The 55,644-nt window shown below is 63.0% G+C and carries 55 protein-coding genes (1 of these 55 only partly in view); 18 read left to right on the top strand and 37 right to left on the bottom strand.

Annotated elements, in window-relative coordinates:
• The 7 genes from pssA to J2X56_RS21500 all read right to left on the bottom strand — a co-directional run.
• Positions 1-568, bottom strand: the 5' portion of a protein-coding gene (gene pssA / locus J2X56_RS21530) for a CDP-diacylglycerol--serine O-phosphatidyltransferase (protein WP_121039133.1). It extends 293 nt beyond the left edge of the window; only the first 568 of its 861 coding nucleotides appear in the window; its start codon is at positions 566-568; its stop codon lies off the left edge, out of view.
• 118 nt (positions 569-686) lie between these two features.
• Positions 687-1,331, bottom strand: a complete 645-nt coding sequence (locus tag J2X56_RS21525) for a phosphatidylserine decarboxylase (RefSeq protein ID WP_013233751.1) — start codon at positions 1,329-1,331, stop codon at positions 687-689.
• Between the two features lie 177 nt (positions 1,332-1,508).
• Positions 1,509-2,039 carry a vesicle formation protein gene (locus J2X56_RS21520; protein ID WP_121039130.1) on the bottom strand — a complete coding sequence of 177 codons (531 nt, stop codon included), beginning with the start codon at positions 2,037-2,039 and terminating at the stop codon, positions 1,509-1,511.
• Between the two features lie 121 nt (positions 2,040-2,160).
• Entirely contained in the window at positions 2,161-2,949 is a 789-nt protein-coding gene (locus J2X56_RS21515) for an SIMPL domain-containing protein (protein WP_121039127.1), read from the bottom strand.
• A 221-nt stretch (positions 2,950-3,170) separates the two neighbouring features.
• A complete protein-coding gene (gene ilvC, locus J2X56_RS21510; RefSeq protein ID WP_121039124.1) occupies positions 3,171-4,187 on the bottom strand; it encodes a ketol-acid reductoisomerase in 1,017 nt (338 codons plus the stop codon).
• A 77-nt stretch (positions 4,188-4,264) separates the two neighbouring features.
• A complete protein-coding gene (ilvN, locus tag J2X56_RS21505; RefSeq protein ID WP_008327594.1) occupies positions 4,265-4,756 on the bottom strand; it encodes an acetolactate synthase small subunit in 492 nt (163 codons plus the stop codon).
• A 1-nt stretch (position 4,757) separates the two neighbouring features.
• Positions 4,758-6,476 carry an acetolactate synthase 3 catalytic subunit gene (locus J2X56_RS21500; RefSeq protein ID WP_310162473.1) on the bottom strand — a complete coding sequence of 573 codons (1,719 nt, stop codon included), beginning with the start codon at positions 6,474-6,476 and terminating at the stop codon, positions 4,758-4,760.
• 544 nt (positions 6,477-7,020) lie between these two features.
• Between J2X56_RS21500 and J2X56_RS21495 the strand changes: the two genes are divergently transcribed.
• From J2X56_RS21495 to J2X56_RS21475, 5 genes are all read left to right on the top strand, one after another.
• Positions 7,021-7,599 (top strand): RNA polymerase sigma factor, encoded by a 579-nt coding sequence (locus tag J2X56_RS21495; protein WP_039786760.1) that lies wholly within the window; start codon positions 7,021-7,023, stop codon positions 7,597-7,599.
• On the top strand, positions 7,596-8,003 hold the full coding sequence (locus tag J2X56_RS21490; protein WP_121039118.1) for a DUF3619 family protein: 408 nt from the start codon (positions 7,596-7,598) through the stop codon (positions 8,001-8,003). The genes J2X56_RS21495 and J2X56_RS21490 overlap by 4 nt, the downstream gene beginning before the upstream one ends.
• A gap of 4 nt (positions 8,004-8,007) precedes the next feature.
• Entirely contained in the window at positions 8,008-8,880 is an 873-nt protein-coding gene (locus tag J2X56_RS21485) for a DUF3106 domain-containing protein (RefSeq protein WP_121039115.1), read from the top strand.
• Positions 8,881-9,141: 261 nt separating this feature from the next.
• Positions 9,142-9,666, top strand: a complete 525-nt coding sequence (locus tag J2X56_RS21480) for an RDD family protein (RefSeq protein WP_121039112.1) — start codon at positions 9,142-9,144, stop codon at positions 9,664-9,666.
• 96 nt (positions 9,667-9,762) lie between these two features.
• Positions 9,763-10,692: a triacylglycerol lipase gene (locus J2X56_RS21475; RefSeq protein ID WP_034334485.1), complete on the top strand. Its 930-nt coding sequence runs from the start codon at positions 9,763-9,765 to the stop codon at positions 10,690-10,692.
• Positions 10,693-10,800: 108 nt separating this feature from the next.
• On the opposite strand, the gene J2X56_RS21470 is transcribed toward J2X56_RS21475, so the two are convergent.
• Together J2X56_RS21470 and J2X56_RS21465 are read right to left on the bottom strand one after the other, a co-directional pair.
• Positions 10,801-11,148: a hypothetical protein gene (locus J2X56_RS21470; RefSeq protein WP_034334487.1), complete on the bottom strand. Its 348-nt coding sequence runs from the start codon at positions 11,146-11,148 to the stop codon at positions 10,801-10,803.
• Between the two features lie 124 nt (positions 11,149-11,272).
• Entirely contained in the window at positions 11,273-12,118 is an 846-nt protein-coding gene (locus tag J2X56_RS21465) for a ferritin-like domain-containing protein (protein ID WP_209568414.1), read from the bottom strand.
• Between the two features lie 163 nt (positions 12,119-12,281).
• Between J2X56_RS21465 and J2X56_RS21460 the strand changes: the two genes are divergently transcribed.
• Both J2X56_RS21460 and hslO read left to right on the top strand, forming a co-directional pair.
• Positions 12,282-12,806 (top strand): gamma carbonic anhydrase family protein, encoded by a 525-nt coding sequence (locus tag J2X56_RS21460; protein WP_034334491.1) that lies wholly within the window; start codon positions 12,282-12,284, stop codon positions 12,804-12,806.
• Positions 12,807-12,826: 20 nt separating this feature from the next.
• Positions 12,827-13,756 carry an Hsp33 family molecular chaperone HslO gene (hslO, locus tag J2X56_RS21455; protein ID WP_121039106.1) on the top strand — a complete coding sequence of 310 codons (930 nt, stop codon included), beginning with the start codon at positions 12,827-12,829 and terminating at the stop codon, positions 13,754-13,756.
• 82 nt (positions 13,757-13,838) lie between these two features.
• Here hslO and J2X56_RS21450 read toward each other — a convergent pair whose 3' ends face one another.
• Complete coding sequence (locus tag J2X56_RS21450; protein ID WP_121039103.1) at positions 13,839-14,561, bottom strand: pseudouridine synthase; 723 nt, start codon at positions 14,559-14,561, stop codon at positions 13,839-13,841.
• A gap of 1 nt (position 14,562) precedes the next feature.
• Entirely contained in the window at positions 14,563-15,390 is an 828-nt protein-coding gene (locus tag J2X56_RS21445) for an RNA methyltransferase (RefSeq protein ID WP_134135060.1), read from the bottom strand.
• Positions 15,391-15,708: 318 nt separating this feature from the next.
• On the opposite strand from J2X56_RS21445, the gene J2X56_RS21440 reads away from it, so the two are divergent.
• From J2X56_RS21440 to J2X56_RS21420, 5 genes are all read left to right on the top strand, one after another.
• Positions 15,709-16,506 carry an inositol monophosphatase family protein gene (locus J2X56_RS21440; protein ID WP_034334500.1) on the top strand — a complete coding sequence of 266 codons (798 nt, stop codon included), beginning with the start codon at positions 15,709-15,711 and terminating at the stop codon, positions 16,504-16,506.
• A gap of 103 nt (positions 16,507-16,609) precedes the next feature.
• Positions 16,610-17,134 (top strand): VOC family protein, encoded by a 525-nt coding sequence (locus J2X56_RS21435; protein WP_121039097.1) that lies wholly within the window; start codon positions 16,610-16,612, stop codon positions 17,132-17,134.
• Between the two features lie 29 nt (positions 17,135-17,163).
• On the top strand, positions 17,164-17,919 hold the full coding sequence (locus tag J2X56_RS21430; protein ID WP_310162456.1) for an alpha/beta hydrolase: 756 nt from the start codon (positions 17,164-17,166) through the stop codon (positions 17,917-17,919).
• Positions 17,920-18,091: 172 nt separating this feature from the next.
• Positions 18,092-19,639 (top strand): DEAD/DEAH box helicase, encoded by a 1,548-nt coding sequence (locus J2X56_RS21425; protein WP_121039091.1) that lies wholly within the window; start codon positions 18,092-18,094, stop codon positions 19,637-19,639.
• 62 nt (positions 19,640-19,701) lie between these two features.
• The gene (locus tag J2X56_RS21420) at positions 19,702-20,187 is read left to right on the top strand and encodes a GNAT family N-acetyltransferase (protein ID WP_121039088.1); all 486 of its coding nucleotides are present in this window, start codon (positions 19,702-19,704) and stop codon (positions 20,185-20,187) included.
• 183 nt (positions 20,188-20,370) lie between these two features.
• On the opposite strand, the gene J2X56_RS21415 is transcribed toward J2X56_RS21420, so the two are convergent.
• The 6 genes from J2X56_RS21415 to J2X56_RS21390 form a co-directional block, all read right to left on the bottom strand.
• On the bottom strand, positions 20,371-21,504 hold the full coding sequence (locus J2X56_RS21415; RefSeq protein ID WP_034329957.1) for an ABC transporter ATP-binding protein: 1,134 nt from the start codon (positions 21,502-21,504) through the stop codon (positions 20,371-20,373).
• Positions 21,501-22,151, bottom strand: a complete 651-nt coding sequence (locus J2X56_RS21410; protein ID WP_310162444.1) for an ABC transporter permease — start codon at positions 22,149-22,151, stop codon at positions 21,501-21,503. The genes J2X56_RS21415 and J2X56_RS21410 overlap by 4 nt, the downstream gene beginning before the upstream one ends.
• A gap of 10 nt (positions 22,152-22,161) precedes the next feature.
• Positions 22,162-23,076 carry a glycine betaine ABC transporter substrate-binding protein gene (locus J2X56_RS21405; RefSeq protein ID WP_121039073.1) on the bottom strand — a complete coding sequence of 305 codons (915 nt, stop codon included), beginning with the start codon at positions 23,074-23,076 and terminating at the stop codon, positions 22,162-22,164.
• 72 nt (positions 23,077-23,148) lie between these two features.
• Positions 23,149-23,862 carry an ABC transporter permease gene (locus J2X56_RS21400; protein ID WP_039786791.1) on the bottom strand — a complete coding sequence of 238 codons (714 nt, stop codon included), beginning with the start codon at positions 23,860-23,862 and terminating at the stop codon, positions 23,149-23,151.
• Positions 23,863-24,469: 607 nt separating this feature from the next.
• Entirely contained in the window at positions 24,470-25,177 is a 708-nt protein-coding gene (locus J2X56_RS21395) for a DUF4197 domain-containing protein (RefSeq protein WP_310162438.1), read from the bottom strand.
• Between the two features lie 58 nt (positions 25,178-25,235).
• Entirely contained in the window at positions 25,236-26,570 is a 1,335-nt protein-coding gene (locus J2X56_RS21390) for an MFS transporter (RefSeq protein WP_051156462.1), read from the bottom strand.
• A 346-nt stretch (positions 26,571-26,916) separates the two neighbouring features.
• Between J2X56_RS21390 and J2X56_RS21385 the strand changes: the two genes are divergently transcribed.
• Positions 26,917-27,324, top strand: a complete 408-nt coding sequence (locus J2X56_RS21385) for a TM2 domain-containing protein (RefSeq protein ID WP_134135054.1) — start codon at positions 26,917-26,919, stop codon at positions 27,322-27,324.
• Between the two features lie 28 nt (positions 27,325-27,352).
• Here the strand turns inward: J2X56_RS21385 and J2X56_RS21380 are convergent, their stop codons facing one another.
• From J2X56_RS21380 to J2X56_RS21340, 9 genes are all read right to left on the bottom strand, one after another.
• Complete coding sequence (locus J2X56_RS21380; protein ID WP_088754304.1) at positions 27,353-27,529, bottom strand: DUF1289 domain-containing protein; 177 nt, start codon at positions 27,527-27,529, stop codon at positions 27,353-27,355.
• 282 nt (positions 27,530-27,811) lie between these two features.
• Entirely contained in the window at positions 27,812-29,188 is a 1,377-nt protein-coding gene (locus J2X56_RS21375) for a hemolysin family protein (protein ID WP_134135052.1), read from the bottom strand.
• A gap of 149 nt (positions 29,189-29,337) precedes the next feature.
• Positions 29,338-30,843 carry a sulfite reductase subunit alpha gene (locus J2X56_RS21370; RefSeq protein WP_310162427.1) on the bottom strand — a complete coding sequence of 502 codons (1,506 nt, stop codon included), beginning with the start codon at positions 30,841-30,843 and terminating at the stop codon, positions 29,338-29,340.
• A gap of 8 nt (positions 30,844-30,851) precedes the next feature.
• Entirely contained in the window at positions 30,852-31,859 is a 1,008-nt protein-coding gene (locus tag J2X56_RS21365) for an FAD:protein FMN transferase (RefSeq protein WP_310162424.1), read from the bottom strand.
• 90 nt (positions 31,860-31,949) lie between these two features.
• Positions 31,950-32,759, bottom strand: coding sequence for a DUF4198 domain-containing protein (locus tag J2X56_RS21360; protein WP_310162422.1), 810 nt, complete (start codon positions 32,757-32,759; stop codon positions 31,950-31,952).
• A gap of 53 nt (positions 32,760-32,812) precedes the next feature.
• Positions 32,813-33,358 carry a DUF2271 domain-containing protein gene (locus J2X56_RS21355; RefSeq protein ID WP_034333040.1) on the bottom strand — a complete coding sequence of 182 codons (546 nt, stop codon included), beginning with the start codon at positions 33,356-33,358 and terminating at the stop codon, positions 32,813-32,815.
• A 73-nt stretch (positions 33,359-33,431) separates the two neighbouring features.
• Positions 33,432-34,100 (bottom strand): PepSY-associated TM helix domain-containing protein, encoded by a 669-nt coding sequence (locus J2X56_RS21350; protein ID WP_204725269.1) that lies wholly within the window; start codon positions 34,098-34,100, stop codon positions 33,432-33,434.
• Positions 34,101-34,253: 153 nt separating this feature from the next.
• A complete protein-coding gene (locus J2X56_RS21345; protein WP_310162416.1) occupies positions 34,254-35,198 on the bottom strand; it encodes an alpha/beta hydrolase-fold protein in 945 nt (314 codons plus the stop codon).
• Positions 35,198-37,297, bottom strand: a complete 2,100-nt coding sequence (locus tag J2X56_RS21340) for a TonB-dependent receptor domain-containing protein (RefSeq protein ID WP_310162413.1) — start codon at positions 37,295-37,297, stop codon at positions 35,198-35,200. Before J2X56_RS21340 ends, J2X56_RS21345 begins: the two co-directional genes overlap by 1 nt.
• 265 nt (positions 37,298-37,562) lie before the next feature.
• On the opposite strand from J2X56_RS21340, the gene J2X56_RS21335 reads away from it, so the two are divergent.
• Together J2X56_RS21335 and J2X56_RS21330 are read left to right on the top strand one after the other, a co-directional pair.
• The gene (locus J2X56_RS21335) at positions 37,563-38,306 is read left to right on the top strand and encodes a response regulator (RefSeq protein ID WP_121039046.1); all 744 of its coding nucleotides are present in this window, start codon (positions 37,563-37,565) and stop codon (positions 38,304-38,306) included.
• Between the two features lie 17 nt (positions 38,307-38,323).
• Entirely contained in the window at positions 38,324-39,670 is a 1,347-nt protein-coding gene (locus J2X56_RS21330) for an ATP-binding protein (RefSeq protein ID WP_209568434.1), read from the top strand.
• Positions 39,671-39,690: 20 nt separating this feature from the next.
• Here J2X56_RS21330 and J2X56_RS21325 read toward each other — a convergent pair whose 3' ends face one another.
• On the bottom strand, positions 39,691-40,362 hold the full coding sequence (locus J2X56_RS21325) for a glutathione S-transferase family protein (protein WP_134221965.1): 672 nt from the start codon (positions 40,360-40,362) through the stop codon (positions 39,691-39,693).
• 58 nt (positions 40,363-40,420) lie between these two features.
• Here J2X56_RS21325 and J2X56_RS21320 point away from each other — a divergent pair, with 58 nt between their 5' ends.
• A complete protein-coding gene (locus J2X56_RS21320) occupies positions 40,421-41,863 on the top strand; it encodes a PLP-dependent aminotransferase family protein (protein ID WP_121039037.1) in 1,443 nt (480 codons plus the stop codon).
• A 53-nt stretch (positions 41,864-41,916) separates the two neighbouring features.
• Here the strand turns inward: J2X56_RS21320 and J2X56_RS21315 are convergent, their stop codons facing one another.
• The 3 genes from J2X56_RS21315 to J2X56_RS21305 all read right to left on the bottom strand — a co-directional run bounded on the left by J2X56_RS21315 (position 41,917) and on the right by J2X56_RS21305 (position 45,266).
• Positions 41,917-42,201 carry a helix-turn-helix domain-containing protein gene (locus tag J2X56_RS21315; RefSeq protein ID WP_227022609.1) on the bottom strand — a complete coding sequence of 95 codons (285 nt, stop codon included), beginning with the start codon at positions 42,199-42,201 and terminating at the stop codon, positions 41,917-41,919.
• An 11-nt stretch (positions 42,202-42,212) separates the two neighbouring features.
• Entirely contained in the window at positions 42,213-44,540 is a 2,328-nt protein-coding gene (locus J2X56_RS21310; protein WP_310162405.1) for an FdhF/YdeP family oxidoreductase, read from the bottom strand.
• A gap of 237 nt (positions 44,541-44,777) precedes the next feature.
• Entirely contained in the window at positions 44,778-45,266 is a 489-nt protein-coding gene (locus J2X56_RS21305) for an Lrp/AsnC ligand binding domain-containing protein (protein WP_026051927.1), read from the bottom strand.
• Positions 45,267-45,417: 151 nt separating this feature from the next.
• Between J2X56_RS21305 and J2X56_RS21300 the strand changes: the two genes are divergently transcribed.
• Positions 45,418-46,719: a D-amino acid dehydrogenase gene (locus tag J2X56_RS21300; protein ID WP_204725264.1), complete on the top strand. Its 1,302-nt coding sequence runs from the start codon at positions 45,418-45,420 to the stop codon at positions 46,717-46,719.
• An 81-nt stretch (positions 46,720-46,800) separates the two neighbouring features.
• Here J2X56_RS21300 and J2X56_RS21295 read toward each other — a convergent pair whose 3' ends face one another.
• Positions 46,801-47,595, bottom strand: a complete 795-nt coding sequence (locus J2X56_RS21295) for a helix-turn-helix transcriptional regulator (protein WP_039787561.1) — start codon at positions 47,593-47,595, stop codon at positions 46,801-46,803.
• A 170-nt stretch (positions 47,596-47,765) separates the two neighbouring features.
• Here J2X56_RS21295 and J2X56_RS21290 point away from each other — a divergent pair, with 170 nt between their 5' ends.
• Positions 47,766-48,656: a DMT family transporter gene (locus J2X56_RS21290; RefSeq protein ID WP_310162397.1), complete on the top strand. Its 891-nt coding sequence runs from the start codon at positions 47,766-47,768 to the stop codon at positions 48,654-48,656.
• Between the two features lie 24 nt (positions 48,657-48,680).
• Here the strand turns inward: J2X56_RS21290 and J2X56_RS21285 are convergent, their stop codons facing one another.
• The 6 genes from J2X56_RS21285 to J2X56_RS21260 all read right to left on the bottom strand — a co-directional run bounded on the left by J2X56_RS21285 (position 48,681) and on the right by J2X56_RS21260 (position 54,910).
• Positions 48,681-49,598 carry an SMP-30/gluconolactonase/LRE family protein gene (locus J2X56_RS21285; RefSeq protein ID WP_310162393.1) on the bottom strand — a complete coding sequence of 306 codons (918 nt, stop codon included), beginning with the start codon at positions 49,596-49,598 and terminating at the stop codon, positions 48,681-48,683.
• A gap of 35 nt (positions 49,599-49,633) precedes the next feature.
• Complete coding sequence (locus tag J2X56_RS21280; RefSeq protein WP_121039022.1) at positions 49,634-50,596, bottom strand: ABC transporter permease; 963 nt, start codon at positions 50,594-50,596, stop codon at positions 49,634-49,636.
• Positions 50,593-51,567, bottom strand: a complete 975-nt coding sequence (locus J2X56_RS21275; RefSeq protein ID WP_409025223.1) for an ABC transporter permease — start codon at positions 51,565-51,567, stop codon at positions 50,593-50,595. Before J2X56_RS21275 ends, J2X56_RS21280 begins: the two co-directional genes overlap by 4 nt.
• Complete coding sequence (locus tag J2X56_RS21270) at positions 51,564-53,084, bottom strand: sugar ABC transporter ATP-binding protein (protein ID WP_121039019.1); 1,521 nt, start codon at positions 53,082-53,084, stop codon at positions 51,564-51,566. Before J2X56_RS21270 ends, J2X56_RS21275 begins: the two co-directional genes overlap by 4 nt.
• 91 nt (positions 53,085-53,175) lie before the next feature.
• A complete protein-coding gene (locus J2X56_RS21265) occupies positions 53,176-54,243 on the bottom strand; it encodes an ABC transporter substrate-binding protein (RefSeq protein WP_039787515.1) in 1,068 nt (355 codons plus the stop codon).
• A gap of 481 nt (positions 54,244-54,724) precedes the next feature.
• On the bottom strand, positions 54,725-54,910 hold the full coding sequence (locus J2X56_RS21260) for a hypothetical protein (RefSeq protein WP_310162385.1): 186 nt from the start codon (positions 54,908-54,910) through the stop codon (positions 54,725-54,727).
• Positions 54,911-55,644 lie beyond the last annotated feature (734 nt).

The following is a 55,644-nucleotide window of genomic DNA, read 5'->3' as shown; positions in this document are numbered from 1 at the left end:
CGGTGCCGGCAAAACGCAGGTCATCCATCAGCCAGACGAAGCCGGCCACCAAGGCCGCGGCCGCGGGGCTGGGCAAGCCCTGGAAGTAGCGCTTGTCGACCACGGCGATGTTGGTATTGAAGCGGGCCAGGCGCAATGCACCGCCCGCGCAATACACGAAGGCTGCCAGCCAGCCCAGCTTGCCCATGCCGCGCAGCGACCATTCATAGACCACCAGGGCCGGGGCGGCACCGAAGGAGACCATGTCGGAGAGGCTGTCGTACTGGGCGCCGAATTCGCTTTGCGTATTGGTCATGCGGGCCACGCGGCCATCCAGACTGTCGAGCACCATGGCCACGAAGATGGCGATGGAGGCGTAGTCGAACTTCAGGTTCATGGCCATCACGATGGCGTAGAAACCGCAGAACAGCGCGGCCGTGGTGAAGGCGTTGGGCAACAGGTAGATGCCGCGCGAGCGCCGCCGTGCCACTACCTGCCCGGCCTCGTCCAGTTGCGCGGCCTTGGGGCGGCGCAGCGATTTCGGGAAGGGAATGCCGGCTTTGGCCTTGCGTCGTCGTAATGTGGGCATCGATGTCTATCAGTGAGGAGGACGGAAATCGCAGCACGCAGTCTGCGCCGGGGCCTCATCCGTGACGCCGCTGCAAGCACAGGCTGGCGCGCGGCACGGTGAGGCCTTCAGGGTGTGATCAGAGTTCGGCCAGAATGGTTTCGGTGGCCGAGACCTTTTCACCGACGGTGACCTTGGGAGTGGCCGTCAGCGGCAGGTAGACGTCCACACGCGAACCGAAGCGGATGAAACCGTAGCGCTGGCCACGGGCCAGGGTATCACCGGCCTTCACATAGCAAAGGATGCGGCGCGCGATCAGGCCGGCCACCTGCACGCAGGTCACGCTGTGACCACTGGTAGTGGTGATGGCCAGGGCATTGCGCTCGTTTTCAAGCGAGGCCTTGTCGAGGTCGGCATTGACGAACTTGCCGGGGAAGTACTGCACCTTCTCGATCTTGCCATCCACCGGGGCACGGTTGGAGTGGACGTTGAAGACGTTCATGAAAACGCTGATCTTCAGGGCTTCGCGGTCGGTGTAGGGGTCATGGGCGCGAGCCACGACGACGATGCGGCCATCGGCCGGGGACAGCACGGCATTGGCGGCTTGCGGGATCACGCGCGGCGGATCGCGGAAGAACTGCAGGACGAACAGCGCGATGATCCACAGCGGGAAGGACCAGGCGCCGCAGAAATAAGTTGCCAGCGCTGCCACGACCACGGCGATGGTCAGGAAGGGCCAGCCTTCGCGGGCGATGATGGGATGGGGATAGTGGTTATTGTTCAATGTTGCTCCAATGATCGCGCGGTACTCGCGGAAAGTTCAAAAGTAAAAGCGTGCCTATTCTAGTCCAGCGCCCGTTAAATGCAATGAAATGCGCCGCCATCCGGCCGGTGGCGGTGCATCTCGGGGCATCCAGGACAATTTTTCGAGAACCGGGCCCGGGCATTGCCCGGCACGGGCTCAGCGCGGCTGCGGGCGGGAGAAGCTCAGCTTCAGTTCATTGCGCGCCAGCCCGCGCGGACCGGTCAGTTGCATCTGTCCGATCAGGATCGTCACTTCGGCATCGGCATAGTCCAGGCCGGTGACTTCGGTGATCTGGCGCAGGTCGCCCTGGCGGCGTTCCTGCGGCTCGTCGGCGATGATGCCTGGCGGCTCCTTGGCCAGCGGTGCACAAGCTTTCACATCGTTGACCAGGCGCTGGTAGGCACGGCCCATGTCCGCTGGCGTCGAATAGCGCCAGATGCAGGTATAGACCGAGGAATTGTCGGCAATGGCGCAGCTCTCGGCACCATCCAGCATGAAGTTGGAGAGATAGACAGGGCCGCGCTTGTCGCCCTTCATGACGGCATCGGGGCCGTCTTTCTTCCAGCCGTCGAAGTGCGATTGCGACTGCTGGTGGATGGCACGCAGGTCGGCACAGATGTCGGCATGCGCGGTGCTGGCCACCAGTGCGGTGAAGAGTGGCAGCAGCAGCTTGGTGATGGTCCGCATGATGAGATGATCTTCTTGAAACGGAAAGGGAGGCCGATTATAGCCTCCCTTCCCCGCCGACCCGAGCGGGTTGACGATTCTTGATATGAACTGTCCGGCGCGAACAGTCCGGCGTGTTCGCTTACTTGAAGCGCACCTTGCCCACCAGGCGCATGCTCACGGTGGATTCACCAGGCTCGAAGCTGGGCTCGGCCACCGTCGTGCTTTCCTGGACCATGTCGGCACGCATGGCCTTGGCCATCATCGGGGCGGGAGCGGGCGCGGCGTAGTTGCCCGAGCCTTCGAAGTCCACGGTTTCAATCACGGCATCCGACGGGGCGCGATGCATGGCATTGGCGATGAAGCCGATGCGCTCTTCCAGGTTGCGGTAGGTGGCGTTGACCAGCGTGGCATCCAGCTTCTTGGCGGCCGCCGGGCTCAGGCCGAATTGCAGGCCGTTCAGGCTCATCAGGGCCTGGGCCGAAGAGACGGTCTTGGGCAGCGCGGCCAGGTTCTCGGTGGTCATCTCCAGATACTGGCCGACGCGCCATCCCACGACTTGCCGTGCCTTGGCTGGCTGGCGGGGCTGTTGCGACGTGACTTGCGGCGGTTCGGCATAGACCGCATAGGTGTAATAGCCGTAGCTCTTCAACGCCGCTTGCGGGTCCTGGCGCTTGAGCAGGTCAATGCCCTGCTTCATCTTCTGGTTCACGCGGGAGGCGGCAGCGGCCTTGTCCTTGTCCTGCTCTTCCACTTGCAGGGTGACGCGAGCCTGGTCGTTCGGTACGCTGATCTCGCCGTTGGCTGGCACCACGACCATGGTGCCGGTGGTCGGGACCGGGGCCGGCGCGCTCATGGCGGTCTGCGCCTGGGTGGCAATACAGGCGGTGGCCAGGACTGCGCCCAGCATCAGTTTGCGGGAAGGTGTCATAAGGGATCCTCTTTATTCTTGGTCGGTGACGGGGTGATGATAGCTTCATAGCGAAAGCATCAACCCTGCACTTCGACGACGGCCGTCAAGGATTGGTTCTTGGCCAAGTGCAACAAGGCGTAACACAATGACAATTCCACCACCCTTCCCTGGCTCACGGACCAAAAAAAACGCCACGGCGAACCGTGGCGTTTTCTTCGACTGCGGCTTGTAGCGGCAGATCAGTTCTTGCTCTGGTCGACCAGCTTGTTGGCCTTGATCCAGGGCATCATGGCGCGCAGCTTCTCGCCCACGATTTCGATCTGGTGTTCGGCGTTGATACGACGACGCGACATCAGGGTCGGAGCACCGGCCTTGTTTTCCAGGATGAAGCTCTTGGCGTATTCGCCGGTCTGGATGTCTTCCAGGACCTTCTTCATGGCAGCCTTGCTCTCGGCGTTGATCACGCGCGGGCCGGTCACGTACTCGCCGTATTCGGCGTTGTTGGAGATCGAGTAGTTCATGTTGGCGATGCCGCCTTCATAGATCAGGTCGACGATCAGCTTGAGTTCGTGCAGGCACTCGAAGTAGGCCATTTCCGGCGCGTAGCCAGCTTCGACCAGGGTTTCGAAACCGGCCTTGATCAGTTCCACGGTACCGCCGCACAGCACGGCTTGTTCGCCGAACAGGTCAGTTTCGGTTTCTTCGCGGAAGTTGGTTTCGATGATGCCGGCACGGCCGCCGCCGTTGGCGGTGGCGTACGACAGGGCCAGGTCACGGGCCGAGCCGGACTTGTCCTGGTGCACGGCGATCAGGTGCGGCACGCCGCCACCTTGGCTGTAGGTCGAACGCACGGTGTGGCCGGGGGCCTTGGGGGCGATCATGATGATGTCCAGGTCAGCGCGCGGCACGACTTGGCCATAGTGGATGTTGAAGCCGTGCGCGAAGGCCACGGTCGCGCCTTGCTTGGCGAAGGGAGCGACGTTTTCTGCATAGACCTGGCCGATGTTTTCGTCCGGCAGCAGGATCATGATGACGTCGGCATCCTTGACCGCGTCGTTCACTTCGGCGACCTTCAGGCCAGCCTGTTCAGCCTTGTTCCACGAAGCGCCACCCTTGCGCAGGCCGACGGTCACCTTGACGCCGGAATCCTTCAGGTTCAGGGCGTGGGCGTGGCCTTGCGAACCGTAACCGATGATGGTCACGTTCTTGTTCTTGATCAGGGACAGGTCTGCGTCTTTGTCGTAGAAAACTTTCATGATTTTTTCCTATGTTCCGAGTAACTCGAATTTGAATGTATGTATGTGTGTGTGATGCGTACTGCTGGCGCGGTCGATCAGATCTTCAGGATCCGTTCGCCGCGGCCGATGCCGGAGCCGCCGGTACGGACCGTTTCCAGGATCGCGGTGCGATCCAGGGCGTCGATGAAGGCGTCCAGCTTGCTCTTGGCGCCGGTCAGCTCGATCGTGTAGGTCTTCTCGGTGACGTCGATGATGCGGCCGCGGAAGATATCCGCAGTGCGCTTCATCTCTTCCCGTTCCTTGCCCACTGCGCGCACCTTGATCAGCATCAGTTCGCGCTCGATGTGCGCGCCTTCGGTCAGATCGACGACCTTCACCACCTCGATCAGGCGGTTCAGGTGTTTGGTGATCTGTTCGATCACATCATCCGAACCCGAGGTCACGATGGTCATGCGCGACAGGGTCGAATCTTCGGTGGGTGCAACGGTGAGCGTTTCGATGTTGTAGCCGCGTGCGGAGAACAGGCCCACGACACGGGACAATGCGCCGGCTTCGTTTTCCAGCAGCACAGAAATGATATGGCGCATGTTAGAGATCCTCCGAACCCAGCAACATTTCAGTCAAACCCTTGCCCGCCTTGACCATCGGCCAGACGTTCTCGGTTTGATCCGTGATGAAGTTCATGAAGACCAGCCTGTCCTTCATGGCGAAGGCTTCGCGCAGCGCGCCGTCGACATCGCCCGGTTTCTCGATTTTCATGCCGACGTGGCCATAGGACTCCGCCAGCTTGTTGAAGTCCGGCAGCGAATCCATGTAGGACTCGGAATAGCGCGAACCATAGTCGATCTGCTGCCACTGGCGCACCATGCCCAGGAAGCGGTTGTTCAGGAGAATGATCTTGGGCGTCAGGTGATACTGCTTGCAGGTCGCCAGCTCCTGGATGCACATCTGGATCGAGGCTTCGCCGGTAATGCAGGCGACCGTCGCATCGGGGTTGGCCATCTGCACGCCCATGGCGTACGGCAGGCCCACGCCCATGGTACCCAGGCCACCGGAATTGATCCAGCGGCGCGGCTTGTCGAAACCGTAGTACTGCGCGGCCCACATCTGGTGCTGGCCGACGTCGGAGGTGATGAAGGCATCGCCCTTGGTCACTTCCCACACCTTCTGCACCACGGATTGCGGCTTGATGAATTCGTCGGAGGTAGCGAACTTCAGGCAGTCACGCTTGCGCCATTCGTTGATCTGCTTCCACCAAGCATCCAGCGCCGCGCCGTTCTGACGGGTCTCGGCCGCATCCAGCTGCGAGAGCAGTTCCTGCAGCACGTCCTTGACGTTGCCCACGATGGGGATGTCGACCTTGACACGCTTGGAAATCGACGAGGGGTCGATATCGATATGAGTGATCTTGCGGGCATTCGAGGCGAAGTGCTTCGGGTTGCCGATCACGCGGTCATCGAAGCGCGCACCAATGGCGATCAACACGTCGCAGTGCTGCATGGCCATGTTGGCTTCGTAGGTACCGTGCATGCCGGGCATGCCGACGAACTTGTCGCTGGACGAACGATACGCGCCCAGGCCCATGAGCGTGTTGGTACAGGGATAGCCCAGGCGATCGACCAGCTTGTTCAGCTCGGGCGAGGCATTGGCCAGGATGATGCCGCCGCCGGTATAGATCATCGGACGCTCGGCCGACAGCAGCAGCTGCAGCGCCTTGCGGATCTGGCCCGAGTGGCCCTTGTCGACCGGCTTGTAGGAACGCATTTCCACCGCCTTCGGATACTCGTAGGCGCAGGTATGCATGGTGATGTCCTTCGGGATATCGACCAGAACCGGGCCGGGACGGCCGGTGGTGGCGATAAAGAAGGCTTTCTTGACGGTCTCCGCCAGGTCCTTCACATCCTTCACGAGGAAGTTGTGCTTGACGCAGGGGCGGGTGATACCGACGGTGTCGCACTCCTGGAACGCGTCCTGGCCGATGGCGGTCGACGGCACCTGGCCGGAGATCACCACCATGGGAATCGAGTCCATGTAGGCCGTGGCCAGGCCGGTGACCGCATTGGTCACGCCGGGGCCGGAGGTCACGATGGCCACGCCGACCTTCTGCGAGCTGCGCGAATACGCATCAGCGGCATGCACGGCGGCCTGTTCGTGACGAACCAGGATGTGCTGGAATTTGTCTTGCTTGAAGATTGCGTCGTAGATATAGAGGACGGCGCCACCAGGATAGCCGAAGACGTGTTCAACACCCTCTTCAGCGAGGCAACGGACGAGTATATCCGCGCCGGTGAGTTGCTCAGCACTCATGCTGCTTCCTTTCAAGGTCCATTGGAAATTGATCGGATGTTCTCTCCTGACGGAATCGCATTCGTCGTCTTGCCGGCAGCATCCCTTTATTGTGCGGTCACGCCGTTTCTGCGCTCCAACCGTAGTGGAGTTTGAAACGCCGCTCAACGCGACTCGTTCAGCCTTGGTACAAATCGACTTCTACAGATTCCTCGCGCTTGTGGCACGGGTTAGAACAAACAAGCTTTAAACCTATAAAGCGTTTCCTCGAACCGGCACGACCTTATGTGAAGCACCGGCAAGGAACAAAAACGCCCCAGATGTGGGAGGCGGGAAACAGGACAGTAATGCGTTGCATCATTTTGGTCAAGCGAATTCCGGTGAAATCGTTGCCAATACTCGCGTTCGCTGGGGCCGCCGAGGATAAACTTCAGGACAAAGAGGACCATTTTTGCTAGCATTCGGTCTGCTTTTTGACGATTTCTTGCATTTTTCGCATCTACGCCGGCCAGGATGCAGGTTTTTAACTGATCTGACCGGTGACCCATCCGGCACACCGTATTGCATGGCAACTGACAAAGAACTCTCCGATTTTCTTGAAAGTGTCGAACGCCGCGCCTTCAAACAGGCGGTGTATGCCGTGCGCAAAGATGAAGCCGCGTTGGACATCGTTCAGGATGCAATGATCAAGCTGGCCGAGAAATACGGCGACAAGCCTGTCGATGAACTGCCGATGCTGTTCCAGCGCATCCTGCAGAACACCATTCATGATTTCTTCCGCCGCGAAAAGGTGCGCAACACCTGGGTGAGCCTGTTCTCCAGCTTCGGGGGCAATGGCGGCGACGGCGAGGGCGGCGACGATTTCGACCTGCTGGAAAGCCTGGAATCGGAAGACGGCTCCCAGGCTGCCGAATCCAGCGCAGACAAGGTCGAGCGCGAGCAGACGCTGAACCTGATCGACGCCGAAATACAAAAGCTGCCAACGCGTCAACGGGAAGCATTCCTGATGCGTTACTGGCAGGACATGGACGTGGCGGAAACAGCCGCCGCCATGGGTTGCTCCGAAGGTAGCGTCAAAACCCATTGCTCCCGCGCAACGCACGCGCTGGCTCAAGCTCTCAGAGCCAAAGGAATCTCATTATGAACAACAAGGAAATGCAATTCGCCTACAAGGTGAAGCTGGCGCTTGACGCCAATCTTGACAACCTGTCCGACGACACCTTGCAAAGCCTGTCGGCCGCGCGTCGCGTGGCCTTGGCGCGCAAGAAACAGGCCCCGATCCACAAGCGCGTGGAACAGCAGGCGCTGGCCGGCGCCTTCGGTGGCGCCATGATGTCGCCCGAGAAACCGTCGTGGTGGAGCCGCCTGGGCGTGGCGGCACCGCTGCTGGTGGGCATCATCCTGTTCGCCGGCATCTATCAGCATGAAAACGCCAAGCGCGTGAGCTACCTGGCCGACATCGACGCGGCCGTGCTGTCCGACGAGCTGCCACTGTCGGCGTATCTGGATCATGGTTTCAACGCTTTCCTGGCTGAAAAGGGACAATAAGACGATGCACAAGACCACCGGCACTCCTTTGAAGGCTTCCGTCCGCCTCTCGCGCATAGCGCTGGCGCTGGCGGTGCTGGCCGGTGGATTGAGCTGCGCCTGGACCGTGGCGCAGAACGCGCCCTCCACTGCAGCGGCACCGTCGGCCACGCCCGCCACACCTGCACCAGCCGCCAGCCCTGCCGCAACGGCACCAGTGGCCGGCACACCCGGAACAGCTGCAGCACCTGCCGCACCGGCCGCCACCCATGCCAGCAAATCCGCCGGCAGGTCCATAGCACGCAAGCCCGAGAACAAGCTGGCCTGGGCCAATCTCTCGCCCGCCCAGCATCAGGCGCTGGAACCGCTGACCGGCGAATGGCCGCGCATGAGCGAACTGCAGAAAGAAAAATGGCTGGAAATCGGCAAGCGCTACGCCAAGATGAAGCCGGAAGAACAGCAGCGCCTGCATGAACGCATGCGCGACTGGGTCAAGCTGACCCCGGCCGAACGCAGTGCCGCCCGCACCAATTACGCCCGCGCCAAGAAGCTGGATGCGGAAGAAAAGCACGAGCAATGGACCAAGTACCAGCAACTTTCTGAAGAGCAGAAAAAGAAACTGGCCGAGTCCAAGTTGCCCAAGCGCGTGGCCAAGCTGCCGACCTCGCCGTCGGCCGCCGCACCGACCATCCAACTGCCCACCGAGGCGCTGGATCGCTCTCTGCCCGTGACACCTGCTCAGGTCCCGGCTCCGGCGGTGGCTCCCGCGCCGTCTCAGGTGCCTGGTTCGCAAGCCACGCCAGTGCCTGCGATTGCACCGACTGCGGCGCTGCCCACGACCGTGGCCGTCAGCGCTGCGGTGACTCCTGTGGCAAGCACCGCCAGCGACGGCAAGTAAGCCTACCTCTTCCGCTCCGCCTCCTCCGCCAGATTGATTGAAACCGCCCCCCTTGGGGCGGTTCGCGTTTCCACCCTCGTCAAGACCGTGCGTGAAGCCGCAAAGGCATACCTCCCCTACCACGCAGGCTTGCCCCTTGCTCTGCCTCAAGCCTTCACATAGGCAAGCGCGCCTGATTGCATTACCATCTGCCGGCCACAGCGTGCACGGTGTGCGCTGCTTCTTCACTCCACCCTAGCCAGAACGGAACAAACAGGAACCATGCCGGAATTCACCACGCCCTCCCTGCGCCGCCGCATGAGCAGCATGCTGTACGAATCCATGCTGCTGTTTGGCGTACTGTTCATGTCGGGCTGGCTGTTTTCCACGCTGCTGCAGCAGCGTCATGCCCTGTATCTGCGCCATGCGCTGGAAGGCTGGCTGTTCCTGGTTCTGGCGATCTATTTCGTCTGGTTCTGGACCCATGGTGGCCAGACCCTGGCGATGAAGACCTGGCGTTTCCGCGTGGTCGACCGCGACGGCCAACCCTTGCGGCTGGGACGCGCGCTGTTGCGCTTCGTGCTGGCCTGGCTGTGGATCCTGCCAGGACTGGCCCTGGCCTCGCTGGCAAGGGGCCAGGCCTGGTTGCTGGTGCTGATCCCCGCCGCCAACCTGCTGTTATGGGCCATGACGTCGCGCCTGGATGCGCAAGGACAATTCCTGCACGACCGCCTGGCCGGCACCCGCCTGGTCGACATCACGGCCCAGCCGAAGGCCGCCGGCAGCACGGCCAAGGCCAAGTCATGAAGCGGACATGAGCGCCTCGCCGCGCTCTGTTATGCTCTCGGGCGAACGCATGCAGCCGCATGCCCTTGGACCTGATCGCCTCCGACCGACGCCCGCATGATTTCACGCATCTCCAGAACCCTGCTCCTCATCCAGTTCGGCATTGCGATCCTGTTCTACTTCCTGCTGCGGCATTTCGACTGGCCCATCCTGGCCGCAGCTGCCGGCGGCGTACTGATCGTATTGCTGCTGCGCGCCCAGATCACTGCCAACAGCTTCTTCCTGACCTGGCCCTATCGCGGCCGCACCTCCAACCCGGTGACCATCACCTGGCTGCAGATCGCCACCCTGTTCCTGCGCGAATTCCGCGCCACCATGCTGTGTTCCTCGTGGGGCATGCCCTTCCTGCGCTTCGACCAGTTCAGCTATCCCGACACCACCTCGCTGCCGGTGCTGCTCATCCACGGCTACGGCTGCAACAGCGGCTACTGGCGCTGGCTGAGCCTGGAGCTGCGCGAAGCTCACATCACCCACTATGCGCTGGACATGGAACCGGTGTTCGGCAGCATCGATGAATACGCCCCGCTGGTGCATGCCGCCGTCCAGCGCGTGCTGGCCGAGACCGGACAAAAGAAGATCGTCATCGTCGCCCACAGCATGGGTGGCCTGGCCGCGCGCGCCTACCTGCGCGACCACGGCTGCGACAGCGTGGCCCGCGTGATCACCCTGGGCTCGCCGCACCATGGCACCGCCATTGCCAACTTCGGCATTGGCATCAACTGCGGTGAAATGAACTGGCTGGGCCGTTATGAAGAAGGACGCAGCAGCGAATGGCTGCAGAAGCTCGCGGCCACCGAAGAAGCCGATGCGCTGGGCCACATCGTGTCGATCTATTCCCACCACGACAACATCGTGTCGCCGCAGACCTCAGCGCATCTGGAGGGCGCCTGGAACATCCCGGTCATCGGCATTGGCCACGTGGCACTGGCGCTGGAACCGTCCATTCACAAGATGGTGATCGAACTGATCCACAACGCCCGCGACTGACGCAGGCGCTCGCGGACACCGCAAAGCAAAATGCCGCCCCGGCACGAAGCGCGGGACGGCATCTCGGTGACAACGAGGACGCAGCCAGCGGCTGCACCCTCAACGGACTTACTTCTTGGAAGCGTCCTGAATCTTCTGCCCGGCCTCTTCCACCTTTTCACCGGTCTTCTGCGCCAGATCCTTGGCACCTTCCTTGGTCTTTTCGTAGGCTTCCTTGGCGTCGGCCTTGGCCTTGTCCAGCGCGCCATCGAGCTTGGAGCCGGATTCAGCGGCCTGATCCTTGGTCTGGCCGGTCACTTCATCAAGCTTCTTCCCGGCATCCTGCACGGCACCGTCGATCTTCTTGCCCAGCGCTTCGGCCGGACCCGGTTCTTCCTTCTTCTGGCAGGCTGCCAGCAGGGTAATGGCGGCCACGCTCACAGCAACACCGGCCAGCAGTTTGGACATCTTGTTCATGTTCTCATCCTTTCCGTTCATATTTGACGATCCCGATCTGTCGGGATTCGAGGTGAAGATAGCACAGCAGCATGTGTCGGCCTGCCGCTGCCAAATTTGCTTACATTTCTTGCAAATACGTCGATCATCGCGAAACATCGCTGAACATCAGCATTTCCTCTTCTGAAAAACCCGCCGCGCGCCGCGCTTCCAGGTTAAAGGGGCCGCGCAAAGGCGGTGCGCGATGGCGCTGGCACAATTCGGCGAAAGTCGTCACCGGGTCCAGCTGGCGCTGCTCGCACAGCCAGTTGAACCAGCGATTGCCGATCAGCACATGGCCGACTTCGTCACGCATGATGATGTCCAGGATCTCGGCGGCCGCCAGGTCGCCCGCCTGCGCCAGCTTGGCGCGTACCGGCGGGGCGGCATCCAGCCCGCGCGCTTCCAGCGTGCGCGGGACCAGGGCGATGCGGGCCAGGACGTCATCCTTGGTGGACTCGGCCATGTCCCACAGGGCATTGTGGGCGGTGAAGTCCCCGTAGGCATGACCCAAGGTCTTCAGATGATCGGCCAGCAAGCTGAAGTGATAGGCTTCCTCATCGGCCACCTGCAGCCAGTCATCATAGAACTCGCGGGGCATGCCGGCGAAGCGCCAGACCGCATCCAGCGCCAGGTTGATGGCATTGAACTCGATATGCGCAAGCGCATGAATCAGCGCCGCCCTGCCCTCGGGCGTGCCCATGGAACGGTGCTTCACCTGCAGCGGAGAAACCAGCTCGGGCCGCGCCGGGCGGCCAGGAATGCCGCTGCCGCATTCGGCGGCGGCCAGGTCATCGGTTTCCAGCGCTAACTGACCGGCCTGCCAGGCGGCACGCAAGGCCCGCACGGAACTGCACTTGACGGCGGGATGCATTTCCTTCAGGCAAGACAACGCGGCGCTACGCACGTGGGTGAATGAAAAGACTTCATCTGGGGACGAGACGTGATCCAAGGAACTGACTTTCAGGGAAGGTAAAATACGCGGTTGAGGACGCCGGCTTTGCCACCATATGAAGATAAATGTCCAATCTTGCAATACAGGGACAAGGCAAGCACAAGGCAAACAAGCCCGGCACCATCCACCGACCAGCAGGTAACGAGGAGACAATTTTATTATGGCGATCTACCAATTGGCGCAGGACATTCCCGAGATCCACGAGACCGCCTTCGTGGCCGAGTCGTCCACGGTGGTGGGCAAGGTCAGGATGGAAGCCCATTCCAGTGTCTGGTTCAACGTCGCCATTCGTGGCGACAATGAACTCATCACCATTGGTGAGAACAGCAATGTGCAGGAAGGTGCGGTATTGCATACCGATCATGGCTATCCGATGGTGATCGGCAAGAACGTCACCGTGGGACACCAGGCAATGCTGCATGGCTGCACCATCGGCGAGGGCGCGCTGATCGGTATCCAGGCGGTGGTGCTCAATGGTGCCAGGATCGGCAAGAACTGCCTGGTCGGGGCGGGTGCCCTGGTGACCGAAGGCAAGGAGTTTCCCGACAACTCCCTGATCATCGGTGCGCCTGCCAAGGCGGTTCGCCAGTTGAGTGAAGAAGATATCGCGCGCATGCGGGCTGGCACCGACAGCTACGTGCAGCGCGCGCAACAGTTCAAGACCCAGCTCAAGCGCATTGCCTGAGCGGTCAAGCAAAGGAAACGATGAAAGACACGCTGCAAAAATTCCTGGTCGACAACGCGCCCGTTCGCGGCGAGCTGGTCGAGATTTCGGACACCTGGCGCCAGGTGCAAGCCCGCCGTGACTATCCGGTCGCGGTGCGCACGCTGCTGGGCGAGATGCTGGCGGCGTCCGCCCTGCTGTCGGCCAACCTGAAGTTCAACGGCATGATCGTCATGCAGATCCATGGCGACGGCCCGGTCAAGCTGCTGGTGGTCGAGTGCGACTCCGAACTGCAACTTCGCGCTACCGCCAAGCTGGCCGATGATGCCGAGATCGCTGACGATGCAACGCTGACCGATCTGGTCAATGCCAATGGCAACGGCCGCTTCGTCATCACCCTCGACCCCAAGGACAAGCTGCCCGGCCAGCAAGCCTACCAGGGCGTGGTCCCGCTGGATGGCGAGAGCGTAGCCACCGTCATCGAGAATTACATGCTGCGCTCCGAACAGCTCGATACCAAGCTGTGGCTGGCAGCCGATGAAAAGGTCTCGCGCGGCCTGCTGCTGCAGAAGCTGCCGTCCATCGGCGGCAATGCGGCCCCGACCGTCAAGCCGGAAGGCGAGCTGGAAGACTGGAACCACATGGTCATGCTGGGCGATACCCTCAAGCGCGAAGAACTGCTTTCCACCGATATCGCCACGCTGATGCATCGGCTGTTCTGGGAACAGACCATCCGCGTCTTCGATCCGGTGCACCCGCAATTCCACTGCTCCTGCTCGCGCGAGAAGGTTGGCAACATGCTCAAGATGCTGGGCCAGGAAGAAGTGGCTGAAGCCTTGTCACAGATGGAAAAACTGGCCATCGACTGCGATTTCTGCGGCCAGCATTACGAGTTCGATGCGGTGGACTGCGCGCAGCTGTTCGTGGCCGATGTGGGTGGCGCGAGCGAGGCGAGCGACGCGCGGCATTGAACCATCCATGACGGTCGCACAGCAATAAAAAAACGCCATCGGTTTGCCGATGGCGTTTTCCTTTGTGGACCGCACTCGCTGGTCACTCCGCATCCGGCACCAGCAAGGCCATCTGCTCCGCATCCAGATAAGTCCACTCCCCTTCTTCCAGTTCCAACGCCTCCAGCTGCAGGCCGCCGATGGCAGTGCGCCGCAAGGCACTGCAATGATTGCCGGCCGCGGCCAGCATGCGCTTGACCTGGTGATACTTGCCCTGCTCCAGCACGATTTCCAGCAGGTTCTCACCCAGTTGGCGGCAACGGGTTGCAGCCAGCGGCGCCGGTTCGTCATGCAGTTGCACGCCCGCCTTCAGTTGCGCGATCAAGGCCTCGGTCACCGGCTCGGCCGTGGTGGCGGCATACACCTTGGGCACGTGGCGCTTGGGCGAGGACTGCGCGTGAATGAACGCACCATCATCGGACATCAACAGCAAGCCGGTCGTATCGTGATCCAGCCGGCCCACCGGCTGCACGTCGCGCCAGGTGAACTGTTCCGGCAGCAGCGTCAACACCCCCGGATGATGGCTGGGCTTGCGCGAGCATTCGATGTTCTGCGGCTTGTTGATGGCGATGTAGACGTGCTCGCGGTATTCCCACTCTTCCTCGAAGATGGTCAGCACCAGGCCGTTCGTATCGGGCGTGGCGCGGTAATCGTCCACCACCTCGCCGTTGATGACGACTTCACCATCCTCAATCAACTCGCGGCAATATTTGCGCGAACCGAAACCCTGCGATTGCAGGATGCGGTCCAGGGTCAGCTTGGCCATGTCAGCCTTCTCCTTGTTCGTTTTGTTCTTGCCGGCCGGCCTTGGCCTGCTTCGGTTCCAAGATCTGGCGGGCGATGCCGCGCAGGATGTTGACCTCTTCGGTCTCCAGCTGGGCGCGCGAAAACATGCGTTTCAGACGCGGCATCAGCTTCTTGGGATTGTCGGGATTGAGGAAATCGATGGCCACCAGCGCCTGCTCCAGATGCGCGAACATGCCCTCGATCTCGGCCACGCTGGCGCTCTGCCCATGGAAACCCACCTCGCCCGGCGCGCGTGCATCGCCGCTGGTCTGCATGGGGCCACCCTGCACTTCCAGCTCGGTCATGCGGCATTCATAAGCCAGCACCTGCACCGCCTGCGACAGGTTCAGCGAGGAATAGTCCGGATTGGCAGGGATATTGAGCAAGGCATTGCACTTCTGCACCACCTCATTGGGCAGGCCAAAACGTTCATTGCCGAACAAGAGGGCGGCATTCAAGCCGGTATCACGCGACAGCTGCCCCGCCAGCTCGCGCGGCGAGACCACCGGCGGCGAGAATTCGCGCAAACGGGCACTGACGGCCGCGGCGAAGTTGCATCCCTGCAACGCTTCTTCCACGCTGCCGACGATGCGTGCATTTTGCAACACATCGATGGCACCGCTGGCGAAGGCAATGGCTTCATCTTCCTTCACCGCGTCCGGAAAGCGCGGATTGACCAGCACCAGCTCCGAAAAGCCCATGGTCTTGATGGCCCGTGCGGCCGAGCCAATGTTGCCGGGACTGCTGGTATTGACCAGCACGAAACGCAAACGGCTGAAAAGAGATTGTCCTGACACTTGCTTGTTCATTTAAAATAGCGGGATTCGCGCCCCAGGATCAGATGTTGGCAAAACGCCAATATTGCAGCAAGGCTGTCAACCCAGGTCGACTTTGTTCGCCGACTTGACCGACGCCACTGCCCCTGGACTGCCTGGCAAACCCGCAAGCATAACAGCCGTGGGCGGCGCAACGCTCATTAATTTCATCGTCGCACTGGTTTGACTGCCGGGTTTCGCCTGGCCAGCTGTTCCGCATGCTTGTCGCGGAAGGCTGGCTGGTCGGCCATGGCGACGATGAGCAACGCAGCCATCGTCTTCGGTGGCCGCAATTTTAACGGAACCATCGGAATGATCATCCCACCCATGCTCAATACGGCGATCAAGGCAGCCCGCCGCGCCGCTACCATCATCAACCGCGCGTCCTTCGACGTGTCGCTGCTGAAAGTGTCGAAGAAGTCGCACAACGACTTCGTCACCGAGGTGGACAAGGCAGCCGAGGATGCGATCATCGACGTGCTCAAGAACGCCTACCCCGACCACGCCATCCTGGCCGAGGAATCGGGTGCGTCCGACAACCTGCACGATGAAAACGAAAACGTCTGGATCATCGATCCCCTGGACGGCACCACCAACTTCATCCACGGCTTCCCGCAATACTGCGTCTCGATCGCCCTGCAGCAGCGCGGCATCATCACCCAGGCGGTGGTCTATGACCCGACCCGCAACGACCTCTTCACCGCCTCCAAGGGCGCAGGTGCGTACCTGAACGAAAAGCGCATCCGCGTGGGCAAGCGCGACAAGATCGCCGATGCACTGATCGGTACCGGCTTCCCCTTCCGCGACCTCGATGGCCTGAACGAATACGTCAAGATGTTCAAGGTCATGACCGAGCACAGCGCCGGCCTGCGCCGTCCGGGTGCCGCTGCCCTGGACCTGGCCTACGTCGCCGCCGGCCGCCTGGACGGCTTCTTCGAGAAGGGCCTGAAGCCCTGGGACATCGCCGCCGGCTCCCTGCTGGTGACCGAAGCGGGCGGTATCGTGGGCACCTTCAAGGGCGACTCCGACTACCTCTACAAGGGAGACGTCATCGCCGGCAGCCCGAAGATCTTCGCGCAGCAAGTGAACCTGCTGTCTGAATTCGCCTGATTGGCCTGATTGGCCTGATCGTCCCTCCTGCAAGACCGCGTCTCCTCATTGCGTCCGGCATTGCTGCTATAGTGCGGCTACCGGCGCAGACCGAGGAGACGACATGAACCTTCCTTCCCAGCAAGCCAGCGACGACCAGGCCACTTGCGCGTTGCCACCCGGCTACCACAGCGTCACCCCCTACCTGATCGTCAAGACATCCGCCGAGGCCATCGCCTTCTACCGGCGCGCGTTCGACGCGGCCGAGATCATGCGGCTCGACGGTCCGCACGGCAAGGTCTGGCATGCCGAGATCCAGATCGGCAATGCCCGCGTGATGCTGGCCGACGAACATCCCGAACTCGGTTTCCTCAGTCCCCAGACCCTGGGCGGTGCAGGCGTGAGCCTGCTGGTCTACGTGGCCGATGTCGATGCCGTCTTCACCCAGGCGCTGGCCGCAGGTGCAGTCCAGCTGCGCCCCGTTCAGAACCAGTTCTACGGTGATCGCTCCGGCACGCTGCGCGATCCTTTTGGCCATGTATGGTCGATCGCCACGCATATCGAAGACCTCAGCAATGAAGAAATCTGCGCGCGCTCGCGCGAGATGCTGGCGCGCCGCTGCAAGAAGCTGGCCGACGAGAAGAACTGACCCAACCTGACCAACCCGCACGCCAACCCATGCCCTTTGCCCTCAGCGACCACCGCAAGATCCACTACCAGATCGAGGGCAACGGCCCGCCCCTGCTCCTGCACCACGGTTTCACCAGCAGCCTGGAAGCCTGGCGCTTCTTCGGCTTCACGGAGGTGCTGCGCGAGCATTTCCAGGTCATCCTCTTCGACGCACTGGGCCACGGCCAAAGCGACAAGCCGCACGATCCCGCCGCCTATACCCAGGTGCAGCGCTGCCGCGATGCCCTCGCGGTGTTGGATGCCGCCGGTATCGAGCGCGCCCATTTCTTCGGTTATTCGCTGGGCGGCTGGGTCGGCTACGGCCTGGTGCGCCATGCACCGCAGCGCCTGCGCAGCCTCATCCTGGGCGCAGCCCATCCCTATGAAGATCGCAGCTGGGACGGCTTCCACGGCATCGACGGACGCGATCCGGAAGCCTTCATCGCCACCTTCGAAGGCCTGCTCGACGAGCAGATCTCGCCGCAGGTGAAGATGCTCATCCGCGCCAACGACCTGGTGGCACTGGCCGCTGCCGCCCAGCAGCCGCGCCCCTCGCAGGAAGACCTGCTGACCCGCATGGACCTGCCCTGCCTGCTCTTCTGTGGCGATGCAGATGCGCGCCATGCGGCCGTCCAGCGCACGGCGTCGCTGTTGCCGCAGGGTGAATTCGTCAGCCTGCCGGGGGTAACGCACTTCGGCGGGCTGATGCAAAGTGCGCTGGTTTTGCCGCACGTGCTGCGCTTTTTGGCGCAGCAACAAGGATGAGCTGAGCCTCACGCTTCCTCAAAATAAATCCCTTGGTGCGCGGGCTGCGCTGTTATACTGCGGCCTGCGCGGCGTATAGCCAGTCAAGTCCGCGCCCTCCTCAAGTTCCAACCCGTTTGCCTGCGACTGGCGCCCTCACGGGGCCACAGGCCAAACCCAATTTCAGAGTCTCATGTCATTTTCCGCGCTCGGCTTGTCCGACGAAATCGTTCGTGCCGTTTCCGAACAAGGCTATACCTCCCCTACCCCGATTCAGGCTCAAGCCGTTCCCGCCGTACTTTCCGGTGGTGACCTGCTGGCCGGCGCCCAGACCGGCACCGGCAAGACCGCCGGCTTCACCCTGCCGCTGCTGCAACGCCTGTCGGCCATGCCGCGCCAGAAAATCAACGGCCACCTGCCGATCCGCGCGCTGATCCTGGCGCCCACCCGCGAACTGGCCGCCCAGGTCGAAGAAAGCGTGCGCCAGTACGGCAAGTATTTGCCACTGACCTCGGCCTGCATCTTCGGCGGCGTCGGCATCAATCCGCAGATCACGCTCTTGAAGCGCGGCGTGGACATCCTGGTGGCCACCCCTGGCCGCCTGCTGGACCACATGCAGCAAGGCACCGTGAACCTGCAGCACATCCAGATCCTGGTGCTGGACGAAGCCGACCGCATGCTGGACATGGGCTTCATCCGCGACATCCGCAAGGTGCTGGCCGCCCTGCCGCCCAAGCGCCAGAACCTGCTGTTCTCGGCCACCTTCGCCGACGAAATCAAGAAGCTGGCCGACAGCCTGCTGAACAACCCGGCCCTGATCGAAGTGGCACGCCGCAACTCCACCGTGGAAGTGATCGCCCAGAAGATCCACCCGGTCGACCGCGACAAGAAGCACCCGATGCTGGCGCACCTGATCAAGACCCACCAGTGGAAGCAGGTGCTGGTCTTCACCCGCACCAAGCATGGCGCCAACAAGCTGGTCGAACAGCTGGCCCGCGACGGCATCACCGCCATGGCGATCCACGGCAACAAGAGCCAGTCGGCGCGCACCAAGGCCCTGGCCGAATTCAAGGACGGCAAGCTGACCGCCCTGATCGCCACCGACATCGCTGCCCGTGGCATCGACATCGACCAACTGCCGCACGTGGTCAACTATGACCTGCCCAACGTGCCGGAAGACTACGTCCACCGCATCGGCCGTACTGGCCGCGCTGGCGCCACCGGTGAAGCCGTGTCGCTGGTCTGCGTGGATGAACGCGACCTGCTGCACGACATCGAGCGCTTCATCAAGCGCGAAATCCCGGTGGAAGTGATCGCCGGTTTCGAACCGGACCCGACCGCCAAGCCGCAGCCGATCCAGCTGCGCAGCGGCCAGGGCCGTCACCAGAACGGTGGCGGACGCGGTGGCCAGCGCAGTGCCCCGCGCAAACCCGCCGGCAACGGCAATGCGGCGGCACCGAAGCCGGCTGGCGGCAACGCCGGCCATGGCCAGGCAGCCAAGCCGCGCGCGGCAGCCAATGGCAATGGCAACGGTAACGGCAATGCCGCCCGTGGCCAGGGTGGACGTGGCAATGGCGGCGGCAATGGTGGCAATGCCGGCAACGGCGGCAACAATGCCAACCGCGCACCCAAGCCGGCCAATGCCAACGGCCAGCCGCGCAGTGCCGGTCAGCCGCAACGCCAGGGTGGTCCGCGTCCGTCGGCCCTGACCCATGGCGGCCAGCGCGCAGCCGGCAAGTAAGCAGGCTTCAAGCCGCTTTCCGGGCAGCATCGTTCATCGTCCATCACAAAAAAAGGAAAGACATGAGTGTGACCGTCATCAAGGCCGACCTCGGCAACGCTGCCCACGCGGCAGCGCTGTTCGAGACCCTCAATGCCTACGCTTCCGACGCCATGGGCGGCGGCAAGCAGCTCTCCGGCTACGTGCGCGAGAACCTGGCCGCCGAGCTGAAGAAACGTCCCACTGCCCATGTCTTCCTGGCCTTCGATGGTGAAACGCCAGCAGGCCTGGCGACCTGCATCGAAGGTTTCTCGACCTTCGCCTGCAAGCCGCTGCTGAACCTGCATGACCTGGCCGTGATGCCTGCCTATCGCGGTCAGGGCGTGGCCAAGCTGCTGCTGGCGGCGGTCGAGGACCAAGCCCGCCAGCTGGGCTGCTGCAAGCTCACGCTGGAAGTCCTGGAAGGCAATGCCGTGGCGCGTTCGCTGTATCGCGCCTGCGGCTTCGAGGGATACGAACTCAAGGCGGAAACCGGCAAGGCGATGTTCATGCACAAGCCGCTGGCTTGAACGCTGCCTGACTGAGTACAAAAAAATGCCCGCATCATCGATGCGGGCATTTTCGTTTTTGGGGCTGATACTTCACTGCCCATCAGCTCCTGTACTCCAGGCATGGCCTGCAACGGCGCACAGGATGAACAAGCCTTCATCCGGCCGCTTGACCGCACCGAGTGCGGCCCCGACCAGGCGCCATCAAGCCGCCATCGCCATGCCGCGCGACTTGCCGGAGCTGAGATAGCTGGCAATCGAATCCTGCGTCACCTCGCCCACGTAGCTGCCATCGTTGGCAATGACCGGCATCCAGCTGGTGCTGTGCTTGTACATCTTGGAGAGCACCACGCGCAGGTTCTCGTCCGGATCGGCATTCATGGTGAAGGGACGCACCATGTCCTCGGCCACACCGGTGTTGCCGCGCACATCACGGCGGGTCAGATAACCCAGGGCGCGGTTGTCGGCATCGATGATGGTGAGATAGCGCGAATCCTGGTCATCCATCAGCGCCAGCGCCTGGTCGCACGATACGTCCGGGTGGGCGGTGGCCGGGGTGGTCGCGGCCTCGCCGGCACGCACCAGCAGCAGGCGCTTCAGGGTGTGATCCTGACCCACGAAGGCGCTCACGAAATCATCCTTGGGACGGGCCAGCAAGGTGTCCGGGTTATCGAACTGCACCAGCTTGCCAGCGCGGAACACGGCCACCTTGTCGCCCAGCTTGATGGCTTCGTCGATGTCGTGGCTGACCATGATGACGGTCTTGTTCAGCTGGCGCTGCATCTGGAAGAACTCGTTCTGGATCGATTCGCGATTGATCGGATCGACCGCGCCAAACGGTTCATCCATCAGCAGCACCGGCGCATCGGCCGCCAGTGCGCGGATGACGCCGATACGCTGCTGCTGGCCACCAGACAGCTCACGCGGGTAGCGCTTGAGGAATTTCTTCGGGTCCAGTGCCACCATGGCCATCAGTTCGGTGGCACGCTCCTGGCAGCGCTTCTTGTCCCAGCCCAGGAGGCGCGGGACGATGGTGATGTTTTCTTCGATGGTCATGTTGGGGAACAGACCGATCTGCTGGATCACGTAGCCGATATGGCGGCGCAGTTCCACTTCATCGATGCCGGAGGTGTCCTGGCCGTTCAGCAGTACGCGGCCGGAGGTCGGGTTGATCAGGCGATTGATCATCTTGAGGGTGGTGGTCTTGCCACATCCCGAGGGGCCGAGGAAGACGCAGATCTCCCCTTCAGCCACCTTCAGGCTGACGGCGTCCACCGCCTTGACCTGCGTGCCATCCTTTTGAGTGTAGGTCTTGCTCAGTTGGTCCAGTTCGATCATTTTTGTACTCCTTTCGGTGTCAGGATTTTCTGCAGACGTTGCAGCAGGGTGTCCGCAATGATGGCCAGCACGCTGATCATCACCGCGCCCACCACGAGTTTTTGCATGTTGCTCTGGCTGATCGCATGCAGGATGAGCACGCCCAGCCCACCAGCACCAATCACGGCCGCAATGGCCATGACGCCGATGTTCATCACGACGGCGGTACGCACGCCGCCCAGGATGACAGGCACGGCCAGCGGCAGGTCCACCATGCGCAGGCGCTGCCAGAAGGTCATGCCGATGCCGATGCCGGCTTCCTTGATGCCGGCTTCAATGTTCTCCAGCGCCAGATAAGTGTTGCGCATGATCGGCAGCAGCGAATACAGGAACACGGCGGTGATGGCGGGCAAGGGGCCGATGCCGGCACCAAATTGCGAGAACACCGGAATCATCAGGCCGAACAGTGCGATGGAAGGCAGCGTCAGCACGATGGTCGCCAGCCCCATCAAAGGACTGGCCAGCCAGCGCACCCGCACGATCAGGATGCCCAGCGGTACGCCGATGGCAATGGCCAGGCTCACCGCAATGCCCACCAGTTCAAGGTGCTGCAGGGTCAGGCCGAGGATGTTGCGCCAGTCCGATTGCAGGTATTGGAAGATGTTCATGGTCCCCTCCTCAGATCAGGCCGGCTTGCTTCAGGAAATCGGCCGCCACCTTGGCCACCGGTTCCTGGTCGATGTCGACGCGCTTGTTCAGCTCGGTCATGGTCGCCGTGTCGATCTTGGCGGCCAGGGCGTTCAGTTGCTCGGCCAGCTTGGGGTTCTTGTCCAGGATCTCCTGGCGCACTACGGGGGTGGCCTTGTAGGCGGCAAAGTAGCCCTTGTCGTCCTCCAGCAGCTGCAGGTCGAAACCCTTGATGCGGCCATCCGAGGCGTAGGTCAGGCCGACGAACAATTGTTCGTTCTTCAGGGCCGTGTAGACCAGACCCGGGTCCATCTGCTTGACTTCGCTGCGATCCAGCTTGAAGCCATACAGCGCCTGCATCGGGCCCAGGCCGTCGGGACGGGAAGCGAATTCATAGTCCACGCCCAGCAGGTGCTGCTTGTTGCCGTCCTTGTCGTCTTCGTTGATACGGTTGGCGAGATCCTGCAGCGAGTGGATGTGATACTTCTCGGCCACGTCACGCGGCATGGCGAAGGCGTAGGTATTGTTCAGCTCCGACTGGTTGAGCCAGGTCAGGCCGCGCGGCGCGTCCAGTTCCTTGACCTTCTGGTAGATCTGGTCGGGATCGAGCTTGTCCTCGATGTGGTTGTAGACGATCAGGGCGGTGCCGGTGTAATCCCAGACGATGTCGATCTGGCCGCTCTCCAGCGCCGAGCGCATCAGGGTCGTGCCGAGGCCGTTCTTCAGGTCGGTGTCGTAACCCTTGGCGCGCAGGTATTGCGCGGTCATGTCCGAGAGCAGCAGCTGCTCGGTGAAGTTCTTGCCGCCGATGACCAGGTTCTGGGCCTGAGCGCGGGCCGTGCCGAACATGGCCAGGCCAAGCGCCAGGGCGCACAGGGCATATTTTGCGATGGTCTTCTTTGTCATGCTTTCCTCTCTACCGCTGTGCCGGAAAGGGCTGGCGTGCGGTCGTTCTTGTGATGGGAATGAGCTGCCGGATCAGGTGCGCAGCCCGCGACGCGCCAGGTAGAAACCCGACAGCGAGGTCACCAGGGCATCCAGCACCAGCGCCAGCAAGGCGGTGGCGGCAGCGCCCAGCAGCAGCTGGCCGTGATTGTTCAGATAGATGCCGGGGAAGATCAGGCCGCCGAGGCTCTCGCCGCCGATCAGCATCGACAGTGGTGCGGTACCGACGTTGATCGCCAGCGAAGTACGCACGCCACCGACGATGATCGGCAGCGCATTGGGCAACTCCACGCGGAACAGGATCTGGTGCGGCTTCATGCCGATGCCGCGCGCAGCTTCCTTCATGGCGGCCGGCACGTTCTTCAACCCCTCGTAGGTGTTGCGCACGATGGGCAGCAACGAAGCCAGCCACAGGGCCAGGATGGTCGGGCCATTGCCGATGCCGAAGGCAGCCAATGCCAGCGCCAGCACGGCGATGGAGGGGATGGTGTTGCCGATGTTGAAGATCTGGATGAACTTCTCTGCACTGCGTTGCGCGCCCGGGCGGGACAGCGCGATACCGGCCGGAATGCCGGTGGCCAGGGCCAGCACCATCGAACTGAAGACCAGTTCCAGGTGCTTGCCGGTGTAGTAGACCAGGTCACCGCGATACTTCTGGATGACGTCCGGACCGATCCACCAGACCAGGCCTGCAATAACCAGCGCAAAACCGAACGCGCCGGCGAAGACGTGACGAACACGTGTCATGTTACCCCCTGTTGGTATAGCCGACACGACATGACGCCGCGACGACGGGTTTCTGGGATCAAGTTTTAAGAGGTTCGCTTGCCCCGTTGGGCGTATCGTTTGGATGCGAACCGAAAGCTGCAAGGGCAGCGATGAAACCGAAGCGATGAAGCCAGCCTCGGCATAGTGCACACCGGACAGGGATGGGAACGGTTCACCGTGGAGAACGGGAGGGCGTTCGCGCTGCCAGCCGGAAATTCGGACAACCCGCACACTGCGGATCGGACACTGCTAAGAGTCGTTGTTGAACAAGTGATTTCGCGAGCAAGATGCCGCGAAAGAACGATAGTTTAAAGCAATCGCTTAATGCTGTCCAGCAATGTAGCAATGTGAATCGATAACTTACAGATCTGAAGCACTTTTAAAAGTTCCCAACGGCGGTCAATATGCCGTTAAAAGTGGTCATCCTGAAAACCGCCAGCGCGGCGCTATCCCTTGCCCCGTGCGGCTCCCGCCGAGCTTGACTAATGAGCAACATGGGGTAAAAAAAATCGCCGGACCTCTGTGCGAGGCCGGCGAAAAATTTTTCAGAAGCGCGGCAGGAGGTCGCCGCGTCGGTGCTGCGCTGTCAGCGCATGGCGCCGAACACCTTGCCCAGAATGGCGCTGCCGGTCCCGACCGGATCCTTGCGGATGGCTTTTTCTTCCTCGCCGATCATCAGGAACAAGCCATCCAGCGCACGCTGGGTGACGTAGCCTTCCACGGTGCTCTGCTCGGCGCTCACCAGCCCGGATTTGGCGACCTGGCCCATGACGGCGTTGTAGCGGCCGGAGAGGCCGTTCTTGTCGGTGATCTGCTTGACGATGGGCAGGAACTTCACGGCCAGTTCGCCCGAGGTTTTCTGGCGGAAGAAATCGGTCACGGAGGTATCGCCACCAGCCAGGATGTTCTTGGCATCGCTCACCGACATCGACTTGACGGCATTGACCAGCAGCGGCTTGGCCATCGGCACGGCGGCCTCGGCAGCGTGGTTCATGTCGGCCACCAGGCCATCGACCTGGCCGCCCATGCCGGTCATGCGCAGCAGCGGCATGGCCTGTTCCAGCGCACCGGGCAGCTGGATCTTGACCTTGTCGTTGCCGAGGAAGCCGTTGGGCCGGCCCAGGTTGGCCACGGCTGTATTGGCGCCCTTCTCCAGCGCGGCTTTGAGGCCGGCGGTGGCGTCCTGGTTGCTCAGGTCGGACAGCGAAAAGGCCAGGGCACCGCAGCTGGCCAGCAAGAGACTGGCCGCCAGCGAGCGGCGCAGTGCGGAAACGGGGAAACGGGAAAAGGACATGCGCGACTCCAGAGTTCAGGATGCCGGGATGATAGCAGCCCGGCATGACGGCACCAGCTCACTTGCCGCGCGAGAGCTCCAGTCCGGCATTGTGCGGCAGCTTGCCGCTGATCGGCACCGAGGCCACCGAGAACAGGCCGATGACCAGGAAGGCCGGCCAGAAATCGGCCTCGACGATGCTCGCATGCCCCTGCAGATGATTCGACAATTGCAGCACGATGCCCGCCACCGTCACGCCCAGGCCCAGCGACAGCTGCTGGATCACGCTGGCCAGGCTGGTGACGCGGCCGGCGTCGCGGCTGTCGATGTCGGCATAGGCGATCGAATTGAGGCAGGTGAACTGCAGCGCCGGGAACACCCCGCCCATCAGCACGATGGTGACAATGAGCAGATAAGGCGTATGCATGCTGAAGATGCCGTAAGCCGCCAGCGCGATGCCGGCGAACACGGCATTGACCATCAGCACGGTGCGGAAGCCATAGCGGCGCAGCACCCGGCTGGCCAGCAGACGGATGAAGAGCGAACCGAAGGCCGAGGCACAGGTGATGCTGCCGGCCTGGAAGGCGGTCATGCCCAGCCCTTCCTGCAAGGCCAGCGGCAGCAGGAACGGCACCGCCCCCAAACCGATGCGGAACAGCGAGCCGCCCACCACGCTGGCATGCAGCGTGGGGATGCGCAGCAGGCGGAAGTCCAGCAGCGGATACGGGATCTGGGTGGAATGACGGTAATACATCACCAGCGCAATGGCGCCGATGGAGCACATGGCCACCGGCGTAGCGCCGTCGACCAGCTGGCTGCCGAACAGCGACAGGCCCAGCATGATCATGGCCGCGCCCACCGAGGTGAGTACAAAACCTTTCACATCCAGCGGGGCCGGATTGTCTTCCTTGAAGTTCTGGATGAAGCGCTTGGCCAGATACAGGCCCAGGAAACAGAACGGGATATTGATCAGGAACACCCAGCGCCAGTGGAAGTAGGTCGTGAGAAAGCCGCCCAGCAGCGGCCCGACCACCGGTCCCAGGAGCGCCGGCAAGGTGAGATAGCTGACCGCCTTGACCAGTTCGGACTTGTCGACCGAACGCGCGATGATGACCCGCCCCACCGGCACCATCATGGCCCCGCCGATGCCCTGCAGGAAGCGCGCCGCCACGAAGGTCACCAGCGAGCCGGAGACGGCGCACAGGATGGAGCCGGTCATGAAGACGATCATGGCCCAGCTGAACACCTTGCGCGCGCCCAGCTTGTCGGCCATCCAGCCGGAGATCGGGATGAACACGCCCAGCGCCGCGACATAGGCGGTCATGGCCAGTTTCAGGGTGATCGGGTCTTGATGGAGATCGCGCGCGAGCGCGGGGAGCGAGGTGGCCAGCACGGTGGCGTCCATGTTTTCCATGAACAGCGCACAGCCGACAATGAGCGGAATGAGCAGCGAGGGTCGCACGGTAGGCAACGGGGCAACAGAGCGGGTGACAGTGGCGGAATTCCAGGGAGGCTCTTCGTTGCACGGCCTCCTGAAGGGTCATAGTTTAACCCAGCTGGCCTTTTCTTGCGGGCAAGCCGTCGGATCGCCGCAACGATGTGAAGACTTTGGCAGACAGTCGGCCGCCATCGGACACACCGCTTCACTCTGCGCAAAGGGCACTTTCAGGATGAGCCCATGTCACAATGCAGCACGGCGCATCGTGCGAAACAATCTTCATATCACGCTATAACCTGCCCCACCCTCATTTGGAGCCTGGATGAACAACAACATCAACAACACCCACAGCAAAACCCTGGGCTATCTGCTCTGGATCTTCGGATTTCTCGGCGCGCACCGCTTTTACTACGGCAAACCCGTCACCGGCACGATCTGGTTCTTCACGCTGGGCCTGTTTGGCATTGGCTGGATCGTCGACCTGTTCCTGATCCCCTCGATGGATCGCGAAGCCGACCGCCGTTTCGTGGCCGGCGAGGTCAACTATTCGGTGGCCTGGCTGCTGCTGACGTTCCTGGGCATCTTCGGCGCGCACCGCCTGTACATCGGCAAGTGGATCAGCGGTATCGTCTATTTCTTCACCGGCGGCTTCTTCCTGCTGGGCGTGCTGTACGACTTCTGGACGCTCAACGCCCAGATCTCCGAACGCAACCACGGCGCACGCGCCTGAACCCTGCCGGCGGCCCTTCCCGGCCGCCCTACTTCTTTTTCAATGCCTTCATGCGCTTGGCGGCCAGCTCCACGGTGTGGAGCTGCTCCTTGCGCTTCATCGATTTCCAGTCCTTGATTTCATCCCGGGTGCGGCCGCAGCCGGTACAGACTTCGTGCTTGAGCTTGCACAGCGAGACACAGGGGCTCTTGACGTCTTTTGCCACTTGCGGATTCCACTTCATTCATATTCAGACAGTCCTGACTGTACTGCAATGCCGGAAAGCCTGCTGACGCCCTGCCCCATGAAAAAGGCCCGCATCCTTGCGAATGCGGGCCAGCCCACGACTACCTCTGCTACGGTTACTACAGTGCTACAGGTACTGCAGCCGCCTGCTTTCCCCGAGTACCAGTCTTTCAAGCAAGCGACTGGACGGGAGTATCCCGGTTTACGGCGTTCATGGGCATAGGAAAAGTCTGAAAAAACGAGATCAAGTTGTGCCGGACTGCTATTCCGTTTTGCCGGACTGACTTGTCTTATCGGATTTGTCCGATTTGTCCGTTTTATCTGCCTTGTCCGATTTTTCTCCCTTGTCCTGCTTGAAGCGGGTCACCAGCAACTGGTTGATGCGATTGCCTTCGATGTCCACCACCTCGAACTTGAAATCGGAGAAGAGCACGAAATCGGTCTTCTTCGGAATCTTGCGCAGCATGTACATGATGAAGCCCGACAAGGTCTCATAGCCCACCGGGTTGGGATACTCGTCGATGTCCAGTTCGTTCATGACATCGTTCAAGGGCGTCAGGCCATCCATGAGCCAGGAGTTCTCGTCACGGCGCACGATCTGCTGCTCTTCCTCGGTGATGGCCAGCAGATTGCCCATCAAGACGCCCGTCACATCAGTGATGCTGATGATGCCGACCACCAGTGCATATTCGTTCACCACGATGGCCAGGTCTTCATCCATGGCCTTCATGCGTTCCAGCACTTCCCACAGGTTCAGGGAGTCCGGTATGGACAGCGGCGTATGCACCAGACCCTTGTCGGCCAGGGAGAACTGTTCACCCTTGAGCAAGCGCTTGAGCACATCCTTGCTGTCGATGTAGCCCAGCACCGCATCGATATGCCCATCGCAGACCAGGAAGCGCGAATGCGGGTGATCGATGATCTTCTGGCGGATCATGTCTTCGCTGTCGGTCAGCAGGAAATAGACGATGCTGTCGCGCGGCGTCATGGCCGAGGGCACGTAGCGGCTTTCCAGCTCGAACACGTTCTCGATCAGGTGATGCTCCTGCGTGAGCAGCACACCGGCCTGCGCGCCCGCGTCGACCATGGCGTGAATCTCGCTGGGCGTGATGACGTCCTGGCGCACCTGCGGCAAACCGAACAGCGTGAAGATCCACTTCGACAGACTGTTGAAGAACCACACCAGCGGCCTGAAGAGCGTTTCCAGCAGCAGCATGGGCTGCACCAGCGCCACCGCGGCGCGCTCGGGCGCGGCCATGGCCAGGCGCTTGGGCATGAGGTCGGCAAAGAGGATGAAGAAGGCCGTCACCACCAGGAAGGACATGGCAAAGCTGATGTTCTCCAGCAGCGGGCCGACGTAGAAGGTGCTGACGATCTCGCGCATGTGCGGCGTGAGCGCCGGCTCGCCGACCACACCACCGAGGATGGCCACGGCGTTCAGGCCGATCTGCACCACCGTGAAGAAATTGCCCGGCTGGGCTTGCAGCGAGAGGACCCGGTCGGCGTTGTGCACGCCCTCCTTGGACATCATCTCAAGACGGATCTTGCGCGAGGCGGCAATGGAGATCTCGGCGCAGGAAAGAAAGGCGCTGACCACGACCAGGAGCAGGATCAGCAGCAGACTGGTGAATATGCTCATGTTGTTCATGTTGTTCTTATCTCATTGATTTGACGTGACATTCTCTCGCGCAACGGGGAGAAAAAGCAAATTCACGCCAATCAAGGACAGAGTGAAGCCTCCTGCCGGCCGGGCAGCAGGGTCCTCCAACACAAACTTCGCTCACTGCTTCAATACACGTCGCGCCGGTAACGCCCCTGTTCCGCCAGCGCCTGCAGGGCGTCCTCACCCAGAATCTCCTGCAGGGCCAGTGCCACGCCCCCTGCCATGCCCTGCAGGCTGCCGCAGACGTAGAGGCTGGCACCCTCCTCCACCCATTGCCGCAGGACATCGGCGGCTGCGCGCAGCTTGTGCTGGACATAGATACGATCGGGCTGGTCACGCGAGAAGGCCAGGTCCAGCCGTTGCAGCCAGCCCTGGGCCTGCCACTCCTGCAGCTCCTGCTGATGGAAGAAATCGTGCTGACGCGAGCGCTCGCCGAACAACAGCCAGTTGCGCCGCTGCCCCGCCGCCACGCGCGCGCGCAGATGCGCCCGCAGGCCGGCCAGCCCGGTGCCGTTGCCGATCAGGATCAGCGGGAGATCATCGCCGGGGCCATGGAAACTGCGGTTGCTGCGCACGCGCAGGGCGATCTCCTGCCCCGGCTGCGCATGCAGCCCCAGCCAGCCGGAACCCAGCCCGGCGCGCCCATCGGGCAGGCGCATCAGGCGCACCATCAGTTCGAGAGCGCCATCGGCGGGCAGTGAAGCAATCGAATAGGCGCGATGCGGCAGCGCTGGCAAAGCGGCCAGCAATTCCTCATCGGGCAAGCTGCGCAATGCGGCGAGCTGGTCGGTCTCATGCGGCAGCAGGCGCGTGGCCAGCGCTGCGCGCAGGGAATCGTCCTGGCGGCCAATCGCTTGCAGGAAGGCATCAACAGCCGCCCCGCTGTTGTGCGGGCCGATCTCGGCGATATCGCCGGCCTGCCATTGCGGGGATGGCAGATCCAGCGGCGTGAGGCTCAGGTGAAACACCGGCTCCCCCACGCTGCCCGGATTGAGCACGTGCCGCCCGGCCAGACGCCAGCGGCCATAGGCCGGTGCGCTCCAGTCGGCTTCATCGCTATGGCCACTCAGGACACCCAGTTGATGCTGCCAATGCCGCAGCGCGCCCTCATCCCCGTTATCCACCTCGATGGCATCGAACAGCGGCTGCGCATGGCGGCGGCACAGCCAGGCGTGCAGCGCGTGGCCGAAGGCGCAGTATTGTTGATAGCTGCGGTCGCCCAGGGCCAGCACGCCGAAACGCAGGTCCGGCAATGCGGCACTGTCGCTGCTGCCCAGTTGGCGGGCCAGTGCGGATGCGTCATCGGGGGCATCGCCTTCACCGGTGGTGCTGGCCACGAACAGGGCCAGGCGCGTGGCCAGCAAGTCGGCATCGGTCAACTGTCCGGCAGGCAGCACGCGCACCACCAGGCCACCTGAGCGCAAACTTTGCGCGGTCTGCCAGGCCAGTTGCTCGGCTGTACCGGTCTGGCTGGCAAAGACGACCAGTACGGTTTGCGGGCCAGTGGCCTGTACAGTTCCCCACTGGGCCAGCTGCAACTGCTGCGCGCGACGATGCCGGAGGAAGGTCATCACGCAGAACACCAGGTAAGTCAGCGCCACCAGCGCGGCCATCAGGTATCGGGTCTGCATGGCGTCGCTCACTGCAACATGGCGGCCAGGGCCGGGGTGAGGCTCTCACGGAAGCCACCGGCTTCGCGGGTGATGAAAAGAGCGGCAATCCCGCGTTCGCGGGCAAAGGACAGTCCGGCTTCCTCGCCCAGTACAGTCAACACGGTCGCCAAGGCATCGGCCACCATGCATTGCCGGTGCAGTACCGTGACAGACGCCAGTGCACTGCGCACAGGTGTACCGGTACGGGGATCGATGGTGTGGGCGTAGCGCAGGCCGTCGTGATCGACATAGCGGCGATAATCGCCCGAGGTGGCGATGGCCAGGCCGTGCAAGGCCACCACCATACCGGCGCTGTCATCCTGCGGCGGGCGTTCCAGCGCCACCCACCAGGGCTGGCCATCGGCCTTGACGCCCTCCCCGACCAGTTCGCCGCCGACCTCGGCCAGCCAGCTCACGCAGCCGCAATCGCGCAGTGCCTGCGCGACCAGGTCCACCGCATATCCCTTGGCGATCCCGGAAAAATCCAGATGCACGCCGCCCGCCTGCTGTACCATGCGCTGCGCACGGTCGAACACGAGACGCTGCCAGCCGCAACGCTGGCGGGTCGATTCAAGCAAAGTCGGGTCTGGCAGGCGCAATGCGTCCCGCTGCACGCTGCCCGCACCGAAGCCCCACAAGTCCACCAGCGGACCGACCGTGGGATCGAAGGCACCGGCGCTGTCCACGGCCATGGTGAGCGCGGCATCCAGCACGGTGAAAAAGTCCTCCGGCAAGGCATGCCAGCTACCCGCAGGCGCGCGGTTGAAACGGCTGATGAGGGAATCGGCTTCCCAGGTACTCATCTCGTCGATGACCCGCTGCAGCCGGGCCGCGATGGCCGTTGCGATCGTCTCCTGCGTGATGCTGCGCGGGGCCAGCGCCTGCACGCTCCAGGTGGTGCCCATGGTCTGCCCGGACAGGCGCTGGAGCGCCACATCAGGCGGCAGGAGGGACGGGGCTTGCAGGTCGACGGGGATCAGGACGCGGTGGGACATCGTCATCTTCAGCAATGAAAACGGCACCTGCAATGCAGGTGCCATCGGGGTCAATCAAATGCCATCAAAGGCGATCAAGCGATCACGCGATCAGGGCAGCACTTCGATGGTGGCGATGTAGGTGGCACGACGTTGCGTGGCCTGCGGCAGCGAGGTCTTCTGGTCGGAGACGCTGGCTTCCATCCAGTACATGCCCGGGCCGGTCCACTTCACGCTGAACTTGCCGTCGGCATCGGTCTTGAGCTTGCTGTCCAGCAGCTTGTCGCGATAGCGGATGCCGCCGGGTACCAGTTCCACTTCCACATCCGACGCCGGCTTGCCATCGAGCAGCAGCTGGAAAGTCGCGGTGTCGCCCGCCACCAGGTCGGTGGGATGGGTCACCGGTTGCAGCTCCAGGCCCACGCCGGTCGGGGCCAGCGCGCCCTTGCTCGGCTTGCCGGCGGTGACGAAGGTTTCCACGCGGCTGTTCATCTGGGTCACCTTCAGATCGGTGGCATTGGCCGGGATTTCCTTGGCCAGGGTCTCGGCGGTGCCGCGCCAGCGCTTCTGCTGTCCATCCACCTTGTAGCTGGCGAAGACGCCATTGTTGACCACGGCGATCTTGTAGGTACCGGGCTGGCTCAGCTGCACGTCGAAGGTGCTGCGGTACTTGCCGGTGGCGGCGTTGACGGCTTGCACCGGCTTGCCTTCGGGGCCGGTCACGACCAGGCCGTCCAGGCGCAGCGGGAAGTGTTCGAAGTAGAACAGGTCATTGGAAACGGCGGCGTCCACCGTGACCCAGGCTTCATTGCCCGACAGGACGGTGGCCGAGGGCAGCAGCCACTGGCGGTGTGCGTGGGCCGACAGCGGCAGGCTGATGGCCAGGGCCAGGGCGGCGAAATGCTTGAGGGAAAACGACATGGCAGGTTCCTTGTTCTGGTTGATCTTGTTGGGGAGTCAGAGATGGCAAGCCATCAGGGCTTCAGTTCCAGGGCCACGGCACCCAGTTCGCTGCTGCCTTGGGCCTTGGCGCTCTGGGCGGCCTTGGGCGGCCACTGGAACGGCACCTTGACCAGCTCGCGGCCGCCGACTTCACGCGCGGCTTCCACCATCAGCACATAGTCGCCGGGAGCGAGATTGGCGAGCGGTCCCTTGCCGGAGCCGAAATTGAGTTTCTGTTCACCCGGTGCACGGGTCGCACCGCTGACGCCATCGATGGGCATCTGCTGCTCACGCCCGCTGCGACGCCACCATTGGCGCATGTCCTTCAACCACTTCTCGCCTTCCTTGTCCTTTTTCTTCACGTCGTACCAAACCGCCAGGTTGGCGGCCACGCTCTGGTCGGCGCGTTCGATCCAGGCGGCAAGATAGGGCCGGTGATATTCGGCCACGTTCAGGGTCGGGATTTCAATCTTGACGTTCATCTCCGCTGCGCCGGCCGGGGCGGCAGCGGCAAACAGCGCCGCCATGGCCAGGGCCAGGGCGGTCGGTTTCAACAGGGCGGACTTGCTACGCTTCATGGGACCTCGCTAAGAAAACAGGATGACTGGCTGCAAGCCGCAAGGGCCTGTCTGGCTAAGGGAAACGACGAATTCAGTGAATGAAGACCAGCGCCAGCAGCAAGGGCGCTACCAGCCCCAGCGCCACCAGCGGCCAGGTGGCCGGGCGCTTGCCGGCGTGCATCTGCAGCAGGAACAGGCCGGTGATGCAGAACACCAGGCAAGCCACCGCAAACACATCGATGAACCAGCTCCAGGCCGCGCCCGTATTGCGGCCCTTGTGCAGGTCATTGAAATAGGAAATCCAGCCACGGTCGGTCTTCTCATACTCGACCTGGCCGTCCTCCAGCGCCACGCGCAGCCAGGCATCCCCGCCCGGGCGCGGCAGCGCCACGTAGACTTCATCGGCCGACCATTCGGCGCTCTGCTGGTCCACCGTCACCGCCAGTTCTCGGCCGACCCAGTCGCGCACCGCGGGCGGCAGCGCGGCCTTGCTGCTGCCTTTGGCATCGGCCGCTTCGGCCTGTTGGCGCAGCGGGGCCAGCAGGGATTCGGGCAGCGTGGCCTTGCGATGGGTGACCTGCGGCTTGGCCTCGATCTGCGCCGCGTGATTGAGCGTGAGACCGGTGGCGGCGAACACCAGCATGGCCACCAGGCAGATGCCGGAACTGATCCAGTGCCATTGATGCAGATGCTTGAGCCAGAAGGCGCGGCGTTTCTGGTCGGCAACTACAGGCAGGGAATGGGCGGCAGCGGGCTTCATGAGACGGCAGCGGAATCGGGAAGGAGGGGCAGGACGAGGATCCTCGGATCTCGCACCAAATAATAATAATTCTCAATTATATCTGGACTCATCCATGCCTCGCTAGCCGCCCGGCGGACTTTTACTTTGCGATACATGAGGATACAAACCCCATCAGGGAGCCAGCCCCGCCGCGATACGCAGCGCCGGTGCCAGCGAGGCCGGCAGCATGGGACCGTGGGCCAGTCCCGGAAAACTTTGCCATTGCACCGCCAGGCCGTGCCGGTCGCGCAGACGGCCGGCCAGTTCCGGCAAGGCCTGCGGCGGGATGGCTGCGCGCGCGGCCAGCATGGCGCGGGTACGTGCATCGTCCGCCTCTGCGGGCATGCGCTCGCGCCGTTCTGCCTCCCCCGCCATCAGCCACAGCCGGGCGCCGGGCGCTCCCGGAAAACCCCGCTCTTCCTGCAGGATCACCCCGCCCTGCCACCACAGCGAGGGACTGGCCGCGATATAGCGGCTGAACAAGCCGGGCCGGGTGAACAAGGTGTGCAGCACGAACAGGCCGCCATAGGAGTGGCCCCACAGGCTCAGTTGCGTGGCGTCCAGTGCCACCTGCTGGCGCACCTGGGGCAGGATGCGATCCTGCAGCAGATCCAGGAATACCGTCGCGCCACCACCCCGTCGTCCGCGCGAGGTTTCCTCGTCGACCTGACCGGCAGGGATGGGCGGCGTGTAGTCATACGCGCGGGCAGCCACGTCAAAGCGCAGCGGCGTGTCGTAGCCCACGGCCACGATGACCGGTGGCGAGCCCTCCTGCAAGGCCTGCAACTGCGGCTCGTCGATGGCCGCCAGCGCCGCGTTGCCATCGAGCAGCACGATGGCCGGATAGCCCTGCCGCGGTGGCGGACGCAGCGGCACGCCCAAGGTGATGCGGTAGCTGCGCTGACCATCCACGGAACCCAGCGTGAAGCGACTGAAGCGATACCAGGCCGAGCCCGTGTCAGCGATGGTGGGGCCCAACGGACGCGACAGATCTGGCTGGGCCGTCGCCCGGATGGGCAGGCAGGCGAGCATCGCCGCCCCCAGGATACGCCGGCGGCCCGGCAGCAGCGGCGCCATCAGAAGCGCTGGGTCAGGCTGACCCACAGGCGGCGGCCGTCGCCGACGGTGTTGAAGCTCTGCTCGTCCAGGCGCTTGTCGGTCAGGTTGTAGATGGCCGCGCTCACCGAGGTGCGCTGGTTGATCGCATGCGTCACGCCCAGATCGGCCAGCGTATAGGCCTGGTACTCCTTCACGCCCGAGGACGAGATGGTGGTCCCGGCCGTGCCCACGCGCGCGGCGGCGTTGACTTCCTTGCCGTGGTAGTTCAGCGCGGTCCACACCGTCCAGGCGTCGGCCGGGGTCCAGTCCGCGCGCAGGTTGAACATGTGGCGCGGCGTGCGGGCCAGCGCATAGCCATCGTAGCTGCCGCCCTTCTGGCGCGAATCGGTGAAGGTGTAATTCGTCTTGAAAGCCAGGCTGCGCGTGGCCTGCCAGCGACCGCTCAGCTCCAGGCCCTTGATGGTGGCGCGATCCACGTTGTAGCTGGTCCAGAGACGGTAATTGTTGTTGGCCGACCAGCGGGCGATGGAGCCATCGGCGTTGTAGACCAGGGCATTGCTGACCTTGTCCTTGAAGTCGGTGTAGAACAGCGTGGCACCGCCGGAGAGGCCGGCATGGTTGTCCCACAGGGCGCCCAGCTCCCAGCTGGTGCTGGTTTCCGGTTTGAGGTTGGGGTCGCCGATGATGACGCCGCAGGTGCCGGTGGGACCGACGGTGCAGCCGGCACCGCCGGTCGTGTAGGCGTAGCCCGGCGCGATGGTACGAATGTCCGGTGCCTTGAAGCCGCGCGAGACCCCGCCCTTGATGGTGAGCTGCTCGCTGCCATGCCACACCGCGTAGAGGCGCGGGCTCCAGTGGTTGCCGTAGACCTGGTGGTTGTCCAGGCGCAAGCCGCCGGTCAGGGCCAGGCGCTCGGTGAGTTTCCACTCATCCTCCATGAACAGCGCCTTCTGGGCAATGCGGAATTCCTGCACGCGGGTACTGCTCACGCCGGGATTGACGTCGGTGAGCGTGGCCTCGTTCCACTGCCCGCCCAGCACCATCCAGTGCGCGCCCAGCGGCACGGACAGCTTGCCGTCCAGCACCAGATTCTCGATCTTTGGCGCGCGCGTGGCCTGGGTGTAGCGATCGCTGCCGACCGGACTCTCGGTATAAGTTTTGCGTTGCGCCTTCTCGTAGGCGATCGAGACATCCGACGTGGCCCAGCCGTAGCGGCCCGTATGCGACAGTGCCATGTGGTCGCGCGGGTTTTCCGTATAGCTGTCGGCGGTGGTACGGGTCGCGGCCAGCGTGTGATCGCTGGAGGCATCGCGGCGCACCTGGGATGTGCCGATCTCGGCCAGGATGTCGTGATTCTTGTTGGGCGTGAGTGCCAGGCGCGCGGTGAAATCGGTATCGAGCGCCTTGGTATTGCCGTTGAGAATGCGGTCTTCCTGGCGCTTGTAGACCTTGCCCCACAGTTGCAGGCCCAGGACATCGCTGGCGATCGGACCGTTGACGTAGAACTGGCCCTGATAGGCGTCGCCCGAGTCGCCGTGCTGCTGCAGCGTGGTGTCGACGCTCAGCGAGCCGCCCCATTGCCGCGCCACTTTCTTGGTGATGATGTTGATGACGCCCCCCATGGCATCGGAGCCATACAGTGAAGACATCGGTCCGCGTACTACCTCGATGCGCTCGATGGCCTCCAGCGGCGGAATGTAGGACTGCTCGAAGCCGGAATTGCCATTGGTCCGCGCATCGCGCGTGCTCTGACGCTTGCCGTCCACCAGGATAAGCGTATAGGCACCGGGCAGGCCACGAATGAAGATGTCCTTCTCGCTGGCCGTACCGGTGATGGTGACGCCCTCGACATCACGCAGGGCATCGGTGAGATCGCGGAAAGGACGCTTCTTCAGTTCCTCCTGGCTGATGACGGTGATGCTGGCCGGTGCGTCCACCACCTCCTGTTCGAAGCCGGTGGCGGTGACCACCACTTCCTTCAGGCCAGCCCCGGCATCCTGCGCCACGGCCAGGCCGCAACCGGAGACGTACAAGGCCAGCGCCGCCGCTACCGCCTGCGCCATGCGCGAAACGGACAGCGCGCCAGGCGCAGGAAGGTGATGGTGCGGATGATGCATGATGAATTCCCCTGTGGTGATGACGAGCCAGGGTCCGGGCGCAAGTCCGCCCCTGCAGGCGGCAACGGCAGCCCGCATCGACGCGGATGCATGGGAAGGCGAACGGGACCGGCACGGCCCGGACAATGGCAATTGATTTGCGAATGAGAATTATATTCATTTAAAATTGGCAAAAGTTTGTCAAATTGTGGCAAGCCGCACGGTGCGCGCGACCCATCCGGGCGCATTGCGCGCACCGCCGTCATCGAGGGGAAGGAACAAGAACATGCACGCGCAACGTCACGTCCTGGTGGTGGACGATCATGCGGACATCAGCGAGCCGCTGGCGGCCTACCTGCGCCGGCAGGACATGCAGGTCAGCCTGGCCGCCAATGCGGCGGAGGCACGGGCGTTGCTGCAGGCGCAGGCATTCGACCTGGTGGTGCTGGATGTGATGATGCCGGGCGAGGACGGTCTTTCGCTGTGCCAGAGCATCAGCCAGCAGCATGGCACCCCGGTGATCCTGCTCACTGCGCTGGCGGCCAGCAGCGACCGCATCCGTGGCCTGGAGACCGGTGCCGACGATTACGTGGTGAAACCCTTCGATCCCCATGAGTTGCTGGCCCGCATCCGCAGCGTATTGCGCCGGGTGGCACGACAGTTGCCGGTCCCGGCCAAAGCGGCCAGTACCGGCACGGTGCAGCGCTATGTCTTCGACACCTGGACACTTGATGTGCAACGGCGCGAACTGCGCGACCGTGACGGCACCCTCGTGACCCTGTCCAGCGTGGAATATCGCCTGCTGCGGGCGTTGGTGGAGCATCCCAACACGGTCCTGTCGCGCGACCGCCTGCTGGACCTGACCGCCGGCAGCGACGCACTGGCCTTTGACCGCAGCATCGACAGCCAGGTCAGCCGTCTGCGCAAGAAACTCGAACCCGATCCGCGCAAGCCCGGCCTGCTCAAGACGGTCTGGGGCAACGGCTACCTGCTGGCCGCGCACGTGAGTGCCGACCCGGCCACGCCATGAGGGCCTGGCCGCGCAGCATGACCGCACAATTGCTGGCCCTGCTGCTGCTGGGTCTGGTGGCGGCACACCTGATCGGACTGCTGCTGGTGCAACCGAATGGCACGCGCATCCACGTCATCTCGCGCGACCAGATGGCCGAGCACGCCGCCGTGGCCTGGCGCCTGGCGCAGCTGCCGGCGGCGCAAGCGCAGGAGGCACTGGCACGTGCCAGCGACGGCGACACGCGCTACCGGCTCGATCCGGATCCGCAGATCGATGCCGCCCATGAAGAGGGCGGCGACCAGGATCTGCTGCGCCAGCGACTGCAGGCGCAACTGGGCCTGCCGCCCGAGGCGCTGCGCATCAGCCTGCGCGAAGCCGACGATGGCCCGGCCCTGCTGCGCATCGCGCTGCGTACGCCAGCGGGCCTGTGGGTCAACACGCAGCAGCAGCCCTTGATCACGCAGGGCTGGGTCCGGCCACTGCGGTTTTCAGTCCCTGTGAGCACCCTGCCGGTGTTGCTGATCGTGGCCTTGTTCCTGCGCCGCATCCTGCGTCCGGTCAAGGCGCTGGCCCAGGCGGCAGAACGGGTGAGCCGCGGCGAGGAAGTGGCGCCACTGCCGCTGACCGGCCCGCAGGAAGCGCGCGAGGTCACTGCGGCCTTCAACCTGATGCAGCAACGCCTGCGCCGCTTCGTCGAGGACCGCACTCGCATGCTGGCGGCCATCAGCCATGACCTGCGCACCCCGATCACCTCACTGCGCCTGCGTGCGGAACTGGTCGATGACGCGGCGCTGCGCACGGCGATGATCCGTACTTTGGACGAGATGCGGGTGATGGTGGAAGAGACCGTGCGCTTCGCACGCGACGATGCGCATGCCGAAGCCACGCGGGAAATCGACCTGGCGGCGTTGCTGCAGGAACTTGCTCAGGAGCACGCCAGCCAAGGTCGCGATGTACAGATCAGCGTGCAGAAAAATGTGCAGCAGAAAGTGCAGAACAAGGTAGCGCATGACCCCCTGGCGCAGCAGGACGCTCCCCTGCGCTATCGCTGCCGGCCCGTACATCTCAAGCGCGCGCTGTCGAACCTGGTGGACAACGCCGTGCGCCACGGCCAGCGGGCGAGATTGTCATTGATCGTGGAGCACGATGGCAGCCTGTCCATCCTCGTCGACGATGACGGCCCCGGCATTGCGGAGGAACACTTGCAGGAAGTCTTCAAACCCTTCGTGCGCCTCGACCCGGCACGCTCCGGCGGCAACTTCGGCCTGGGCCTGGCGATCGCCCGTTCCTGCATCGAGGCCCATGGTGGCCGGCTGGAACTGCGCAACCGCCACCAGCCGGGCGACCAGGGCCTGCAAGCCTGCATCAGCCTGCCGGCCTGAACCGGAGCAATGCGCAGGCCTCAGCGCAGCAGTTCGTAAGGCCCGCCCTTCTCCAACGCACGCTGATAGGCCGGGCGCGCATGGATGGCTTCGAGGAACTTGAGCAGATTGGGATGGCGGCCATCGAGCCCGCCACGTGCCCGCATGCCCTCCACCGGGAAGCTCATCTGAATATCGGCCCCGGTGATGCTCTTGCCGGCGAACCAGCCGTCCTTGCCGAGCTCGTCTTCCATGTAGCGCATCTGCCGCTCGATCTGCGGTGCCACCAGACGGCTGCGCATGCCCTCGGACAGCATCCGAGCAATCGGACGGATCAGCGCCGGCACGGCCTTGGGCATCTTGCTGAAGATCAGCCCCAGCAGCAGCCAGGGCATGGCCGAGCCCTCGGCAAAGTGCAGCCAGTAGCGGTAGCGCAGGCGCTCGGGCGTGCCGGGTGCGGGCAACAGGCCGCTGTCGGCACCGTAACGCTCCAGCAGGTATTCGACGATGTTGCCCGATTCGGCCACCGTGAGTTCGCCATCGGTGATGACCGGCGACTTGCCCAGCGGATGCACCTTCAGCAGCTCGGGCGGGGCCAGCATGGTCTTGGGGTCGCGCTGGTAAAACTTGATCTCGTAGTCCAGGCCCAGCTCTTCCAGCAGCCACAGCACGCGCTGCGAGCGGGAGTTGTTCAGGTGATGCACGGTGATCATGGCGCGGTCCTTGTAAAATGCGAAGCGACAACTCTAACACCATCAAGAAACCCGCCCCATGGCCGTCACGCCTCTTTACAAACAATTTGCCGACCAGCTCGCGGCCTCCATCCGCGACGGCGTGCTGCGCCCGGGCGAGCGCATCGCCTCGGTGCGCATCGCCAGCCAGCAGCACAAGGTCAGCGTCACGACCGTGGTGCGCGCCTACGAACTGCTGGAAAGCCGCGGCATCATCGAGAGCCAGCCGCAGTCCGGCTACTTCGTGCGCGAACAGGCCGAGAGCATTCCCCGCCCCGTCATCAAGCCGCCTTCTCAGGCCGATCATCCGGCCTGGCAGGAATCCACCGAGGTCGACGTCAGCCGCCTGGTGCTGGCCACCCTGAAGACCATCCAGCAGGACGGCACCGTGCCGCTGGGTTCACCCTATCCCAACCCGGCACTGTTTCCTTCGCACCGGCTGGCGCAATACGCCGGCCGTATCGCGCGCCACGCCAGCCAGTCCAGCGTGTTCGACGACCTGCCCCCGGGCCATCCGGACCTGCTGCGCCAGATCGCGCGCCGCTATCTGGAAAACGGCCTCAAGGTTGATCCCGAGGAAATCGTCGTCACCGTCGGTGCCACCGAGGCCATCAATCTCTGCCTGCAGGCTGTGGCCCGTCCCGGCGACACCATTGCGGTGGAGACCCCGACCTTCTACGCCATGCTGCACGCCATCGAGCGCCTGGGCATGCGGGCCCTGGAAATCCCGACCGATCCGCAGCGCGGCCTCGATGTCGGGGTCCTGGAAGAGCGGATGAAGACGCAGCCGGTGGCGGCCTGCATGGTGATGCCCAACTTCCAGAATCCGCTGGGTTTCCAGATGCCGGACAGCGAAAAGGAAAGACTGGTGCGCCTGGCCGAACAGCACCAGATGCCGCTGATCGAAAACGCCGTCTACAGCGAGCTGTATTACGGCAATGCCCATCCTTCATCGCTGAAGAACTATGACCGCGAGGGACTGGTGCTGCATTGTTCTTCGTTTTCCAAGAGCCTGACCTCGGCCTACCGCATCGGCTGGGCGATGCCGGGGCGCTATCGGGCGCAGGTGGAAAAACTCAAGTTCCTCAACACGCTGGCCACGCCGACCGCGCCGCAACGCGCCATCGCGGAATACCTCACGCAGGGCGGCTACGAACGCCACCTGCGGCGCGTGCGCCGCGTCTTCGCGCAGCAGCGCGACATGATGCGGCACTTCGTGCTGCGCTTTTTCCCGGCGGGTACGCAGGTGTCCGAGCCGCAAGGCGGTTATGTGCTGTGGGTGGAATTGCCGCAGGGGGTGGATGCGATGGAACTGTATCGCCGCAGCCTGGCGCTGGGGATCACGGTGGCACCGGGGCGCATCTTTGCGGCGACCAACCGGTACAGTCATTTCATTCGGCTGAACTACAGCTATGCCTGGTCGAAGGAGACCGAGCAGGCATTGAAACTGGTGGGGAAACTGGTGGAGGAACTGGCGGGGTGAATTTTGCGGCGCGCCTGAGCGGTGCGCCGCAAATCGCATTTCGCATTTCGCATTTACTGAGGCGACACCAGCAAGCTCACGCTACCGGTCCCATCCTCATTCATCTCGACCTTCACCACCCCGGCCTCTTCCAGCGCCGACAGGAAACGCCGCAAGGTACTCATGCGCAATTGCGTGCGCTTGGACAAGCGCGCCAGCGACAGCGCCCCGCCCTCCTTCTCTTCAGCATCCGCCTGCAGGGTTTCCACGATCAGCAGCACTTCAGGCGGCACGCCCATCTGTTGCGCGCGGGCCTGCAGATCGGCGTCCTCCTGGGCTGGCATCTCGACGACGCTCATGCCGGCCTCCATCACGCTGCCGAGCGCTGCACCGCCGAACGCGACAACAGCACCGGAATGGATTTGGAAGTGGGCGTGCGCGCCTTGTCGGCAAAGCTTTCCAGCGGCACCAGCGGATTGGTCTCCGGATAGTAACTGCCGATACAACCGCGCGGAATGTCATATTCCACCAGCAGGAAACCATCGGCACGGCGCTCCACGCCGTCATCCCAGACGCTGGTGATGTCGACCCATTCACCATCCTTCAAACCCAGCATCTGCAGGTCCGCCGGGTTGATGAAGACCACGCGGCGCTGGCCGAACACGCCGCGATAACGGTCGTCCATGCCATAGATGGTGGTGTTGTACTGGTCGTGCGAACGGGTGGTCATCAAGGTCAGCAGCTTCTCGCCATGGATCGCGCGGGCACGATGGATGGGCGTGTCCTTGGGAATGTCATGGACGATGAAGTTGGCCTTGCCGCTGCCAGTCTTCCAGACGCGGTCGCGCGAGGCCACGCCCAGGTGGAAGCCGCCCGGATTGGCGATGCGCTCGTTGTAGCCCTTGAAGGCGTCATACACCTTCTCGATGGCGTCGCGGATGCGCGAATAATCTTCGGCGTACCACAGCCAGTCGATCTTCGGACCATTGTTGCGCGACTTCATCGTCGCTTCGGCGAGATGCGCCACGATGGCCGTTTCCGACATCAGGTGTTCGGACGCCGGCTTGTTGATGCCGTAGGAGACGTGGACCATGCTCATCGAATCTTCCACCGTCACGCCCTGCGGACCGGACTTCTGCACGTCGATCTCGGTGCGGCCCATGGTCGGCAGGATCAGCGCATCCTTGCCATGCACCAGGTGGCTGCGGTTGAGCTTGGTGGTGATGTGTACCGTGAGGTTGCAGGACCGCATTGCCTCGAAAGTACGCGGTGTATCGGGCGTGGCCATGGCGAAGTTGCCGCCCAGACCGATGAAGACCTTGGTACGGCCTTCCAGCATGGCCATCACCGAACCGACCGTGTCATTGCCGTGATGGCGCGGCGCCTTGAAACCGAACACCTGTTCCAGGCGATCCAGGAAAGCCGGGGTCGGCTTCTCGTCGATGCCGACCGTGCGGTCGCCCTGCACGTTGGAGTGGCCGCGCACCGGGCACAGGCCCGCGCCCTGGCGGCCGATGTTCCCGCGCAGCATCATCATGTTCGACAGCAGCTGGATGGTGGCCACCGCGTACTTGTGCTGGGTCAGGCCCATGCCCCAGGTGGCGATCACGGCCTTGCCCTTGACGTAGACCTGGGCCAGTTTCTCGATGTCTTCGCGCGAGACGCCGGACTCGGCGATGATGTCGTCCCAGCTTTCGGCGCGCGCCTGGGCGGCGAATTCCTCGAAGCCGGCGGTATGTTCCTCGATGAACTTGACGTCGATCACGCGCTCGGCACCGGCCGCCTTGGCCGCATCATCCAGTTCGATGGTGCGCTTGATGACGCCCTTGATCAGCGCCAGGTCGCCGCCCAGCGTGGGGTGGATGAACATGGAGCTGATGCGGGTGCTGCCCATGGTCAGCATCTCGACCTTGCTCTGCGGATCGGCAAAGCGTTCCAGGCCGCGTTCCTTCAAGGGGTTGATGGCGACGATGGTGGCGCCGCGCTTGGAAGCGTGGCGCAGCTCGCCCATCATGCGCGGGTGGTTGGTGGCCGGGTTCTGGCCGAACAGCAGCAGCGTGTCGCAATGATCGAAATCTTCCAGCAGCACCGTGCCCTTGCCGATGCCGACCGTGCCCGGCAGGCCCACGCTGGTGGGTTCGTGGCACATGTTGGAGCAGTCGGGGAAATTGTTGGTGCCGTACTGGCGCACGAACAACTGGAACAGAAAAGCCGCTTCATTGCTGGCGCGGCCGGACACATAGAAGTCCGCCATGTCCGGATCGGGCAAGGCATTGAGGTGCTTGGCCATCAGCTCGAAGGCGGCGGACCAGTCAATCTTCTTGTACTTGTCGGTGGCGGCGTCATACACCATGGGATGGGTCAAGCGCCCGTGTTCTTCCAGCTCGTAATCCGATTGCTGCATCAGCTCGGTGACGGTGTGCTTCTCGAAGAACTCGGGGGTGACACGCTTCTTGGTGGCTTCGGCGGCCACGGCCTTGACGCCGTTCTCGCAGAATTCGAAGGTGGAAGTGTGCTCGCGGTCCGGCCATGCGCAACCGGGGCAATCAAAGCCGTCAGGCTGGTTCTGCGACAACAGGGTACGCAAGCCCTTGCCGTCGGCTACGTGTTCCTTGACCAGGTTCAGCGCGACATACTTCAGTGCGCCCCAGCCGCCTGCGGGTTGATTGTATTGCTCGATTCTTGGTTTGGAAGGCATGTTGTCTCGGGATGGAGTGGAGTCCAGTGTAGGTGAAGTCTAGGACACGCACGCTGCAACCGGAATGCACAGGAAGCCATGGCGGATTCAAGCACAGTGCCTGTCAAGCCGCGCGCGCAAAGACTCGCCGACGATGTGTACAGTAGCTGAAGTTGCGGGTGTCTGCTTTTCTGTACCGGAACTGTCCGGCCACTGTACTGTTATCCGTACGCCCATCCGTACCGGCTGCTGCCGGGCTCAGTCATCCAGCGGCAGCGCCAGTGTCTCCTTGATTTCTTCCATCACCACATAGCTTTTGGACTGCGCCGCCCCCGGCAGCTGCAGCAGGATGTCGCCCAGCAGCTTGCGGTATTCCGCCATGCCCCGGATGCGCGCCTTGATGAGGTAGTCGAAGTCGCCCGAGACCAGGTGGCATTCCTGCACTTCGGGAATGCGCAGCACCTCGCGGCGGAACTGCTCGAACATGTTGCCGGACTTGTGATTGAGCGTGATCTCCACGAACACCAGCAAGGTCGCGCCCAATGACTCGGGATTGACGCGCGCGTAATAGCCGCTGATGACGCCGTCGCGCTCCATGCGCCTGACCCGTTCGATGCAGGGCGTAACTGACAAACCGACCTGCTCCCCGAGCTCCTTCATGGAGATGCGGCCATCCTTCTGCAACACGGCCAGGATGCGGTGATCGAGCTTGTCGAGGGTGCGAATGGACTGTTGCTGGGTTCTCATGAAATTTTCCCGTTTCAGCGCGATTTTCATGAACGGTTCATGAAATCAGCCATAAATACGCGAACAAACACTATTTATTCACCCATATCATAGCTGAATCTTCTAATCCAACAGCCTTTTGCAGCGGCATCAACGAAACGGGGAGTTCAGCATGCGCGTCGTCATTCTTGGAAGCGGTGTCATCGGGGTCACCAGCGCCTGGTATCTGGCCAGGGCCGGTCACGATGTGACCGTGCTGGACCGCCAGCCCGGCCCCGCGCTGGAAACCTCCTTCGGCAATGCCGGCCAGATCTCTCCCGGCTATGCCTCGCCCTGGGCCGCCCCCGGCATTCCCCTGAAGGCCATCAAGTGGATGTTCCAGGAACATGCCCCGCTGGCCATCCGCCCGGACGGCACGCTCAACCAGCTGCGCTGGATGTGGCAGATGCTGCGCAACTGCAACGCCGAAAGCTACGCCGTCAACAAGGAACGCATGGTGCGCCTGGCTGAATACAGCCGCGACTGCCTGCGCGACCTGCGCGCCGATGTCGGCATCCCCTATGAAGGCCGCCAGCAAGGCACGCTGCAACTGTTCCGCTCGCAAGAACAGCTCGAGGGTGCCGCCAAGGACATCGCCGTGCTGCAGGAAGCCGGCGTCCCCTTCGAACTGCTGACCCCGGAACAGCTGGGCGGTGCCGAGCCGGCGCTGGACAAGGTGCGCGGCAAGCTCACCGGCGGCCTGCGCCTGCCCAATGATGAGACCGGCGACTGCCAGCTCTTCACCACCCGCCTGGCCAAGATGGCCGAGCAACTGGGCGTGAAATTCCGTTATGGCGTGTCGATCGACGCCCTCACCATGGCCGGTGGCAAGATCGCCGGTGTGGTCTGCGGCAAGGAACTAGTGCAGGCCGACAGCTACGTGGTCGCCCTCGGCTCCTACTCGCCGCAACTGCTGCGCGACATCCCCGGCCTGCCGGGCATTCCGGTGTATCCGCTCAAGGGTTACTCGATCACGGTGCCGATCACCGATGCCTCGGCCGCACCGGTCTCCACCATTCTCGACGAGACCTACAAGATCGCCGTCACCCGCTTCGATGACCGCATCCGCGTCGGCGGCATGGCCGAGATCGTGGGCTATGACACGGCCCTCAAGGCCAAGCGCCGCGCCACGCTGGAACTGGTGGTCAACGATCTGTTCCCCGGGGCAGGCGACACGAAGCAAGCCAGCTTCTGGACCGGCCTGCGCCCGATGACCCCGGACGGCACGCCCGTGGTCGGTGCCACCCCGGTCTCGAACCTGTACATCAACACCGGTCACGGCACGCTGGGCTGGACCATGTCCTGCGGTTCGGGCCAGCTGCTGGCGGACCTGATCTCGGGCCGCCGCCCTGCCATCGCCCATGAAGACCTGTCGGTGGCGCGCTACATGGCCTCGGGCAGCACCGTGCAGACGCCGCGTCTGGCAGGGGCCTGATCGCTGCAACAGGACATCCTCGATAGTCTCTTCTGCATCCCTCGCAGAATGGTTGGCCGGAGTGAAATGCTCCGGCCTTTTTTATGCGCGCACGGCCGGATGCGATGAGGGGACATATCCCGTCATCCGCTTGAACATGGTCGAGAATGTCGCCGGCTGTTCATAGCCGAGGTCGTAGGCAATCGCCGTCACCGAGTGTCCCAGCGCCAGCCGCGAGATCGCATTGACGATGCAGGCGCGCAGCCGCCATTGCTGGAAGCCCATGCCGGTCTGCGCCAGGAATCTGCGGGTGAAGCTGCGCTCGCTCATGTGCAATTGTTCGGCCCACTCGGCCGGGCGCGCGCGGATCGAGGGCGATCGCATGAAGTCGCGACACAGCGCCCCCAGCTTCTCCTCCTGCGGCAGCGGCACGTACATGGGAATCTCGCGGGCGCGGGCGATCTCCTTGAGCAGCAGGTGCATCAGCGCCTCCTCGCGGCTATCGGGTGCGTAATGCGGATCGATGCGGGTGGCTTCGATCAGCAACTCGCGCAACAGCGGATGCACCTCCAGCACCTGGCAGGTCCGCGCGGCGCGCGGCGCATGTTCGGGCTCGACGAAGGCGCTGCAGGTCGTCACCGGCAAGAGCATGCGGCTCTGGTGCTCGCGCCCGGAAGGAATCCACACCGCGTGCTGCGGCGGCACCACCCAGGCCCCATCCTGCGTCACCACCTGCATCAATCCCCCCAGCCCGAACAGCAGCTGCGCCCGCCGATGGCTGTGCCAGGCCTGCAGCGAATCGCGCGCGTAATCGGCGCCGGCCGCCACCACCGGGCGCGCGATGCGGTCCACCCGGTCGATGGGCAGCGGGGAACGGGAGAGAGAAGGCTTGCGCATGGTCTGGTCTCGCTTGGCGTACATCCAAAGATGACGCACCGATGATGGGAACTCCGCCACCACGAAGCTTGCCTCGCAGCTTGGCGTAAATTCAAACATTCTTGACCCAAGTACGAAAGTCAGTCAACCGGCCCTGCCCTACTGTACGGTTTTCATCCAACGATTTCGCCATGCCTCCTCCCCTCCTCTCCGGCATCCTGGTCGCGCTCATCTGGGGCCTACAGCCCGTGATCTCGCGCTACGGCTTGCAGCAAGGGCTCACGCCCCTGGATGCGACCCTGATGCGCTTTCTCACCAGCGGCCTGATGATCCTGCCCTTTGCCTGGCGGCGCGGGCTCTGGCAGGCCTGCGGTGTCGGCTGGGGGCGCGGGCTGGTGCTGTTCCTGCTGTCGGGCCCCTTGTTCAGCCTGGTGCTGGTGGCGGGCGTGAACTACGCGCCGGCTTCACATGGCGCGCTGATCCATCCGGCCCTGACGCCGCTGTTCGGCATGGCGATCAGCCGCTTCGCCCTCGGGCAGCGCGAACGCATCTCCCTGTGGGGCGTGCTACTGCTGCTTGCCGGACTGGTACTGGTGGCGCTCAATGGCATTCTCGCCAGCGGCGGACTGGCTCCCGATGGCGCGTGGCGCGGCGATCTGCTGTTTGTGCTCTCGGCGCTGATGTGGTCGAGTTACCTGATGCTCAATCGCGCCTGGAAGATTGCGCCCCTGGATGCGGTGGCGCTGACGCAAGTGCTGTCGCTGGCCTGCATGCTGCTGGCGCTGCCGTGGCTGGGCACGCAGACTTTCAGCAAGCCGGCCTCGGCACTGCTGCTGCAGAGCGCCTACCAGGGCGTGCTGGTGAGCATCGTCAGCGTGGCCTTGTTCAACTGGGTGGTGGCGCGGCTGGGCGTGAAGGCGCTCATGCTCAATGCGCTCTCACCGCTGTTTGGCGTAGTGGCCTCGGCGTGGATCCTGGGCGAGACGCTGTCGGTGTCGATGATGACGGGTGCCGTGGCCATCGTCGCCGGACTGGGCGTGACCATGAAAAAGAAACGCCCGGTGCGCACACCGGGCGACTGATGCAGACGGCGCGCGTGCCGCCGCTCAGGGCCGTACGGCCCCGTTGACCGCCAGATACACCGCATACAGCGAGGTGGTGGCGGTGATGAAGAGGCGATTGCCGCGCGGCCCGCCGAAGACCACATTGGACACCACTTCCGGAATCAAAATCTTGCCCAGCAAGGTGCCATCCGGCGCATAGCAGTGCACGCCATCGCCGGCCGAGGTCCAGATGTTGCCCTGGGCATCCAGCCGGAAACCATCGGCCAGCCCCGGATCGATGGTTGCAAACACCTCGCCGCCCTTGAGCGTGGCGCCCTCCACCACATCGAATACGCGGATGTGATGCGGCCCGCCCGCACGGTGCGTGAGGCCGGTATCGGCGATGTAGAGGCGGCTTTCATCGGTGGAGAACGCCAGCCCATTGGGGCGCTCCAGGTCGCTGCTGACGAGGCTGATGTCACCGCTGTCGCCATCGATGCGATAGACATTGCACGCACCGATTTCGCTCTCGGCCTGATAGCCTTCGTAATCGCTGTTGATGCCGTAATCCGGATCGGTGAACCAGATCGAGCCATCGGACTTGACCACCACGTCATTGGGCGAATTGAGACGCTTGCCCTGCCAGTGCGAGGCCAGCGTGGTGATGCTGCCATCGTGTTCGGTGCGGACCACGGCGCGGCCACCGTGCAGGCAGCCGACGATGCGGCCTTCGCGGTCCAGCGTATTGCCGTTGTTGAAGTGGGAGGGCTGGCGAAATACGCCCGCCCCTGCGCCCTCGGACCAGCGCATCAGGCGATTGTTGGGAATGTCGCTCCAGATCAGTTCCTGCGTGGCCGGCAGCCACACCGGGCCTTCGGCCCAGCGGCAGCCGTGGTAGAGACGATCGACCTGGGCGGTGTCGATGACCATGCGGCGAAAGCGCGCATCGAGATGCTGGAAGGGGGTATCGGGCAAGGACATGCGTTCTCCTTTTCGGTGTAATTGACGCTGACGCCTCAGCGATACTGGCGGCGGCGGCCGGAACAGACGATCACGGCGATGATGATGAGACCCGACAGCACCGAGCGTTCGCCCGCCGACAGGCCCACCACGTTCAACAGCGTATTGGTGAAATACAGGAACAGCGCCGCGCCCCAGATCCCGGCCACGCTGGGCCGGCCACCGGTGACGCTGGTGCCGCCGATGACCACCACGGCCACCGACATCAGCAGGTATTCATTGCCCATGTCGAGCGAGGCACCGCCCGAGAAACCCGCGATGAGCAAGGCGCACAGCGCCGCAAAGACCGCGCACAGCACGTAGCACAGGCAGCGGATGCGTTCCACGCCGATGCCCGCCAGCCAGGCTGCACGGGCATTCTGGCCGACCGCCGAGAGGAAGCGGCCGAACAGCGTGCGCCCCAGTATCCAGGCCAGCCCCAGCGCCACGGCCAGCACCAGCCAGGCCAGTTGCGGAAGGTGCAGCAGCCATCCGGTCGCGAAGCTGGCCAGCAATTGTGGTGGCGTGATTTTGAGGCCCTGCCCGACATGAATCGCCAGCGACTGCAGGATGAAGGACGAGGACATGGTGGCAATGATGGGCGGAATCTGCAGCAGGCGGATCAGCAGGTAATTGGCCAGCCCGATGCCGACACCCACCCCGAGCGTGACCAGCAGCCCGAGCAGGATGCCGCCATCCTCGCCGCCCATGGTACGCAAGCCCAGCGCCCCGGCCAGCGCGATGGTGGACGGAATGGAGAGATCGATGTTGCCCGGCCCGGTGGTCACCACCAGCATCTGCCCCAGGCCCACCAGCACCATCAGCGCCCCGAAAGAAAACGCCGACAAGCCGATATTGAAGGCCGCCTCCGGCCCGGCCACCGCCAGCGTGGCCAGCCACAGCAGGGCCGCCCCCATGAAGGACCAGACCCAGGGCCGCTGTTGCAGCGCGGCCCCCATCGTTGCACGCGCGGCGCTCATTGACGTTCTCCCCGTGCCGACAGCAGGATGCGCATCGACAACACGATGATCAGGATCGCGCCCTGCAAGCCGATCTGCCACTTCGGCGCGATGTTGAGGAAGGACAGGAACGAGGCCGCAATCCCCAGCGTGATGGCCCCCAGCGTGGCACCGATGGGCGAGACCTTGCCGCCGATGAAGCTGCCGCCGCCCAGGATCACGGCGGCAATCGAGATCAGCGTGTAGCGCTGCGCAATATTGGCATCGGCCGAAGTAGTGATGCCGACCAGCGTCAGTGCAGAGAGAATGCCCAGCACGCCGGCCAGCCCGTACATCAGCGCCTTGGCGCGCACCACCGAACCGCCGCTGCGCACGATGGCCTTGGGATTGCCGCCGGCACCGCGCAGCCGCACGCCCAGCGAGGAACGCATCAGGAACCAGTGTCCGCACAGCGCGATCACGACCGCATAGACGATGGGCGTAGGCACCACCGGAATGGCCAGGTTCATCACATCCTGTATCCATTGCGGCGTGGCACCGCCCGGCATCGGCAGCAGGATCAGCGCCCAGCCGCCCCAGACGAAGGACAGGCCCAGCGTCACCACGATGGACGGCAGATCGAACAATTCCACCAGCGCGCCGATGGCCGCGTACAGCAGCACGCAGGCGACCAGCGCCGCCACGCCCAGCAGCGGACGCTCCGGCAACCAGGTCACGGCGATGCAGGAGACCAGGCTGATGAAGGCACCGATGGACAGATCCAGGTCATTGACGGCGATGACGCACAGCTGCGCCATGCTGGCCAGTATCATCGGCACGGCCAGATTCAACAGCAGACCCAGGCCGAAATAACTCATCGTATTGGGATTGATCCAGAAGATCGGTGCCAGCACCACGGCCAGCGTGGCCATGGGCAGCAACAGGGTCTGGACCTCGTGGCGCGACAGCAGGCCGTGGCGCGCACGCACGGGGGTGCGGGCAAGCGTAGTCATGCGCGGGCTCCTTCGAGTGGGGGTGTGACGGTGCCGCCATCGGCGCGCACGTTGCCGAAGGACGCGGCGATGATGCGTTCCTCCGAGAGTTCATGGCGGGCCAGTTTCAGGGTGACCTGCTGCTGGTAGAAGACGTAGGTCGCATCGCAGTATTCGAGCTCGTCGTTCTCGGTGGTGTACCAGACGAAGCTGCGGCCGCGCGCCGCTTCTGCACGGATCAGGCGATACATGTCGACCTTGGTGCCGAAGTCGACGCCGCGCATGGGATCGTCCATCAGGATCAGTTCCGCATCCGACGACAAGGCCCGCGCAAACAGCACCTTCTGCTGGTTGCCACCGGACAGCGAGAGGATATTGTTGGACAGGTCCGGCGTACGGATCGCCACGCGTTCATGCCACTGGCGGCCCAGTTCAGCCTCGGCAGCACGATCGATCACGCCGCCGCGCGCCAGATGCGGCAGCTCGCGGATGCTCAGGTTGCGCAGGATACTCCACAGCGGGAAGTTGCCATCCCGCGCGCGATCCCCGGCCACGAAGGCCACCCGCATCTTGCCGCGATATTGCTCGAAGAGCCGGATCAGCATCTCGGTCTGCCCCTGCCCCGCCAGCCCGGACAATCCGACCACCTGGCCACGGCGCACGCCCAGTGCACCGACCGGTGACGCTGCCGGCAGTTTCACTTCCAGCAGTTGCTGGCTTTGCACGTCTGCGGACTCCGATTCCTGCTGCGCCTGCTGTTCGGCCTGACGCTCGATCTGCTTCTGGTCGGCGTGGCCCATGGCGTGGACCAGCGCATCACGCGTGAGATGGGCGGTGTGATCCTGCAAGACCAGCTGTCCATCGCGCATGACGGCAATGCGATTGCAGCAGTCAAAGATCTCGCCCAGCATGTGCGAGATGAAGACCAGGCTCATACCGTCTTCAAGACGCCGGCGGATGTAGGCCGTCAGCCGCGCTGCCGTTTGCGCATCGAGACTGGAGGTCGGTTCATCGAGGATCAGCAGGCGCACCGGCGCATCGACCACCGTGAAGGCGCAGGCGATTTCCACCATCTGGCGCTGGGTGATGCTGAGTTCGCCGACGATGCGATCGGGATCGATGCCATGGCCGGGGAAGATGTCATCGAGCTTTTCCGTCACCAGCTTGCGCGCCCGGCGCCGCCAGCCCCAGCCCTTGAGCTGCGGATGAAACACGCAGAGGTTTTCGGCCACGTTGAGGTTCTGGCACAGGGACAATTCCTGGAAGACGCAACGCACGCCCAGCCGGTAGGCGGCCTGCGTGGTGTAGTTCTGGCGCGCCTGACCGTCGATGATGATCTGGCCGTCGTCACCGGGCAGCACGCCGGCCAGCACGTTCATGAGGGTGGACTTGCCCGCGCCGTTGTGGCCGACCAGGCCCCAGCATTCGCCGGGCTGGATGTCCACGCTCACATCTTGCAGCGCCTTGACGGGACCAAAGGACTTGCGGATATGCGACAGGCTGCACAAGGCGGCCGAGGGGGGATGGCTGGCGTTCACGCTGGATCACCTGTGTTCTTGAGGCAGTGGATGCGCCCATGGCCCGCGCGCCGCCTTCAACGAGGCGGTCTGCACGGGGATGGGACAGGACTTACTTGGACTTCGGCGTATCGAGCAGCTTGACGGTATCGGCCTGGGAGAAGCCGATATCAGCCACCCCGCCCTGCGGCGTCTTGGCCAGCGCATCCGGCAGTTGTTCCGCCGTCAGGTAGAGCAGCGGTGCCACGATATCGACGTCCTTGGGGATCTTCTTGCCGGCCAGCACCTGCTGCGCCACCCAGAAGGCCACGGTCACTGCGCCGGGCGGATTGGAAGCGGAATAGGTCTTGTAGCCGCTGGGGATCTGGGTCTTCCACCATTGCAGTTCGTCCTCGCGGTTGCCGAGGATGATGATGGGCAGTTCGCGGTTGGCGGCCTTGAAGGCTTGCGCCACGCCGAAGCCATCGCCGCCCTGGGTGACCACGCCATCGACCTTGGGCAGGGTCGGCAGGATGCCGGCCACGGCCTTCTGGGCCACGGTCTGCGCCCAGTCGCCGTTGACGGAGCCGACGATCTTGAGGCCCGGATGCTTCTTGAGGCCGTCCATGATGCCGGCGTGGATTTCACCATCGACCGACACCCCGGCCAGGCCGCGGATTTCGAGGATGTTGCCCTTGCCGTTGAGACGCTCGGCGAGGTAGTCGACCTGGCGTTCGCCCATCTTGCGGAAGTCGAAGGTGACGCGATAGGCACAGGGTTCGGTGACCACGCCGTCATAGGAGACCACCACCACGCCGGCGGCGCAGGCTTTCTTGATGGTGCCGTTGAGGGCCGTGGGAGAAGCGGCATCGACCACGATGGCCTTGTAGCCTTGCAGGATCAGGTTCTGGATCTGCTGGGCCTGTTCGGTGGGCTGGTTTTCGGAGGTGGTGAAAGCGGGGGCGGCGGCCACCAGCTTGCGTTTGACGGCATCGTCGGCGGTTGCGGCCCAGGTCTTGAGCATGGACTGACGCCAGGCATTGGCCGCGTAGTTGTTGGACAGGGCGATCTTGGCTTGCGAGGTATCGCCGGTGGCGACCTGCGCGTTGGCGTGGCCGGCGCCGAGGATGAGGGTGGCCGAAGTGGCTGCGATGGCTGCGAGATGCAGCCCGACGCCACGGCGTCGTACCAATGCGTTCATATTGTCTCCGTTGTTGGCTATCAAAGCGGACTTGTTGAACGTCCGCGTTTTGCTGCAATTTCTTCTTATATGAAACGATGGCCTCATCGTTCAGAGGTCAACTTGTATGACGACTTATTCTAGAGAGCAGGGTCAGGGATGTCAAATGGTCAGACCACATGGCCGGACGCTGAGGTAGGAGTGGGGTTTTGGGGGATTGGTTCTCGCGGGATGGGTGGACTGCGGGAGTTGTGAGGATTTGAGATGAAGCGGGATATGAATTTTCTGACTTTGTCGGGCTGCTATCGGGGTGCAGAGCTTCATATCGGCATTTCACGCGTCCGGGAGCGCTGGTGGGCGCTGCTGAGAAGGAACATTCATTTCATTGCGCCACCGTTAATCCGGAGACATCCAGTTCGGGCAGATCTTCTTTTGAATGGTCTGATTGATCGAGGACTGAAGGTGGCGAAGAGTTGCTGGAGCTCCGGGCGGGCGAAAGGCACTACCGCAGATAACTCCAGCAAACGGAGAATCCGGGAATGACCCGCACCCTGCATTGAACACGGCCTTGTACATCGAGGCTGGCCAGCAGGTATGGCCCGATGTTGTCCGTCAACAGGGCAAGCTCCTGCAAACCATCAAACTCCATCCGCATCTCTTCCCCCGTCTTCATCACCAATGAGGTCATGAATGACGGCATGTAATGACCCACTAAAAACCTGAATAAGGCCAGAGGGCGCGGCGCTTTCAATGAGCTGACGAAATGGTGCTATCCGTCTCGTCCTTTCGGACTTTGCGTGACACGCCAAGTGTAAAAGTGCGTCAAGATCACGTAACTAGATATTTCTATACCTTGAGCGCTTTCGGCGCCGTCGAAACTTGATGCGAAGAAAAATATTATATTTTTCAAGCACTTAGAGTAATTTTTTATTACATTTTTCGGGCCTTGAATGTAAAACATTTCCTAACGAACCCTGGCGAAGAGTTAATGGCCGGCGCCGACAGCTATTCGTCAGTATTTGGTCAGTAGTTGGTCAGGTATCAAATCCGAAATCACGTCAAAATCTTACAAAGCTTAATTTCCCGTCTGACAGGAGCTGCTGAGCTGATGTGGCTTGGCATTGTTAGTCGGTAGTCGGGATGGCTGCCAGGTGGAAATCCGATAGCGAAACTGCTTTAAACGGGGCTGGGTGGAGTGTTAACGACTCGGTTCTTTCTGAGCAGCTTCTTCTAACCAGTGCAACGATATAAAAATTTCTAAATAGGTGCTGAGATGGAGATCAAGTCTTTCCCAACGCATCTGGGACCACTTTTGGTCACCGATGATTGTTGAATTGCATTGAAATCTGACCCACTTTCTCAGGAAATTTGCATCCTAAGTTGACCCATGTTTAGACCACAATCCTGCTCATGACAGCGAGC

It is taken from the genome of Herbaspirillum sp. 1173 (assembly GCF_031455335.1).
Classification (GTDB): Bacteria; Pseudomonadota; Gammaproteobacteria; order Burkholderiales; family Burkholderiaceae_D; genus Herbaspirillum; species Herbaspirillum huttiense.
Note: the sequence above shows the minus strand (reverse complement) of the source record. Positions and strands in the feature narration are given on the sequence as shown.

What these genes read in the sequence shown, in the direction of transcription:
- J2X56_RS21520 (WP_121039130.1), bottom strand. Translation starts at nt 2,039, where the DNA reads ATGCGGACCATCACCAAGCTGCTGCTGCCACTCTTCACCGCACTGGTG.
- J2X56_RS21515 (WP_121039127.1), bottom strand. Translation starts at nt 2,949, where the DNA reads ATGACACCTTCCCGCAAACTGATGCTGGGCGCAGTCCTGGCCACCGCC.
- ilvC (WP_121039124.1), bottom strand. Translation starts at nt 4,187, where the DNA reads ATGAAAGTTTTCTACGACAAAGACGCAGACCTGTCCCTGATCAAGAAC.
- ilvN (WP_008327594.1), bottom strand. Translation starts at nt 4,756, where the DNA reads ATGCGCCATATCATTTCTGTGCTGCTGGAAAACGAAGCCGGCGCATTG.
- J2X56_RS21500 (WP_310162473.1), bottom strand. Translation starts at nt 6,476, where the DNA reads ATGAGTGCTGAGCAACTCACCGGCGCGGATATACTCGTCCGTTGCCTC.
- J2X56_RS21495 (WP_039786760.1), top strand. Translation starts at nt 7,021, where the DNA reads ATGGCAACTGACAAAGAACTCTCCGATTTTCTTGAAAGTGTCGAACGC.
- J2X56_RS21490 (WP_121039118.1), top strand. Translation starts at nt 7,596, where the DNA reads ATGAACAACAAGGAAATGCAATTCGCCTACAAGGTGAAGCTGGCGCTT.
- J2X56_RS21485 (WP_121039115.1), top strand. Translation starts at nt 8,008, where the DNA reads ATGCACAAGACCACCGGCACTCCTTTGAAGGCTTCCGTCCGCCTCTCG.
- J2X56_RS21480 (WP_121039112.1), top strand. Translation starts at nt 9,142, where the DNA reads ATGCCGGAATTCACCACGCCCTCCCTGCGCCGCCGCATGAGCAGCATG.
- J2X56_RS21475 (WP_034334485.1), top strand. Translation starts at nt 9,763, where the DNA reads ATGATTTCACGCATCTCCAGAACCCTGCTCCTCATCCAGTTCGGCATT.
- J2X56_RS21470 (WP_034334487.1), bottom strand. Translation starts at nt 11,148, where the DNA reads ATGAACAAGATGTCCAAACTGCTGGCCGGTGTTGCTGTGAGCGTGGCC.
- J2X56_RS21460 (WP_034334491.1), top strand. Translation starts at nt 12,282, where the DNA reads ATGGCGATCTACCAATTGGCGCAGGACATTCCCGAGATCCACGAGACC.
- hslO (WP_121039106.1), top strand. Translation starts at nt 12,827, where the DNA reads ATGAAAGACACGCTGCAAAAATTCCTGGTCGACAACGCGCCCGTTCGC.
- J2X56_RS21450 (WP_121039103.1), bottom strand. Translation starts at nt 14,561, where the DNA reads ATGGCCAAGCTGACCCTGGACCGCATCCTGCAATCGCAGGGTTTCGGT.
- J2X56_RS21445 (WP_134135060.1), bottom strand. Translation starts at nt 15,390, where the DNA reads ATGAACAAGCAAGTGTCAGGACAATCTCTTTTCAGCCGTTTGCGTTTC.
- J2X56_RS21440 (WP_034334500.1), top strand. Translation starts at nt 15,709, where the DNA reads ATGATCATCCCACCCATGCTCAATACGGCGATCAAGGCAGCCCGCCGC.
- J2X56_RS21435 (WP_121039097.1), top strand. Translation starts at nt 16,610, where the DNA reads ATGAACCTTCCTTCCCAGCAAGCCAGCGACGACCAGGCCACTTGCGCG.
- J2X56_RS21430 (WP_310162456.1), top strand. Translation starts at nt 17,164, where the DNA reads ATGCCCTTTGCCCTCAGCGACCACCGCAAGATCCACTACCAGATCGAG.
- J2X56_RS21425 (WP_121039091.1), top strand. Translation starts at nt 18,092, where the DNA reads ATGTCATTTTCCGCGCTCGGCTTGTCCGACGAAATCGTTCGTGCCGTT.
- J2X56_RS21420 (WP_121039088.1), top strand. Translation starts at nt 19,702, where the DNA reads ATGAGTGTGACCGTCATCAAGGCCGACCTCGGCAACGCTGCCCACGCG.
- J2X56_RS21415 (WP_034329957.1), bottom strand. Translation starts at nt 21,504, where the DNA reads ATGATCGAACTGGACCAACTGAGCAAGACCTACACTCAAAAGGATGGC.
- J2X56_RS21410 (WP_310162444.1), bottom strand. Translation starts at nt 22,151, where the DNA reads ATGAACATCTTCCAATACCTGCAATCGGACTGGCGCAACATCCTCGGC.
- J2X56_RS21405 (WP_121039073.1), bottom strand. Translation starts at nt 23,076, where the DNA reads ATGACAAAGAAGACCATCGCAAAATATGCCCTGTGCGCCCTGGCGCTT.
- J2X56_RS21400 (WP_039786791.1), bottom strand. Translation starts at nt 23,862, where the DNA reads ATGACACGTGTTCGTCACGTCTTCGCCGGCGCGTTCGGTTTTGCGCTG.
- J2X56_RS21395 (WP_310162438.1), bottom strand. Translation starts at nt 25,177, where the DNA reads ATGTCCTTTTCCCGTTTCCCCGTTTCCGCACTGCGCCGCTCGCTGGCG.
- J2X56_RS21390 (WP_051156462.1), bottom strand. Translation starts at nt 26,570, where the DNA reads ATGGAAAACATGGACGCCACCGTGCTGGCCACCTCGCTCCCCGCGCTC.
- J2X56_RS21385 (WP_134135054.1), top strand. Translation starts at nt 26,917, where the DNA reads ATGAACAACAACATCAACAACACCCACAGCAAAACCCTGGGCTATCTG.
- J2X56_RS21375 (WP_134135052.1), bottom strand. Translation starts at nt 29,188, where the DNA reads ATGAGCATATTCACCAGTCTGCTGCTGATCCTGCTCCTGGTCGTGGTC.
- J2X56_RS21370 (WP_310162427.1), bottom strand. Translation starts at nt 30,843, where the DNA reads ATGCAGACCCGATACCTGATGGCCGCGCTGGTGGCGCTGACTTACCTG.
- J2X56_RS21365 (WP_310162424.1), bottom strand. Translation starts at nt 31,859, where the DNA reads ATGTCCCACCGCGTCCTGATCCCCGTCGACCTGCAAGCCCCGTCCCTC.
- J2X56_RS21360 (WP_310162422.1), bottom strand. Translation starts at nt 32,759, where the DNA reads ATGTCGTTTTCCCTCAAGCATTTCGCCGCCCTGGCCCTGGCCATCAGC.
- J2X56_RS21355 (WP_034333040.1), bottom strand. Translation starts at nt 33,358, where the DNA reads ATGAAGCGTAGCAAGTCCGCCCTGTTGAAACCGACCGCCCTGGCCCTG.
- J2X56_RS21350 (WP_204725269.1), bottom strand. Translation starts at nt 34,100, where the DNA reads ATGAAGCCCGCTGCCGCCCATTCCCTGCCTGTAGTTGCCGACCAGAAA.
- J2X56_RS21345 (WP_310162416.1), bottom strand. Translation starts at nt 35,198, where the DNA reads ATGGCGCCGCTGCTGCCGGGCCGCCGGCGTATCCTGGGGGCGGCGATG.
- J2X56_RS21340 (WP_310162413.1), bottom strand. Translation starts at nt 37,297, where the DNA reads ATGCATCATCCGCACCATCACCTTCCTGCGCCTGGCGCGCTGTCCGTT.
- J2X56_RS21335 (WP_121039046.1), top strand. Translation starts at nt 37,563, where the DNA reads ATGCACGCGCAACGTCACGTCCTGGTGGTGGACGATCATGCGGACATC.
- J2X56_RS21330 (WP_209568434.1), top strand. Translation starts at nt 38,324, where the DNA reads ATGACCGCACAATTGCTGGCCCTGCTGCTGCTGGGTCTGGTGGCGGCA.
- J2X56_RS21325 (WP_134221965.1), bottom strand. Translation starts at nt 40,362, where the DNA reads ATGATCACCGTGCATCACCTGAACAACTCCCGCTCGCAGCGCGTGCTG.
- J2X56_RS21320 (WP_121039037.1), top strand. Translation starts at nt 40,421, where the DNA reads ATGGCCGTCACGCCTCTTTACAAACAATTTGCCGACCAGCTCGCGGCC.
- J2X56_RS21315 (WP_227022609.1), bottom strand. Translation starts at nt 42,201, where the DNA reads ATGAGCGTCGTCGAGATGCCAGCCCAGGAGGACGCCGATCTGCAGGCC.
- J2X56_RS21310 (WP_310162405.1), bottom strand. Translation starts at nt 44,540, where the DNA reads ATGCCTTCCAAACCAAGAATCGAGCAATACAATCAACCCGCAGGCGGC.
- J2X56_RS21305 (WP_026051927.1), bottom strand. Translation starts at nt 45,266, where the DNA reads ATGAGAACCCAGCAACAGTCCATTCGCACCCTCGACAAGCTCGATCAC.
- J2X56_RS21300 (WP_204725264.1), top strand. Translation starts at nt 45,418, where the DNA reads ATGCGCGTCGTCATTCTTGGAAGCGGTGTCATCGGGGTCACCAGCGCC.
- J2X56_RS21295 (WP_039787561.1), bottom strand. Translation starts at nt 47,595, where the DNA reads ATGCGCAAGCCTTCTCTCTCCCGTTCCCCGCTGCCCATCGACCGGGTG.
- J2X56_RS21290 (WP_310162397.1), top strand. Translation starts at nt 47,766, where the DNA reads ATGCCTCCTCCCCTCCTCTCCGGCATCCTGGTCGCGCTCATCTGGGGC.
- J2X56_RS21285 (WP_310162393.1), bottom strand. Translation starts at nt 49,598, where the DNA reads ATGTCCTTGCCCGATACCCCCTTCCAGCATCTCGATGCGCGCTTTCGC.
- J2X56_RS21280 (WP_121039022.1), bottom strand. Translation starts at nt 50,596, where the DNA reads ATGAGCGCCGCGCGTGCAACGATGGGGGCCGCGCTGCAACAGCGGCCC.
- J2X56_RS21275 (WP_409025223.1), bottom strand. Translation starts at nt 51,567, where the DNA reads ATGACTACGCTTGCCCGCACCCCCGTGCGTGCGCGCCACGGCCTGCTG.
- J2X56_RS21265 (WP_039787515.1), bottom strand. Translation starts at nt 54,243, where the DNA reads ATGAACGCATTGGTACGACGCCGTGGCGTCGGGCTGCATCTCGCAGCC.
- J2X56_RS21260 (WP_310162385.1), bottom strand. Translation starts at nt 54,910, where the DNA reads ATGACCTCATTGGTGATGAAGACGGGGGAAGAGATGCGGATGGAGTTT.